Annotated in this window: 39 protein-coding genes and 1 pseudogene (2 of these 40 running past the window's edge); 26 read left to right on the top strand and 14 right to left on the bottom strand. The window is 43.1% G+C overall.

Features of this window, described 5'->3' with window-relative positions; translation table 11 throughout:
- From EAE93_RS03880 to EAE93_RS03840, 9 genes are all read left to right on the top strand, one after another.
- On the top strand, positions 1–172 hold the final stretch of the coding sequence (locus EAE93_RS03880; protein ID WP_214039117.1) for a M60 family metallopeptidase. Its footprint begins 1,346 nt before the window's first position; the window shows 172 of its 1,518 coding nt (coding positions 1,347–1,518); its start codon lies off the left edge, out of view; its stop codon occupies positions 170–172.
- A 609-nt stretch (positions 173–781) separates the two neighbouring features.
- Positions 782–2,212 (top strand): gamma-aminobutyraldehyde dehydrogenase, encoded by a 1,431-nt coding sequence (locus tag EAE93_RS03875; protein WP_040148726.1) that lies wholly within the window; start codon positions 782–784, stop codon positions 2,210–2,212.
- Between the two features lie 15 nt (positions 2,213–2,227).
- Positions 2,228–3,001: a nuclear transport factor 2 family protein gene (locus EAE93_RS03870; RefSeq protein ID WP_214039116.1), complete on the top strand. Its 774-nt coding sequence runs from the start codon at positions 2,228–2,230 to the stop codon at positions 2,999–3,001.
- Positions 2,938–3,195 (top strand): hypothetical protein, encoded by a 258-nt coding sequence (locus EAE93_RS03865; RefSeq protein ID WP_214039115.1) that lies wholly within the window; start codon positions 2,938–2,940, stop codon positions 3,193–3,195. The genes EAE93_RS03870 and EAE93_RS03865 overlap by 64 nt, the downstream gene beginning before the upstream one ends.
- A gap of 37 nt (positions 3,196–3,232) precedes the next feature.
- Positions 3,233–4,510: a 4-aminobutyrate--2-oxoglutarate transaminase gene (locus EAE93_RS03860; protein ID WP_214039114.1), complete on the top strand. Its 1,278-nt coding sequence runs from the start codon at positions 3,233–3,235 to the stop codon at positions 4,508–4,510.
- A 33-nt stretch (positions 4,511–4,543) separates the two neighbouring features.
- Positions 4,544–4,912, top strand: a complete 369-nt coding sequence (locus EAE93_RS03855) for a DUF805 domain-containing protein (protein ID WP_214039113.1) — start codon at positions 4,544–4,546, stop codon at positions 4,910–4,912.
- A gap of 57 nt (positions 4,913–4,969) precedes the next feature.
- Positions 4,970–6,511 (top strand): NAD(P)/FAD-dependent oxidoreductase, encoded by a 1,542-nt coding sequence (locus EAE93_RS03850; protein ID WP_214039112.1) that lies wholly within the window; start codon positions 4,970–4,972, stop codon positions 6,509–6,511.
- A 600-nt stretch (positions 6,512–7,111) separates the two neighbouring features.
- A complete protein-coding gene (locus tag EAE93_RS03845) occupies positions 7,112–8,614 on the top strand; it encodes a PhoPQ-activated pathogenicity-related family protein (RefSeq protein WP_214039111.1) in 1,503 nt (500 codons plus the stop codon).
- A 254-nt stretch (positions 8,615–8,868) separates the two neighbouring features.
- Positions 8,869–9,639, top strand: coding sequence for a glucose 1-dehydrogenase (locus EAE93_RS03840; protein ID WP_036805946.1), 771 nt, complete (start codon positions 8,869–8,871; stop codon positions 9,637–9,639).
- Between the two features lie 81 nt (positions 9,640–9,720).
- Here the strand turns inward: EAE93_RS03840 and EAE93_RS03835 are convergent, their stop codons facing one another.
- Complete coding sequence (locus tag EAE93_RS03835) at positions 9,721–10,404, bottom strand: hypothetical protein (RefSeq protein ID WP_105397301.1); 684 nt, start codon at positions 10,402–10,404, stop codon at positions 9,721–9,723.
- Between the two features lie 395 nt (positions 10,405–10,799).
- Between EAE93_RS03835 and EAE93_RS03830 the strand changes: the two genes are divergently transcribed.
- The 5 genes from EAE93_RS03830 (at position 10,800) to EAE93_RS03810 (ending at position 16,466) form a co-directional block, all read left to right on the top strand.
- On the top strand, positions 10,800–11,816 hold the full coding sequence (locus tag EAE93_RS03830; protein WP_040154183.1) for an NAD(P)H-quinone oxidoreductase: 1,017 nt from the start codon (positions 10,800–10,802) through the stop codon (positions 11,814–11,816).
- Between the two features lie 455 nt (positions 11,817–12,271).
- A complete protein-coding gene (locus EAE93_RS03825) occupies positions 12,272–14,191 on the top strand; it encodes a pyridoxal phosphate-dependent decarboxylase family protein (RefSeq protein ID WP_214039110.1) in 1,920 nt (639 codons plus the stop codon).
- A 45-nt stretch (positions 14,192–14,236) separates the two neighbouring features.
- Positions 14,237–15,445 carry a tyrosine transporter TyrP gene (tyrP, locus tag EAE93_RS03820; protein ID WP_036805956.1) on the top strand — a complete coding sequence of 403 codons (1,209 nt, stop codon included), beginning with the start codon at positions 14,237–14,239 and terminating at the stop codon, positions 15,443–15,445.
- Positions 15,446–15,536: 91 nt separating this feature from the next.
- Positions 15,537–15,971 (top strand): DUF29 domain-containing protein, encoded by a 435-nt coding sequence (locus tag EAE93_RS03815; RefSeq protein WP_110087183.1) that lies wholly within the window; start codon positions 15,537–15,539, stop codon positions 15,969–15,971.
- Positions 15,972–16,025: 54 nt separating this feature from the next.
- A complete protein-coding gene (locus EAE93_RS03810; RefSeq protein WP_036805959.1) occupies positions 16,026–16,466 on the top strand; it encodes an OsmC family protein in 441 nt (146 codons plus the stop codon).
- Between the two features lie 155 nt (positions 16,467–16,621).
- Here the strand turns inward: EAE93_RS03810 and EAE93_RS03805 are convergent, their stop codons facing one another.
- The 3 genes and pseudogenes from EAE93_RS03805 to EAE93_RS03795 all read right to left on the bottom strand — a co-directional run bounded on the left by EAE93_RS03805 (position 16,622) and on the right by EAE93_RS03795 (position 18,056).
- Positions 16,622–16,936, bottom strand: a complete 315-nt coding sequence (locus EAE93_RS03805) for a hypothetical protein (RefSeq protein ID WP_036805961.1) — start codon at positions 16,934–16,936, stop codon at positions 16,622–16,624.
- 415 nt (positions 16,937–17,351) lie between these two features.
- A pseudogene (locus EAE93_RS03800) lies at positions 17,352–17,642 on the bottom strand (Tn3 family transposase); the annotation flags it as partial.
- Between the two features lie 111 nt (positions 17,643–17,753).
- Positions 17,754–18,056 carry a hypothetical protein gene (locus tag EAE93_RS03795; protein WP_214039109.1) on the bottom strand — a complete coding sequence of 101 codons (303 nt, stop codon included), beginning with the start codon at positions 18,054–18,056 and terminating at the stop codon, positions 17,754–17,756.
- Positions 18,057–18,293: 237 nt separating this feature from the next.
- Between EAE93_RS03795 and EAE93_RS03790 the strand changes: the two genes are divergently transcribed.
- The 5 genes from EAE93_RS03790 to EAE93_RS03770 all read left to right on the top strand — a co-directional run bounded on the left by EAE93_RS03790 (position 18,294) and on the right by EAE93_RS03770 (position 22,701).
- Positions 18,294–19,382, top strand: coding sequence for an AAA family ATPase (locus EAE93_RS03790; RefSeq protein ID WP_214039108.1), 1,089 nt, complete (start codon positions 18,294–18,296; stop codon positions 19,380–19,382).
- Positions 19,379–19,816, top strand: a complete 438-nt coding sequence (locus EAE93_RS03785; RefSeq protein ID WP_110091701.1) for a DUF4276 family protein — start codon at positions 19,379–19,381, stop codon at positions 19,814–19,816. Before EAE93_RS03790 ends, EAE93_RS03785 begins: the two co-directional genes overlap by 4 nt.
- Positions 19,817–19,821: 5 nt before the next feature.
- Positions 19,822–20,010 carry an ATP-binding protein gene (locus EAE93_RS03780; RefSeq protein WP_415186274.1) on the top strand — a complete coding sequence of 63 codons (189 nt, stop codon included), beginning with the start codon at positions 19,822–19,824 and terminating at the stop codon, positions 20,008–20,010.
- 384 nt (positions 20,011–20,394) lie between these two features.
- Positions 20,395–20,736 (top strand): bleomycin resistance protein, encoded by a 342-nt coding sequence (locus EAE93_RS03775; RefSeq protein WP_214039107.1) that lies wholly within the window; start codon positions 20,395–20,397, stop codon positions 20,734–20,736.
- A 204-nt stretch (positions 20,737–20,940) separates the two neighbouring features.
- Entirely contained in the window at positions 20,941–22,701 is a 1,761-nt protein-coding gene (locus tag EAE93_RS03770; RefSeq protein WP_214039106.1) for an acyl-CoA dehydrogenase family protein, read from the top strand.
- 294 nt (positions 22,702–22,995) lie between these two features.
- On the opposite strand, the gene EAE93_RS03765 is transcribed toward EAE93_RS03770, so the two are convergent.
- The 4 genes from EAE93_RS03765 to EAE93_RS24315 all read right to left on the bottom strand — a co-directional run bounded on the left by EAE93_RS03765 (position 22,996) and on the right by EAE93_RS24315 (position 33,709).
- On the bottom strand, positions 22,996–23,832 hold the full coding sequence (locus tag EAE93_RS03765) for an ergot alkaloid biosynthesis protein (RefSeq protein WP_214039105.1): 837 nt from the start codon (positions 23,830–23,832) through the stop codon (positions 22,996–22,998).
- A complete protein-coding gene (locus EAE93_RS03760; protein ID WP_214039104.1) occupies positions 23,822–24,046 on the bottom strand; it encodes a hypothetical protein in 225 nt (74 codons plus the stop codon). Before EAE93_RS03760 ends, EAE93_RS03765 begins: the two co-directional genes overlap by 11 nt.
- A 292-nt stretch (positions 24,047–24,338) precedes the next feature.
- Positions 24,339–31,595 (bottom strand): Tc toxin subunit A-related protein, encoded by a 7,257-nt coding sequence (locus EAE93_RS25275; protein WP_332008260.1) that lies wholly within the window; start codon positions 31,593–31,595, stop codon positions 24,339–24,341.
- Between the two features lie 575 nt (positions 31,596–32,170).
- Positions 32,171–33,709: a hypothetical protein gene (locus EAE93_RS24315; protein ID WP_235319352.1), complete on the bottom strand. Its 1,539-nt coding sequence runs from the start codon at positions 33,707–33,709 to the stop codon at positions 32,171–32,173.
- A 755-nt stretch (positions 33,710–34,464) separates the two neighbouring features.
- On the opposite strand from EAE93_RS24315, the gene EAE93_RS03740 reads away from it, so the two are divergent.
- From EAE93_RS03740 to EAE93_RS03720, 5 genes are all read left to right on the top strand, one after another.
- On the top strand, positions 34,465–35,418 hold the full coding sequence (locus EAE93_RS03740; protein WP_214039102.1) for a hypothetical protein: 954 nt from the start codon (positions 34,465–34,467) through the stop codon (positions 35,416–35,418).
- 346 nt (positions 35,419–35,764) lie between these two features.
- Positions 35,765–36,670 carry an Rpn family recombination-promoting nuclease/putative transposase gene (locus EAE93_RS03735; RefSeq protein ID WP_214039101.1) on the top strand — a complete coding sequence of 302 codons (906 nt, stop codon included), beginning with the start codon at positions 35,765–35,767 and terminating at the stop codon, positions 36,668–36,670.
- A 364-nt stretch (positions 36,671–37,034) separates the two neighbouring features.
- A complete protein-coding gene (locus tag EAE93_RS03730) occupies positions 37,035–37,229 on the top strand; it encodes a hypothetical protein (protein WP_036805975.1) in 195 nt (64 codons plus the stop codon).
- Positions 37,230–37,235: 6 nt separating this feature from the next.
- Entirely contained in the window at positions 37,236–37,892 is a 657-nt protein-coding gene (locus EAE93_RS03725; protein WP_040152489.1) for an SGNH/GDSL hydrolase family protein, read from the top strand.
- A gap of 10 nt (positions 37,893–37,902) precedes the next feature.
- A complete protein-coding gene (locus tag EAE93_RS03720) occupies positions 37,903–38,946 on the top strand; it encodes an acyltransferase (protein WP_214039100.1) in 1,044 nt (347 codons plus the stop codon).
- 190 nt (positions 38,947–39,136) lie between these two features.
- Here the strand turns inward: EAE93_RS03720 and EAE93_RS03715 are convergent, their stop codons facing one another.
- Both EAE93_RS03715 and EAE93_RS03710 read right to left on the bottom strand, forming a co-directional pair.
- Entirely contained in the window at positions 39,137–40,141 is a 1,005-nt protein-coding gene (locus EAE93_RS03715; protein WP_214039099.1) for a Txp40, insecticidal toxin (previously name A24tox), read from the bottom strand.
- A 522-nt stretch (positions 40,142–40,663) separates the two neighbouring features.
- Entirely contained in the window at positions 40,664–41,830 is a 1,167-nt protein-coding gene (locus tag EAE93_RS03710) for a cupin domain-containing protein (protein ID WP_040152494.1), read from the bottom strand.
- A 297-nt stretch (positions 41,831–42,127) separates the two neighbouring features.
- On the opposite strand from EAE93_RS03710, the gene EAE93_RS03705 reads away from it, so the two are divergent.
- The gene (locus EAE93_RS03705) at positions 42,128–42,349 is read left to right on the top strand and encodes a hypothetical protein (RefSeq protein ID WP_228999281.1); all 222 of its coding nucleotides are present in this window, start codon (positions 42,128–42,130) and stop codon (positions 42,347–42,349) included.
- Positions 42,350–42,414: 65 nt separating this feature from the next.
- Positions 42,415–42,978, top strand: coding sequence for a hypothetical protein (locus tag EAE93_RS03700; protein WP_036805991.1), 564 nt, complete (start codon positions 42,415–42,417; stop codon positions 42,976–42,978).
- Between the two features lie 182 nt (positions 42,979–43,160).
- Here EAE93_RS03700 and EAE93_RS03695 read toward each other — a convergent pair whose 3' ends face one another.
- The 4 genes in view from EAE93_RS03695 to EAE93_RS03680 are tightly spaced (each overlapping or abutting the next) and all read right to left on the bottom strand, a layout consistent with a single transcriptional unit that may run on beyond the window.
- Complete coding sequence (locus EAE93_RS03695) at positions 43,161–46,094, bottom strand: salicylate synthase (RefSeq protein ID WP_214039098.1); 2,934 nt, start codon at positions 46,092–46,094, stop codon at positions 43,161–43,163.
- Positions 46,094–46,891, bottom strand: coding sequence for a thioesterase II family protein (locus EAE93_RS03690; protein ID WP_040152500.1), 798 nt, complete (start codon positions 46,889–46,891; stop codon positions 46,094–46,096). The genes EAE93_RS03695 and EAE93_RS03690 overlap by 1 nt, the downstream gene beginning before the upstream one ends.
- Positions 46,891–47,988: a Gfo/Idh/MocA family oxidoreductase gene (locus tag EAE93_RS03685; protein WP_214039097.1), complete on the bottom strand. Its 1,098-nt coding sequence runs from the start codon at positions 47,986–47,988 to the stop codon at positions 46,891–46,893. Before EAE93_RS03685 ends, EAE93_RS03690 begins: the two co-directional genes overlap by 1 nt.
- Positions 47,985–57,671 carry the 3' portion of a non-ribosomal peptide synthetase/type I polyketide synthase gene (locus EAE93_RS03680; RefSeq protein WP_214039096.1) on the bottom strand. Its footprint extends 2,028 nt past the window's final position, so 9,687 of the gene's 11,715 nt are visible here — the last part of the coding sequence; the start codon falls outside the window, past its right edge; its stop codon occupies positions 47,985–47,987. The genes EAE93_RS03685 and EAE93_RS03680 overlap by 4 nt, the downstream gene beginning before the upstream one ends.

Genomic DNA, 57,671 nt, shown 5'->3' with positions numbered 1-57,671 from the left:
AGATGGCAAGCCATTTGATTGCAGCACAAATTTAGATGAAAATGGTTTGAATGTAAAAGTTTCTCATCATTTTATTTTAGATGATTTAATTGAAATTGAAGTCAGGTTTGCTGGAGAGAAATACGTTATTTACAATATGAAAGTTTATGATTTTAAATTATCATATTCGTAAATTCATCCAACTATATTATTCAATTATCTACAGTTTCTCAACTAACTGCTAAACGGGATTTAACTTACATCAATGCCTGTGTCAATTAATCTACTAAAGAAGTCGTGAATAATATCAAATTCAACATCACTTTCAACTTTATAGACATCAAGAGACACAGGCTCTGAACATTATGATGAAAAATATTCTGGTTAGTTGCCAGTTGTGTACCAAGTGGAATAATTTCCGCATGAGATAATGTCAAGCCTCCAAATATAATTCCTGTGAATAAAGATATATTTTTTTATTGTCTTTTTAATTTTAATTTTTCCAATAAAACTTCGTTTTTTAATATTAATGTTGCAAATTGAGCAATCTCTGATATTGACTCGATTGTAAATAATCTTGCCGAGGAATAGCCCCCAAGTCTTTTCTTCCAGTTAAAAAAACTCCTCGATCCCGCTCACAGATCAGCATATTTTCCTGAACAGGAGAGTTGAACGTTATATCTATGTATCTAATTATTCTTTTATTTTTATTTTTTAGTTAAAAAATTAACATCCACATAACAATTGAACATATTAAGTTATAGGTTATATTTTATGTTATCCAATCCATCAGGAGGTAACTATGGCGGTACCAACGCTCAGACATTTCATTAATAGTAAATATGTTGAATCTAAAGGTTCCGAATATTTTGACCTAGTAAGCCCGGTCACTGGTGAAATCTATGCGCGTTCTCCTAACGCGACTATAGCGGATGTTGATGAAGCTTATGCATCGGCTAAAGAGGCATTCAAGATCTGGGGACGCAGTACACCGTCAGCGCGTCAGCAGGCGTTGCTGGCATTAGCCGATGCGGTGGAAAAAAACTCTGAACGTCTGATCGAAGCGCAAAGCCGCAATACAGGGCAGCTCAAACATCTGATTGCTTCTGAGGAAGTTGCGACGTCAGTGGATCATATCCGTTTCTTCGCTGGCGCCGCCCGTTTTCTGGAGGGCAAAGCGACTGCTGAATATCTTCCTGATATGACGACCAGCATTCGGCGTGAACCACTAGGCGTGGTGGGGCAAGTTACGCCGTGGAACTACCCGCTGATGATGGCAGTATGGAAGATAGCGCCTGCGCTGGCAGCAGGTAATACTGTGGTACTCAAACCGAGCGATACCACGCCGGAAAGTACTCTGTTGCTGGCTGAACTGGCCGCTCCATTCTTCCCTATAGGCGCATTCAACGTGGTGTTGGGTAATGCCAGCGCGGGTGCTCTGGTCGTTTCACACAAAACGCCAGCTATGGTTTCCATCACGGGTTCCGTGCGCGCAGGTTTGCAGGTTGCCTCTTCGGCGGCGGCTAATCTCACCAGAGCGCATTTGGAGCTAGGCGGAAAAGCGCCAGTGGTTGTTTTCGCCGATGCAGATATGGACAAAGCGGTGGAGACCATTGCGACCGCGGGATATTTCAATGCGGGTCAGGATTGTACGGCAGCCTCGCGTGTGCTGGTGCATGAATCTGTTTACGATACCTTTGTCGCCAAACTAGTGGCGGCGGCTAAAGCTACCCGTTTTGGCTATCCAGAAGATGAAGAAGCTCTGTATGGGCCGCTCAATAATGCTCGTCAGATGGAGCAGGTCAAAGGGTTCATTGCGCGTTTGCCCGCGCATGCTTGTATTGAAACAGGAGGCCGTCAGGCCGAACGCTCAGGTTATTACTTTGAACCCACGGTAATTACCGGTCTGGAACAGCACGACGAAGCAATTCAGACCGAGATTTTCGGCCCGGTTATCACGGTGCAGAAGTTCCGCGATGAACAGGATGCCATAGAGAAAGCTAACGACGTGAAATACGGACTGGCATCCAGTGTCTGGACTCGCGATCATGGCCGCGCGGTGCGCCTATCACGTGAACTCGATTTCGGTACCGTCTGGATTAACACCCATATTCCGCTTACGGCAGAAGCGCCGCACGGCGGCTTCAAGAGCTCCGGATATGGTAAAGATCTGTCGGCTTATGGCTTCGATGAATATACGCGTATCAAACATGTGATGAGTTCCAACGACTGACACAGGACATCCGTAATGATTCAGAATGTATCTCCGCGCGACTTAGTGTCGCGTGCGCACCACGAGCTGTTTACTGACCGTGATGTAGGAGCGCTTGAGCGTTATTTTGCGCCGCATTTCATCGAACATTCTCCGTTGGTCAAAGATGGTCTTGCCGGATTGCGTGATCTGGTCTGGGCACATCCTGAACTGCGCCACGAAACGTATCGTGTACTGCAAGATGGTGATCTAGTCGCCATCCACGGTCGTTTTACGGGATTAGACGACTGGCCGTTGGTCGGTTTCGATCTGTACCGGGTTGCCGACGGCTTAATCGTAGAGCACTGGGACGGCCTGGTGCCGCAGTCGGCACCCAATGTCAGTGGCCGGACTCAGTTAGACGGCCCGACTGAAACAGGCCATGACCATGACCGAGAGAAAAATCGCGAGCTGGTGATCAACTTTTTTACACATACCCTGATCGAAGGTCACTACGAAGAGTTTGGAAACTACACTAATGGTGAATTGTTTCGCCAGCACAGCCCCGATATCCCTGATGGTACGGATGCAGTCATCTCGTTTCTTAAGCAACTCCGGGATGAGGGGCAGGGCCTGCATTACACTAAAATTCACCGTACGGTAGCCGATGGGCAGTTTGTTCTGACCCATTCGGAGGGGAGTATCGCCGGAGCGCGTCATAGCTACTTCGAGCTATGGCGCATTGAGGACGGCAAAGTGGCTGAGCTTTGGGATGCTATCACCCCGGTACCGGAGGATGCGAAAGCGCTGCATCGCCACGGGATTTTTTAGCGTTGATCGATACCCGGCGCGAAGTTTGCGGTCGCGCCGCAACCGGATGCCCATACACCGGCAGATATGAGTTCATCGACGCTCCCTATGTGGATTATGTCGGCATTGCGGCGGCGGATATGCTGGTGTCGACGCTGGATCAGTTACTTCTACCAACTCTGGGAGCTATATCACATCGGGCGTCTGTCTGTTGAAGCTCGCTTATTTCAGATTGCTGAGGAGTTTTCATTTATGACTGGAGCTATATTAGCCAAAAGACACAGCGAGGCTATTGCAAAAGGCGTGAGCGTGGCCACACAAGTCTATGTGGAGCGTGCGGAAAACGCTGAAATTTGGGACGTTCAGGGGCAACGTTACATCGATTTTGCCGCCGGTATCGCCGTGGTAAATACCGGCCACCGCCATCCGCGCGTCATCACGGCCGCCAAAGAACAAATGGAACAGTTTACCCACACTTGTCATCAGGTAGTGCCCTACGAAAATTATGTGGCGCTGGCCGAACGTCTGAACCGCTTGGCGCCCGGTAATTTTGCGAAGAAAACCGTCTTTGTCACTACCGGGGCCGAGGCGGTGGAAAATGCCGTGAAGATCGCACGTGCCGCTACCGGTCGCAGTGGCGTGGTCGCTTTCAGCGGCGCTTTCCACGGCCGTACCTTCCTCGGTATGTCATTAACCGGCAAAGTTGCACCGTACAAAATGGGGTTCGGCCCGTTGGTTAGCGACGTTTACCGTATTCCGTTTCCGATCGGGCTGCATGGCATTAGTGTGGAACAAACGCTGAATGCGCTGGAAAATCTCTTTAAAACCGACATTGAGCCTGCATGCGTCGCTGCCATCATCATCGAACCGGTACAGGGCGAAGGCGGTTTCTATCCTGCTCCTCCCGAACTGCTCAAAGCTCTGCGTGAGATCGCCGATTACCACGGCATTGTACTTATCGCCGATGAGATCCAGACTGGTTTCGCGCGTACGGGCAAACTGTTTGCTATGGAGCATCATGAGGTGGTTGCCGATCTGACCACTATGGCGAAAAGTCTGGCGGGCGGTTTGCCGCTGGCAGCTGTAACGGGACGTGCCGAGTTGATGGATGCTGTAGTGCCTGGTGGTCTGGGGGGAACCTATGGTGGTAACCCGGTAGCGATTGCGGCCGCTCATGCGGTACTGGATGTGATCGAAGAAGAAAAGCTGAATGCGCGAGCGACGCAGTTGGGAGACCAGCTAAAACAGCGGCTGCATGAACTGCGACCGCGAGTTCCACAGATCGCCGACGTACGTGGGCTCGGGCTGATGATTGCGGTGGAGTTTAACCATGCGGACAGTCAGGAACCCAATGTCAGCTTTACCAACGCGGTACGTCAGAAAGCGCTGGAGCGTGGTCTGATCCTGCTGACATGCGGTGTACACGGCAACGTGATCCGTTTCCTTCCGCCACTGACCATACAAAATAACGTTTTTAATGAAGCGCTCAACATTCTGGAGTCTGTACTGCTCGATCTGGTTGAACAGTAGATAGAATCTGCTGCATCACAAGAGGGGATAACAATGCACTGGTATTTAAATGTATTAAAGAACTATGCTTGCTTCAAGGGGCGAGCCAAGCGTAAGGAGTTTTGGTACTTCGTTCTGTTCCAGATCCTGGCTGTATTTATTATCTCTTTCCTTGAACGCTACTTTGCCGTTGCCAATCCTGAGGTTTATATGGGCTGGTTCAGCGCTGTCTATCTGTTGCTCACGCTTTTGCCCACGCTAGCAGTGAATGCCCGCCGCCTGCACGACATCAACTGTAGCGCTTGGTGGTTACTGCTGCATCTCATACCGTTTATCGGCACTGTTATCCTGCTGATTCTCGCCGGTCTGAAAGGGAGCTCGGGCAGCAATAAATATAGCTCAGATAGCCGGACTCACTCATAGAGAAACTCTCCAGACCAGGCCAGCGGGTGATTTCAAAATCATGACAGGAGTGTTGAAATGACAATGAATAGAAGAGACTTTATCTCTACCGTCGCGACGCTCGCGGGGGCGGGAGTGCTTTCATCCGTACTTCCCAACTTATCCCTACTCGCCCGGACCTTAACTACGGCCGATGATCCGGCCATCAATATTGATAAGCTACGACCAACACTGTTGGAGGATGCGCAGCATAGAGTCAGCCGGTTGGGGCTGGATTCGCGTATCTGGAGCTGGCATAAAGACGCTGCTGCTGACGCCATGCCAGCCAACTATTATGAAGCTTCTTTGGCTGACTGTCCGACTTTTGGAAGCCTGCCTGGAGACCAGAACTGCGAGGTTGTGGTTATCGGCGGTGGGTTGCTGGGCGCTTCCACGGCATTACATCTTGCTGAAGCGGGAGTGGACGTGATTCTGGTTGAAAAGGATAACATTGGTTCAGGAGCCTCTGGCCGCAACGGGGGACAGATAACCCCTGGGCTCGCACGCTGGGAAGCTAAAACCATACTGGAAAAACTTTCATTCGATGAGGCTAAACGCTTATGGCGTTTTGCATCTGTTGAAGCGATGAATCTCGTGGATGAACTCCGTGAGCGTTATAGTTTCGAATGTGACCGCAAATATGGTCATATCACTGTTGCGGTGCACGCAGGCCACATGGGGCCGCTGGTGGCTAATGCCGATGCCCGGCGCCAGTTGGGAGATACGGCGATGAGGGTTATCGGACCGCACGAACTACAGGAAAAATATGTGCGTTCGGACATCTACCACGGAGCGAATATCGACAGTATCGGTGGGCAGGTCCAACCTCTGGCGCTATTGCGTGGCTTGGTTTATGGTTTCGCCAGACTGGGTGGGCGAATCTATGACAGCACGAAAGTGAAGGGCATCAGGCAGGATACTGGCGGCACAGTCGTAGAAACTGAGCGGGGGATTATCAGGGCAAGTAAAGCCGTGGTGTTGGGTGTACATGCCTCCACGGGGGAGTTTATCTCCGGCCTTTCCACCACGATGCCTTTTTTCTCCTACGTGGCGGTAACTCCTCCGTTGCCAGTGGATGTCAAAGAGCTGATCCCGTCAGATTTGCCGGTCTACGATACACAGTTACAGGTCGATTACTATCGTGCGGTACGCAACAACCGCCTGCTGTTCGGTGGACAGGGTACTGGCAATTCCTGGTCGCCGCGTGATGTGAACAATTATCTGCTTAAGCGTATCAGAACCGTGTTCCCGCAGTTGGAAAAAGCCGAACTAGAATATTCTTGGGGCGGGATCAGCGATCTGACCCTGAACGGCGCCACCGATGCCCGCAAGAGCGACGACAGAGTACCCGTGTATATGGTACATGGCTGGAATGGTCATGGAGTAGCGCAAACGGTGCGCATTGGCAAAGCTATCAGCGACGATCTTACCGGACGCAACGACGACTTTACCATGCTTACCCGCATTGACCACGCGAGTATCCCGCTGGGCTCCTATCTCTCTCCGGTAGCTATTCCGTTGGCTAAGGGTATTCTGGGTGTGATCAGCACGCTTAATCCGGCAGATATGGTTTCGTTTTGAACATTCAGGGTCTGACCCCTATTACAGAAAGAATATATACCCGTCATCTTTCAAGTTGCTTCTTTGTTGGCGGCACTCGCTCACCCCGGTCACATAGTTTTCTATGCTCCCGGGGATTCACTCCCTTGCCGTCGCGATCCATCTTGAAATCCATAGGGTATAAACCATTATGGTGCCTTTAAACTCTCAAGGAAGAGGGAAACCCAACCGTTAAAATTTAATATTCGGATACCATAATAAACGAGCATGACCTTTTTTTACCGGGATACTGGCTGGAGGTCATTAAGTAAAAGTCAACTTGAAATCACCATTGATCGTGATTAGTACACGCCGTATCAATATGTTATTAAAAAGAATAATCAATATCTTGCAGAGATAAAAGATAGCAGGCCATTTGATGGTAGTGCCAATTTAAATGAAAATGGCTTAAGTGTAAAAGTTTCCCATCACTTTATTTTAGATGGTTTGATTGAAATTGAAGTCAGATTTGCTGGAGAGAAATACATTATTTACAATATTAAGGTTTATGATCTTGAATTATCATATTGGTAAAGTTATCCAACTATATTATTCAATTACCTATATATTAAGGATGAATTAATGTCTAGTTTCTTCAAAAAAACAATTATTACCCTATTGTTATTGGCGGCTACTAATACTAATAGTTATGCCCAGTCTAATACAGAACAATCACCATGCTCTAATGAGGCTAATATCAATTTCATCAATGTACTTCCCTGCTATCGAGAGGAATTAGCAGTCCAGCCCCTTAAATATTCGCTTTTAAGTAAAGAAAAATTACCTCAAATTGAACTACGTCACTATCAATTAACATCACAATTCTGGTCTCCAGGAAACGTTATTCTACCGGCCGAATGGCAACACAATGTTGATATATTTATTCCTGATCATCCGCTTTCACCGCGTGCGCTTATCATTGTGAATAATGGAACTAACTATAATAGTGGATCTGAGGCTCCAGTTTTACCAACAGATTTTAGCTCGACAACCCTGGCGGCTATTGCCCGTGCAACAAATACGATAGTTATCTCGATCAGTAATATTCCTAATCAATATCTCGTGTACCGGGACGATAGAAAACCCCGCAAAGAAGATGATAGTATTGCTCACAGTTGGACATTATTCATGAACGAGCCAGAGAAGCTGTCGTTGATACCTTTGCATATTCCTATGGCGACTTCTGTTTCTCAAGCAATGACTTTGGCACAGCGGGAATTAACACCGTGGAATATTAATAACTTTATTGTTTCTGGCGCCTCGAAACGAGGCTGGACAACCTGGTTATCGGCAATAGCAGATACACGGGTTGATGCAATAGTGCCTTTTATTATCGACATACTTAACACACACGCAGCATTTAAACATGTATATGAATCTTACGGAAAAAACTGGCCGATTGCTTTTTATCCGTATTATCAGGAACATGTTGATGAAAAAGTCAATACGCCTGCATTTGCTAAATTAATGCAGATAGAAGATCCTCTGCAATATTTGGGATCAATTTATGAGTCTCGACTTGCCATTCCTAAATACATCGTCAATGCCAGTGGAGATGATTATTTCGCGGCTGATAATGCAAGACTCTATTATGATATTCTGCCTGGAGACAAATCTTTACGAGTAGCCCCCAATTCTGATCATCGTGGCATTCTGAACTTTACTGAACAGTCATTGATTACATTTATTAATCGGTTACAGCAATCTATTCCTTTGCCAAAGCTTAATACAATTCTGCATGCACAACAGAATTCGCAAATACTAACCGTCAATTTTTCAGAAAAGCCTGAAAAATTGATACGTTGGACTGCTGCCAATCCAATTTCACGAGATTTTCGTTATGCATGTGGTATCCGATATAAAGCATCACCACTCGATATTAATACGCTGCAACAAGTTGAAATTTCGTTAGGTTCTCCAAACATGGGATGGGAAGCGACTTATATTGAAGCAACTTTCAGTGATGGATATGTGGCAACAACGCGAGTTTACATTACCCCTGATGACAAATATCCAGTAGTCGCGCCTTTATCAAGTGGGCCAACATGCCAAACATTGCCAGGTCGCGGGCTAGGCTCAAAATAAGATAATAATGATAAAGTCTGAATAAACTATTTGCGAAACATTGGACCTCCGGTATTTTCTGACGGTAACCGGAGGTCTGAATATGTCAAACATTTAGGAAAAATGGGACATAATTCATAAAATCAACATTACCTCACCGATATACCTTATATAAGCACTTCTGGAGTAATTCTTTATAGGTATTCTGTGTTTCACTGGATCAATAAATATCTCAAATAGCGCCTGTGATAGCGCGATACAATAAGGAACATCAAATGGACCGTATGCTAGAAGGTAAGGTTGTCATTGTCACTGGCGGCGCAAGCGGCATCGGAGCCGGTATTGCTTTAGCCGCGGCGCGTCATGGCGCAGCAACCGTAATTATTGGCGACATCACGGATCAACCCCGAGAGGGAGGAGTGCCGGTGCTCCAGCGTCTTCATTCGCTTGGCGCGCAAGCCATATTCCATCGATGTAATGTCACTTCGCGGAGCGAGATGGATACATTAGTCGACGTCGCGACACCGTTCGGCGGTGTTGATTTGATGGCTTGCAATGCCGGAATCGCATTAGCTACCGATGGTCCACAGATTAGTGCAGATGATTTTCACAAGCTGCTTACGGTCAACCTTGATGGCGTTTTATTTGGCGCACAGGCTGCTGCTGAACAGATGATAAAGCTCGGTAAACGCGGAAGTATTGTGGCAACGTCAAGTATGGGGTCCATTAGGACAGGCCAACTTACAACCGCCTATTCCACTAGCAAAGCTGGCGTCAATATGATGGTGGCCGCATTGGCCGATGCTTTCGGACCGTCAGGTATTCGTGTTAATGCCGTATGCCCAGGGCTAATCAATACAGCACTTCCTCTTTCCTCGCCGGAAGTCGCGAAAATGTTTGACGGGTTACGGGAGAGGATGCCTCTTCGAAGATTGGGAGAGCCGGAAGAGGTAGGAAATGCAGTCGTATGGTTAGGATCGGATCTCGCCTCGTTTGTAACCGGCGTATCACTGTTAGTGGATGGCGGGCAAACAGTAGTATTGTGAGAACAAACATTTCTAGGTAGTTGGCATATTTCGAAGGAGAGTAGGGTAAAATGGCTGTTTTCAATTACATACTGGAATTCTTTACATAGAATCTACAGAACCGAATATTTTCGCCAGCCTTACCAATTGAGCAATTTCATCATTGGAGGCGCCATTTCTGAGGATATCCAGTACCGTCGTGGATTCAGCCAGATCGATACCAGGATTAAATGTCTTGATTTTACGGATGAAAAAATCACACTTTTTTACGCCACTGACTGGACCTAGATTAGTCAGTATCTCTGGAACACCTTTTAAATATCCTTTATTACTCGTTTTTTTATTTACCGAAAACTGGAATACAGGATATAAATTCTCTACTCCCCAATTTAATACAATGAGTTTATGATTTTCACCATATTTATTTACTGTCGGGCGGGTCACTCCTAATATATCAGCAACCTTACTGGACTTATAAACGCCACCGTATTCCCCAAGATGGGCCAGAAAAGCGTTTCTACTTTCGATTAATTCCTCGTGTTCCTTCTTTTCTGGTGTGATATTTTCCACCATTTCAACATAGTTAGCCCGCCCTTTGACTTCTGCCCAAAATTCATTATCAGGTAGGGTTAACAACAGAGAAATACTCTCTGAATCTTTGTTTTTAAGCACATTAATAAAATGATCAGCAAGATTGATGACGCGTGCTTTGACCAGTTCAAACGGATCAAATCCGCTTTTCGGTTTTACTGTCGGGTCATTGGGTTGTTTTGCTGTTGTTCCCATAACCTACCTCAATTGTTTTGTCATTTCAAAGAATCAGCATACATGAAATGGTAGTATGTGGAAGTTCTGTCACCAGTTTCTTTTTGCATGTACTAAGAATTGATTAATAACAGATAGGTATATTAGAATCAACACGGTGAAAACTCTTATGTTCACTGGAAATGAAGACCACAAGGTCGGAGATACCGTCTTGTTACTCAATTTTCATCCTACCACTTTTTGGTGTCTATGGTCTTAGTCATTTGTGAAGGAATCTCAGCCAAACGCCTTAGTACATAACAGAGATTCCTGCATTATTTCTCAGCACTCTTTCCACAAATCAGAATAAATAATATTATCATCTAAACTTAGACTAAATTCATAAAAAGGATCGTCAAAAGAAATAAGAGGTATATATGCATAGCCAAATTAATTCATTGCCCCAATATATGTTAGCGATCAGTATCATTAAGCCCGGAGGCCCGGAGAAATTGCATCTGGTTCAGGTTCCGTTACCACGGCCAGGAAAAGGCTACTTGTTAGTAAAAGTAGCTGCGGCAGGTGTTAATCGGCCTGATATATTTCAGAGAATGGGTTCCTATCCACCACCACCGGATGCATCGCCATTGCCGGGTTTGGAGATTGCTGGAGAGGTGGTTGCCAAAGGTGAAGGTTGCGAACGCTGGAATCTTGGCGATAAAGTTTGCGCTCTTGTTGCCGGCGGCGGTTATGCCGAATATTGCCTGGTACATGACTCCGTTGCCTTACCCATCTATGGTTTGGATTTTGTTCAGGCAGCCGCATTGCCAGAAAACTTTTTTACCGTCTGGGCTAATGTTTTTCAGACTGGCAAGTTGAAACAAGGAGAAAATTTGCTAATTCACGGTGGTACTTCTGGGATAGGCAGCGTCACTATTATGTTAGCAAAAGCCTTTGGCGCCAGAGTCATTGCTACCGTCGGCTCTGATGAGAAAGCTAAAGTCGCACACAGTCTAGGCGCTGACTTTGTTATTAATTACCGTAAAGAAGATTTCGTTGATCGGGTATTGAAAATCACGGGTAATCATGGCGTTGATATAGTTGTTGACTTAATCGGCGGTGATTATGTCAATAAAAACTATAAGGTTGCTGCTAAATTCGGGAGAATTATTCAGATTGGTATGATGAAAGGAAACCCTGAAAATCTTAATCTGATGCCCTTAATGCTAAAACGTCTGACTCACACGGGTTCTACATTACGTTCCCGCAGTGTAGAGGAAAAAGCAGAGATAGCTCGGGAATTGGAAAAACATGTCTGGCCATTATTGAAATCAGGAAAAGTCAGTCCATTAATTTGTAAAGTTTTTGATCTGAAAGATGCTGCTGATGCACATCGAATGATGGAAGCCGGTGATGTTATCGGCAAGGTTATGTTGGTAAATGTATCATCTTAATAGTACTTCTGCTTAAATCAGGGCTATTTTAATTTGTAGCCCTGCATTCTATCTGCTAACCACTTCACGTTAAAAAAAATCCTTATAATTAACAAGGTTAACAACAAATAAGCCCCTATTTTCCTCTGTTTTTTGATTTGTTTTTATTCGTTCTTTGTCCTCGCGCACAAAATCAGAATTTATATTTAACGTCATTGTTAATATTTTAACAAATATAGTCTATATCTATTAACAAACGATCGTTTATAGATATGTTAATGATTAATCTATTCCACCTGATAGATTTTTCTGAATGTCTAGAATAATGAGGTATGACCAGCTATTGGTAAGTTAGGTGGCATATAATTTTCTGTCTGACCATCAGAGAAAGATAGTGATTTCATTAACAAGTAAAGAATTTCAGAATCTCTCTGTTGCTGACAGCCGTTTTTGTTAGTTGAAAGGGTAATATAATTATGACCAAGCAGTTTACTTCGCACTTAAACATTGATGCGTTGTTTTTAGGCCCTAAATCAGAAAATACGGTTTTTTTTAGAGAAATGATGGAATATGCCGTAAGTGAGCACATGCACTGGCGCTCTGATTTTCACCCAGAAGATCCCGCCTTAGTCACCTCGGTTGATCGTTATGCACCTGATTATAGGGAAACGCTTTATCGGACAGAGGGTATTCTAAACCAGTTATCCGCTAAGCTGAAAAACACCTCGATTCCCTGGTTTTCTCCTCGCTATATGGGGCATATGAATGCCGACACCCTGATGGTTTCCAATCTCGCTTATGTCATGGCGATGATGTACAACCCAAACAATTGCGCCCACGAGTCATCACCGACAACAACGGAGCTAGAAATTGAAGCAGGGCTGGATCTATGCCGAATGTTTGGTTACGACCCTCGCCGAGCCTGGGGACATATTACATCAGGAGGAACCGTCGCCAATTATGAAGGGTTATGGGTTGCGCGTAACTTAAAAACCATGCCTATTGCCATTGCACAATATCCACAATCCAGCGATCTGGTCGCAAATAAATCAGAACAACAACTGTTGAATATGTCGCCATCAGATATTCTGGATTTGACGGATGAATTAAAAAAACGTGGCATTTTCGAAGAAGTTCGTGAACTTTCTTGCCGTGGCGCCGGGATAAAGCAGGGGATGTTTGGCAAAGTCCTGGTTCCACAGTCGAAACATTATTCATGGATGAAAGCAATGGATGTTCTGGGAATCGGTCAACAGCATATCGTGCCATTGCCGGTCGATGCGAATTATCGTACCGATGTTGAAAAAATGCGTGAAATTACATTCTGTCTGATAGAGCAGGGGGAACCTATTCTGGCGATGGTAACTGTAGTTGGAACGACAGAAGTGGGAGCCATTGACCGAGTTGATGAAGTTATTGCGTTGCGCAAAGAGTGTGAAGAGCGTTATGGCGTCTCATTTTATGTGCATATTGATGCTGCTTATGCAGGTTATGCCAGCGCAATGTTCCTTAACGAACAGGGAGAGTTTATGGAATATGATGAACTTATCCGTCGTTATCGTGAATTGGCGATTATTCCCGAAGATATTATTTGGCCTAAACCTGAAATTTACCAAAGCTTCCGAGCCATGTGTCAGGCTGATTCAATCACCGTAGATCCTCACAAAGTTGGATTTATTCAATATGCCGCCGGTGCGGTATGTATGAAAGATAAGCGTATTGTTGACTTAATTTCCTACCGGGCGGCTTATGTTTTCGAAGATGTTGATACTCAACCAGAGCAAGCCATTGACCGGCATGTCGTACTCGGCGCCTCTATTATGGAGGGATCTAAAGCCGGAGCTATCGCCGCCGCCATTTGGGCCGCGCACCGATTGGTTCCACTTAATATCAGTGGTTACGGAAAAGTGATTGCTGCCGGTATTGTGACGGCTAATTGGATGATTAAAAAACTTTTAACCACAGAACCATTGGTTGTTGGCAAACGCCGGTTTGCAATTCATACCATGCCAAATCCTGATTTCCATATGGTCAATTTCACTTTTAAAGAGCAAGGAAATAATGATTTAAGTCACCACAACCGTCTTAATAAACGGATGTACGAGCTTTGTTCATACACTTCTGGGCGTAGTTACACCAATGATTTTTTGACTTCTTCCACCTCCCTTGGTTATGGAGAGTATGGTGATACGCCTTGGCATTACGTTGAAAGTTGCGGTTTTGACCAAGAAGAATGGCAGAAAGTCCACAGTTTATATGTCCTACGTGCTGCTGTGATGACTCATTGTTTACGTAGTGCTGACGATTTTGACGAGTATTGGGAAAGGCTCCAGAAAATTTTTATTCACAAACTGACTCAGATTGTTGATGAAGAAGAAAAAAAGAAAGTGGCCTGATTTTCTATTATTAAATATTTGTTGTTGATTCGAAGGGAAAAAAACGTGAAGAACCGTACTTTTGGCAGTACTTTTATTATCGCCGGAACCACTATAGGTGCTGGTATGTTAGCCATGCCATTAGCCACCGCCGGTGTAGGATTTGGTGTAAGCTTGATCATGTTGGTTGGCTTGTGGGTTTTGATGAGTTACACCGCATTATTACTGGTTGAAGCTTATCAATATGAGTCTCCTGATACGGGATTAGGGACACTTGCTCAACGTTATCTTGGCAGCGGCGGCAAAATATTAACGGGTTTCAGCATGATGTTTCTGATGTATGCGTTAACATCAGCCTATATTAGTGGTGCCGGGGAATTACTGACAGTCAGCCTCAATAAATGGCTTAATTTGTCCCTTCCTGCTTCCGTGGGCGTTATTCTGTTTACGGTAATTGCCGGAGGAATCGTTTGCATTGGCACCAGTTCAGTAGATATGGTTAACCGAGTTATTTTCAGTGCGAAAATTATTTTCCTGGTATTGATGTTGGGGCTGATGATGCCGCATGTTCAGCATGTTAACCTACTGACACTACCATTAGAACAAGGGTTAATATTATCTTCAATTCCGGTGATATTCACATCGTTTGGTTTTCACGGCAGTGTTCCCAGTATTGTGAAATATATGAACGGCGACGTACGTCGGCTCCGTTGGGTGTTTATTATCGGCAGTGCAATTCCGTTAATTACTTATATTTTCTGGCAATTGGCGACATTAGGGAGTATCAATTCCAACACATTTGTCGATATCTTAGCTGAAAACGCCGGGTTGAATGGCTTATTACACAGCATTCGTGAAGTTGTTGCTTCACCGAAAACTGAACTTGCAGTACAAATGTTTGCTAATCTAGCGCTCGCAACCTCATTCCTCGGTGTCGCACTTGGCCTGTTTGATTTTCTAGGTGATCTATTTAAACGCAAAGATAATGTAACCGGGCGTATGCAAACTGGTTTGCTGACCTTCGTTCCACCATTGATTTTCGCGCTATTTTACCCAAAAGGTTTTGTGATGGCGTTGGGATATGCCGCGGTCGCACTGTCAATTTTAGCGTTATTATTACCTAGCCTCCTGGCATATAAATCCCGTCAGCAAAATGAACGTCAATATCGGGTACCTGGTGGTAAGCCCGTACTATTGCTGGTATTTGCCTGCGGTGTTGCAGTAATAGCAATCCAAATTGGCATCGTAAGTGGAATGTTGCCGGCAGTAGGCTGAATACTGAGTTATCGAAGATAAGTTCTTTTTTGACCTAAAGCGTATTCTCTGACAGACTGCTAGCATAATAGACCTATTAGCGGAGGCAATTATGAATCATACCCGTTACGAAACTGATGTGGTCGCTTGGGCAAATGAACAGGCAGCGTTATTACGTGCCGGTAAATTCTCTGAGATTGATATAACCAATATTGCTGAGGAGATCGAAGACGTGGGCAAGAGCGAACAGCGTGAGTTGGCTAGCCGCATGGCAGTATTAATTGCTCACTTATTAAAATGGAAATACCAACCAAGCCATAGAGGAGCAAGTTGGGAAAGAACAATTAAAGCGCAAAGAAAAGAGATTCTTTATGGTTTAAAAGAATCTCCTAGTTTAAAGACAAAGTTAGATGATCCAGACTGGGTTGATGTTGTCTGGTCTAAAGCCGTTGCCTCAGCAATGAACGAAACCGGATTAGATGCGTTTCCCGATGTATGCATTTGGGGTATGTCCCAGATACTGTCCTCTGAGTTTTATCCTGATTAGCAAAATTCTGTTTGCCCCGGTGAAAAACTAATATTAATTTTAAGGAGTTGGATCATGGCGAAAGAACTATTTACTGCCACAGTAAAATCTGTAGCTGGAGTGAAAGTTGAATGTACATCAAGAGATTTCTCCTTTTATTTGGATGAACCGCGTAATTTAGGTGGTACTGATCAGGGGATGAATCCAGTTGAAGCTCTACTCTGTTCTCTCGGGGCTTGTAAATGTATCGTAGCAAAGGCTTTTGCTAAACTACACAAAATTAACTTAATTGATATTCACGTTGATCTAGAAGGTGAACTTGATACTGATGGTTTCACTGGTAGAAATAAACAAGCGAAATTAGGTTTCTCTAAAATAGTGACAAAATTTCATATTAAAGCTGATAATAGTGAAGAAGAAATTCATGCTTTTGTCGACTTTATTAATAGAACCTGCCCGGTTCACGACACCATTGAGAATGCACCAAGTTTTGTCACTGAAATATATTGTGAATAAATAGATGTTACGCTGAGATAATTTCACAAAGAAAATGTTGTTTAAATTAATTTTAAAAATCCTCTACGATGCAGTAGAGGATTTTATTATAGAGTTAGGTAAATCAATGTTTATCTATCTTTTTGCCCCATTAATAATGGCATAAGAAACAATTACTATTGTTTAATAACGTAAACGGTAGTTATATTACAACTCGCATTTTCTATACCAACTTTAATATTTAAACCCTGTGCATAAGCTTGACTTAATAGCCTATTAACGTTTTCAGCGCTTGATCCTGACCAAATATAACCAGGTTTCCCACAGTTACCAGCTAAACTCCCGCTAAATGTATAAAAATAATGTGCAGGATTATCCCAATCAGCTTTAATTTCTGCGACTCTAACAATGCCACTATTGGTTTCCGCTGAGAATGCAGGGGCGCTAATCATACCAATTAAAATAAATAACATAGATATCAATTTTTTCATAATTTACTCCTGATTAATAATATAAATAAGGTCTGACGTTTTGCAGTGTAAATTATGCAAATAATCTTTGCACCAACTTCATATTAATATAATAGGTGACTCTCCTGATAAATAATGCCAAAAGTTTTTCCATTGAAATAAATAATTGATAAAAGCAACATGGTGGTTTTTATCAAAAAAAGTAAAAGTTATTATCGTTAAATTCAGTATTATGTTGCAGATTAATTTTCTTTCTCTGCTAATTGATCAGTTATTTCTTTATCAAGCTGATTACCACCATCTGGTACTATAATCATCAAACACTAAGATTCATAACCAATTCACTAACTGGTTATATAGGGGTTTGGGGAGTAACGGAACAGCAAACGCCGTTAATGGGCCAATTTAAATAGCCATTAATATATTAATCAATAAATTAAACCTCTTCATTGAACGCTCTCAGTTCTCCTTTGCTGACGGACTCCGGCACCGTAAAGGAATAGCGCCCTTGCATATTGATATGCCCACATTGTAACGGCGAGAGTTTTTCAACATCTTCATCCTGAACCGGATAACCCTCACGCCTGAGTTGTTGCAACGTCCTTCGACGTTTGTTTTCATCGTCGAGGTAAGTCAGCATATGGATGGTTTTATCAGCACGACCAATTTCGGCTATGGCCTGCGCCAAGCTGGTCGGTCTGTCGCCCGTTTGCAATATTTTCATTATGGTACCGGTTTTTCAGGTAAGGAAAAAATACTTGACTGATGAGAGTCAGTGACATAGTAGGTGCACTTCGGAAGATGTAGTGGAGCAAGAATTTCGTGTCTGCTAATCTGATTAATATGAAAGTGAGGTATTAACGTGAAACTGAAACAGCCAAAATGCCAATATTCTTCTGAATTGCCCTCTCATTGCTTCCCTCGACTCAGCATAACTAGCATTTTTCCAGTCTGGTACCTCACGTTCCAGCATAAGAAGGATTACCAGCTGCACCAGGATAGTTCCATCCTGATTAATTCCGTAGCTCCACTCACACTGAACCACAATAGGCATCGCAGTGTGGTAATACAAAATCACACCCTCTGCATCAGAATAAAGCTTATTTTTAAGATAATCCCTAGATGCTTCATGCAGAGGCATGAATTTCGCCCGGCAACTTTCGTTCCAGCCAGTAGCAATTAGAGCAGTTGTGGCGGTAACAAAGCGGCTGAAGCCTCTGGTGTATAGAAGGAGCATTTTAATGATAATGTATTCCACTAAGGAAAAGTTTTTAGAGGAAGAGCTGGACGCAAACCTGGCAATCAAGATAATACTTAACCTATTATTTGCCCTAACATAGGGCATATTTGAGTCGCATAATGCTGAAAAGGCAAAATTATGAAACCAGTAACCAACAATAATTTCTTAAGAAAAATTAATATAAAAGGCTACAAATCTATCTCAGAATGTGATTTACAAATGGGATGTCTAAATGTACTTATTGGTGCCAATGGTGCTGGGAAATCCAATTTCATCAGTTTTTTTCGCCTAATCGCCGTTGTACTTGATCATCGTTTACAATCTCTTGTTGGCAAAATGGGTGGCCCCGACACATTATTGCATTTTGGTCGTAAAAAAACTGAGTCTATGAGCACTGAGCTTTATTTTGGTCACAATGGTTATAAGTTTGAACTGGAACCCACAAATGATAACCGCATGATGTTCCAACATGAATCACTCTTTTTGGACATCAAAGGGGATTATAATATTGGTGCTGGACACTTTGAATCTCAGATCGTTCAGCATCATAACATTGAGGACTACGCATTACTTACTATGCTCCGATGGAGGGTTTACCATTTCCATGATACGAGTGATAATGCCAGAGTTAAACAAGCTCATCGTATTAATGATAATGACTATTTACGGGAAGATGGTGCTAATTTAGCGGCATTCTTATATCGTCTGCAAAAAAATCATATTCTGCATTACAAACGCATTGTCAAAACCATTCAAATGGTTGCCCCATTTTTTGGTGATTTTTACTTGCGGCCCACCTCGGATAATACTGATTACATTCAATTCGAATGGACAGAGAAAGAGCAGGATATTCCGTTTAAAGCGAGTGAATTGTCCGATGGTACTTTACGATTTATTTTATTGACTACCGTGTTACTGCAACCCGAAGACTATATGCCAAGTTCAATTATTATTGACGAACCAGAGCTTGGACTCCACCCCTATGCTATTAATGTACTGGCTGGTTTGATCAAAAACGCCAGCAGTAAGCACCAACTGATTATTTCTACCCAGTCAGTCGAACTGGTCGACCAATTTGATGCTGATGATTTGATTATCGTTGACAAACAACAAGGGGTATCGACCTTTAAGCGTCTGAATAGTGACTTTCTTTCAGAATGGCTTGAAGACTATAGCCTTGGTGAATTATGGAAGAAAAATTTACTCGGCGGGAGGCCACAGCGATGATCCGTATCAATGTTTTTGTAGAGGGGCAAACGGAAGAAACTTTTGTGCGGGATGTTGCAGCCAACGAACGAGTAGTTAAGCTAGAGCAAGCTTTCGCTAATGATATTGGGCAAACTAATTTTATTCCCAATCTGTTATTACATGAATTTGAAGCACTATTGTTTTGCCAACCTGAAAAATTTACGGATTGGCTTGATGACAACACCCCCATCTCAGCATTACAAACCATCAAAGCTCAATTTGATAGCCCTGAAGATATTAATAATAGCCCACAAACTGCACCATCTAAGCGTATTTTGGCGATAGTACCAAATTACCATAAGACTTTACACGGCCCACTCATCGCTGGTGATATTGGATTAGATACAATTCGTTCCCAATGCCCACATTTCAATCAGTGGTTAAATAAGCTAACTAACTTGAATTCTGGATAAATTAGTTGAACATTTCTGCGAGTGTAATGAACTCATTTCAACCACTTAAAAGCTGTGCCAAAATTGAATTGATGGAAAATCCGACAGTTGCAGATGCGCTGTTAGACCGATTGATCCACAACGCACATCAGCTGGAATTAACAGGAGAATCGCAACGGAAAAAAAGTCTGGCTGAAGCTGCGGAAGTAAGTTAAAAAGTGAGTAGTTACGAAGAAAAGATCAGATGGCCGGACAAACCGAAATACGCAGGGGATCCCTCAGGCGCAGAGCCAATATAAATGAAGGCTATCTTGTGCAGGTTTTACTGGCCGGTTTAAATGTGAATGAAAAATGAGCCTTCACGCTCTTGCCCTGATCAAATGTTGATGACATGATAGGCAATCCATGCTAGGTAAAAATGCTGTATTCATAGTAAATCATATTTAATAATTTATTGTTAATTCCTTATGATTTTAGGAGGTATTGTTGAATCTATTTTTATAGTCATATTACTTATTTAATGAGAGTAACGTACAGTGATTTGTCAGACAATCCGGTATGAGCGTTTAAAAATTATATATAAATAAAAGGGAAAATGTATGAGCGATTGGGAGGCTGTCCCTGTATTGGCTGCATTGGATCTAGATGAATTGGTTGACTTTTACACAAGTAAACTTGGGTTCCATTGCGACAATTTTGTTCCTAATGAATATGCGATAATTAGCAGAGGGGAAGCTGAAATCCATTTTTGGGCATGTAACGATAAGTACATTGCAGAGAACACTTCTTGCTATATTTTCGTGAAAGATATCCAAAGTGTGTTTCAAGAACTACAAGCGCAGACTGAAGTCTCTCCGCTTGCGGAAACTTCATGGGGCATGTTGGAGTTCCACCTAATTGATCCAAGTGGAAATTTACTTAAGTTTGGGCAGCTAGTTTAGCTGTTTAACGTTCTCCCCAACTCCTGTTTATTTGATAAACATGTTTTAATATGGTTTTCTCTACTGGGCTATAAGAAGGAAAATTTTCAACAGGTCACTTTTATATAATAAAATTTTTTAAATTAGAGGTATATATTTCTGGTGTATCCCATGACACTATTAGATAGCTAATATACATATTATTCTAGGAAAGGCTTCATCTATATGAATAAATCATTGTGCAATTCGGAATCAAAATTAAGGTCTTATTTAGGTATAGGAAATACGGTAATATCTGATAACCTTTTAGCCATACTTAAAAACACTTGTGATAATTACCCGTCGTCAGTAGAAAAATTCATAGAACTGCTTAAATATATTCAAAATAATAATATTCATACGACATCATTTAATGAATTAGTTTCCCTGCATGAACTTGTAGCTCCACACGATTGCGCTGTAGTTTCTATGCTATCAATTCATTTTAATTTAGCCATAGGCACTATCGCTAACTTAGGAGCACAAACTCCATATGTGGAAGATCTTTACCGAAAAATTTGCTCAGGTCATGCCATTGGAGTATATCTGGCAACTGAGCTGGCTCACGGAAATAATCTCATCGCGATCGAAACACAAGCTAATTATCTCCCGGAAAAAGGCGTATTCATATTGAATTCACCTAGCCAAAATGCATATAAATTTATGCCTAATACTACACCTTGTGAACTACCAAAAGTAGCTGTAATTTTAGCTCAGTTAAATGTATCAGGAAGGAAATATGGTATTTTCCCATTTATTCTCCCTCTGTCCGTAAATGGCAAATTAACTCCCGGAGTTAAAATTACTCCACTTGGCGATAAGCCAGGATTTTATTTAGATAACGCAATAACTTCATTTAATAATGTCGAAGTCCCTTTTGAAGGACTACTTGCGGGCAATATGATAACACTGACTAGGGAGGGTAAAGTATCATTGCATACTAAAGAATTAACAGAAAGGTTTTCGTTAATTACAAATAGAATACATTCAGGGAAGTTATGCATGGCAGTGATCTCAGTTACAGCAGCTAAATCAGCTCTTCATATAACTAGCACATATGGCAATAAACGACAAACATTCGGTTATTCAGGTACTATGCCAATAATTAATTATTCTCATTTCAAAGAGGGTATTGCCTGGGATACTTTGAGCACAATCACTCACGCGTTATACTTAAGAGAATTAACAAGAAAAGTTTCAATTATATTATCAGAATCAGTTAAAAACTTTAAATTTCCAGATAAATTACTTATTGAAATCATTACTACTAAGTCCTTGTGCACATGGCGCACGCAAGAAATATTAATTAATTGTCGTGAACGCTGCGGTGCACATGGTTTATTTACGCTTAATAAGATCCCCAATTATTTAATATCTAATTTTGGCGCGATTACTTCGGAAGGGGATAACCTTGTATTATCACTAAAAGCCGGAAGGATGATCATTCTCAATAAGATGAAAGAAATAAACAAAGCATCTTTCCAGCATAACCTATTTTCCATTTTAAATGATTATATGAACTTTTTATATAAAAAACTAAATGGATTAATGACGAGTAACAATAAAAAAATAAACTTAGATATGCTTAATAAGCATAGTGGGGATTTTCTAGAACTAAGCCAAACATATGCCGTTTTATCCGTGGTAACGACAACTATTGATACATATCACAACAATAAGGATGATGATTTTTATATGATCATCGAAGGGTATCTTCTCGACTGGACTCATCGTACCATGAGCAATCTCCTGAGAAGTGAAGTGATCAATTTACAGGAATCGCAAAGAATAGACGAGAGACGTATTGAATATATACGTAAACATGCAGACAGAATAAACGATTATATTACCAGTTTTGGCGTGGATAAAATTGGAATCGAGACGCCAATATCCAGTAATGACTATATTACCTGGTATGCAGATAATCATCATCAATTAAGAAACTAACTAGGGATTTCCATGGATGGATATAAATATCACCAACTCTCCGCGGGTAAATAAAATGGTTACGGACGCAGGATAATGGATTCGCTCAATTAAATGCTCAAGGTAAATTCATATATACCCTATGGATTTCAAGATGTATCGCGACGGCAAGGGAGTGAATCCCCGGGAGCATAGAGAACTATGTGACCGGGGTGAGCGAGTACAGCCAACAAAGAGGCAACTTTAAAGATGACGGGTATAATAAGTACAACATCGTTATTTTACTTCGGACAAGTATTATCCCGAGTCATACAATTAAACCTTCCAGCGATGACATTCCCTCTGAATAAAGATATCCAGTGAACAAGGATTCACTCCTGTTAATGCTTTGACGCCATCTGTAATGCGCTCCTCAGTACCTGATGCGATGTCATTATCCATTGCTGAAAGGATTTTTGAGTAGGTTTCATCCAGTCCATTTTGTTGTAGCCGACTGGCCAATTCACTGGTCGTTAGATTTCGGTGACTAATTTTGCGGCCTAAGGCTTTACTCAATGCAGCAGCAATATCTCCATAACTAAGTGTTTCAGGTCCTGTAAGGATAAAATCTTTATTTATGGTTCGATTTGATGTTAATGCAGAAACAGCAGCACGAGCAATATCAAGGGCGTCAATGAACCCCACTTTGCCATCGCCCGTTGCAGAATAGATAGCGTTCTCTTCATTTATTGTTACCAAATGCCGTTGCTCATAAAAGTTCTGCATAAACCAGGTAGGACGTAATACTGTCCATTCTGGCGTATTAGCTTCCAGCCAGGCGTGAATTTTTCCCATCATTGGAGCACCAGAGGCCAGCGACGATGCACTAAGCAACACAAAACGTTGAACCCCTTTTTCTAGCGCTATCTCAAGCAATGGTGGTACTACTGAACCATGATCACTAGTGTTCGTTGGCGCCACAATATATAGTGACCTGATGCCAGAAAATGCGGCTTCGGCCAGATCAGGACGCATCCAATCAAAAGCAATTTCACTGCCTGATTCAGGGGTGCGGGTACCAATCCGATGCGCGATCCCATTTTGGGTCAGTAACTCACTAATCAACCTTCCGGTTTTCCCCTTACCACCTGTGACCAAAATATTATTCTGCATGATAATCTCCTTTTAATTTGCTTGTAAGGTAGTTTTTGAGGGATTTTTTTCCATTTAATACTTGCACTCCATCAGGCAAAGCATAAGGAAATTCAAAAACAATATCCTCGGCTATCATGTCAAGAAATGATTTAGCATTAGGATACAGTGCATGACTAATCCCCTGACGTAGCAGAGATGTTAGATGAGGAAAAGGATCACTATTTTTCATCATATATATTCACTCCCGGAGGATGGAACGATATCATTTCATCCATATTATCAAGGGGAATCGGATGGAACACAATACGACAAAATGAAATATTAAATAAGTTTAATCAGATACATTCGTTTATTCCGTTGGATTTAAGAATAGTTCTCCAATCTAGTGATCTAATTAGCAAAGAATAAATCCATATCATGTTGAAATAATGGCATAAGAGAAAGATCACTTAAATAAGTTGAAAATCCCCTACCACAAAGTAGAGGATTTTATTGTCAAACCAAGATGATTAATACGTTAGATATTATGTTACAGATCCCTTTTTCTTCTCAGCTAATTTATCCGTTACTTCTTTAACAAACTGATTACCGCCATCTAGCGCGGTATAATGTAAATGAATAAGAATATCTTTTAATTTCCATTTACCATCAGAACCTTTTAATACCTTGTCGATAACTTGTCGGTCGGGGAATTTCAGGTTCCAAGTTGAAATAGCACCGGTTCCTTCAAACGGCAGATAACGACCATCGTCAAACATCAAAGTGCATAACCAATTCTCTGTTGCCACCCGGCCATCATCTTCCTGTACGGAAGAGAGGGCGATTTGCTGCTGCGCACGTAAATTGGTTTTGATATTTCTATTGTTGCCCGCTTTTCTCGTCGGATCATAGAGCCAGTTAATGCCTTCAATATCAGTATCCACTAACGTTGAACTGCCTGTTTGTATCAGAATCGCACAAATTTCTGGGATAACCACTGGGTCAGCACCGGCGCTTTCCAAAGATAACGATACAGAAACCCGTTTTATCTGCCGTAGATAATGTCCGGGATAGTTCTTATCAAAGGCTTTTGCATCCAGCGTAAAGTTCAGCGCCTGTTTTTTATCAATTTGGTTAGTTATCTCTGAGATGGAAGAGAGTGCGCTAAGAGAAAAGGTTTTCTTGATATTTAAACGACGTTCGTGACGTTGTAACCAAGCTGTTTCCATTTGCTGTAGATTTAATTGCAATGATTCCCCAGCAAGCAGTCCCTGATAGGAGTCATTCCAGGCATTGGTATCAATAAAACTTTGTCGCTGATAATCACCCACTTCATAACGCCAGCCCGCTTCCGCCATTAAGCACAATGACAGGACTGCATCATACGCAGGTGAATACAAAGCAGAAAGTCGTTTCATTAACCACTGGTATGTCGGCACAACCAAGAAACCAGTTGTCATAAATTCATACAATTCGGTTGCGGCATTTCGTTGTGCTTGAACTTCCCGTAATGCGGTTTGGGCAGTTTTAATCAGTAATTCCTGCTCTTTTAACTGTTTGTCGATGATATTGAGTTCACTTTGTGCCTGTTTCCACTCAATTTCCCAATCTTGGCGCCGTCGCTGATAGTTTGCTCCATCTTGAAGCCGATCTGCGATAGTTCCTTGTACTAGCCCGGCTATTTCAGCGACAAGCGCCGCTTTCACCAACGGTGCAGAATATTCACTGCCTCCGACAGCCAAGCCAAAAATATTAGGCAGAGTTTCCACGGCGGCACTCATAATATGAAAAGGAACCGCAGCCATTCTGGTGACTTCTGACGCGATTTTAACGGTCATCGCCGCAATTTCTAATCCAGACATATCATCGTTGTATAAATCGTAATAATGCTCATAGCGTTGTTGTGCCATATTTTTACTTTCTTCCAGAGCTGCTTTGCCCGCTTGAGCAATTTGAATCGCTTCCTGTTGCAGCTCTATCGCGAAAGCGGACAATCTGATGATTTGTGATTGTTCCAAAACTTCTTGTTCAGCGTTGACTCCACTTTCTATTGCTCTAAACAGTCGGTGCCCCAGTTGGATCAACTGTTTCACAGCCTCACTCGCACGTTTTAACATTACCGGGAAACGATAGTGTGGAATTGGCTGTATCGAACTGTTAAACGTATTCTGGACATTACCGGTACGACGTTGTGTTAAATTGTCCCCCTCAAGAGAGCCAGCATATAGCGGCAGGGATAGCGCTTTACCATCCAGTGTCAATCCATGACGAAGGTTATAGAGACGACTTTTTAGTGTCTTTTGATACTCGATAAGTCGGGTATTAAAAGGAGACATAAAGTAGCCATCAACAGCCCGGAAATCTGAGTCAACTATTATCTGAATTATGCCAAGACTTGCTTTGATTTCTTCAAGGCTAACCGGATGCCAGCGGGTAGCGGTAAGGCCCTCTGGTAAGGAACCGAGTAGTTGCAGTGCCTGCTGATAACACAGATTGGCTTCATTCAGGCTGTCTGAGGTCAGTTGCCGGTAGAGATCGTCGCCTTCCTGTATCCAGAGCTTGATAAGGAATTGGAACAAGGCTTTTTGATAGTAGACCGGCAAGCTATAGGCCACAATATCCGGGTTATCAGTATTTACGGAAGTGGGAAGATCACTACCACTTTCATTTAATGGGCGGGAATTCCAAAGCCGGCTGCCATAAGGATCGAACAAATGTTCTAAAAACCAACGCCGAGCATCGTAATAACGCCGTTCTTCGCCGAGTCGAGAAGAGACCAAGAAGGGGAGATGAAAAAATAATTCCCAGAAATATTGCCCATTAGCGCCGCGAAAATCTACCGGAGTAACCTGAGTGTCAGTACCCAAAGGTGGTTCAGATAACTGCTGGGTATCCCATGCCAGAACCCGCTCAATTGATTGAGTGGCACGAGCGACTAATTGCGTTCCAAACAGGGTATTTAAGCGAATGAAAGAGTAAGGGAATTTTAGCGCTTGGATATCCAGATATTGGGCCTGTTGGTTATTACGGCGCAGTATAACTGGTGGAGTTTTATCTATTTCTTCAATAGTTACAGTATATTTGCTTTTGGCTTCTCCAATGTAGTTAGGAGCACCAATAGGGAGAAATCGTACTTCTGTTGTAGCTGTCAGAATAAAGGAATATCGATTTACCCCTGACTCTATAGGAAAGGTTATATTTCCGGTAGTGACTTTGCCATTTAATGCAATATTTGAGGAAAAAAGCACTTTTGGGCTAGGTGGTGTATCAATACTCAGCGTTAGTTTTGATGGAGTGTATTCCCAATTATCCTCTATATCAAAATCAATACTGCTAAATGGCGCTTCTCCTTTTACCGATATAGCAAGTTTCTTTTCAGGTTCAATTTGCGATTGTTTACTCTTCTGAAATATAACCCTGTTTAACCAGGAAAAATTATGCCCTTTAATTATCTTATTATCTTTCCAATCTTTAGGTAACAACTCGAAAAGTTTTGTTCCTTTATAATATACGATGAATATTTTGGTCGGCGATTTTTGCCCTTGCCACTGAAAAGTGATAGATTTTTGCGAAAAATCTTGTGCGGCTATGTTTACTGTTATAGGGAAATCCTGATTGATGATTGTCCAGGTAAGTTGTTTGGAACGCATGAAACTAGGGAAGGGATATGTTCCATATAGAGTCCCGATCCCTTGAGGATTACGTTTACTAATTGTATTTATCCCTGTCAGGATAATTTTGGTTTTGTCTGCGCTTAATGCGGCTGTTAACTTCAAGTCAGGATGATTACGATTTTCAGCCTTTAATGTGATATAGCTTAGGCTGCCAGCATATTGATGCTGCAATGTTCCGGGGTCCCGATAAAACTTGTACCAAGTAGAGATAAGGTTTTTTTCTTCCGTCGCACTTAAGGTTTTTTTGTCTATTAATAGTAAATCACGGAGTTCCAGATAATAGTCTTTGTTTTTTATCCAAGTTCTACTGTCCTGTTTCGCCGTATCATAGAGTAATACTCCCATCCACGGATCGTTCTGGCGTTGTACATCCACCATTGCTATCAAACCCGGTTTATAACTCTCATCTTTCATGTAAATATTGAGATTATCGGGTACACGTTGGTCAGTCGTAGGGATTTTGGGGTATTCACCACTGGCATCTCTGCCATCCAAACGATATAGCCTATTGGGGGCGCTCCATTCACCGTTACTTTGTTTAAAAATGAACTGCACATTGATAGCTCGGTAGACTGATGGCTTCTGGTCTGCGCCAAGCAGCGGTGTGGGTTCACGTTCAACCCAAACAGCATATTGGCGTCCAGCGATAACAACCGGTCTCAGTGATAACAGGTCGCCTGTCAGTGACAGAGTGATTTTTTCCCATTCACTCCAAGCCAACGGGCTGATGCGATCCTGAGTATCGCGTAGTGTGATATCAAGTGTACGCCAGTAATACTCCACAGGTTCGGTATTGTTTTTACCAATAAAATGATATTGGTCACTTTTGGGATCTGTACCGTCTATATAGCCGCTGACTAACTGGAGATTACTGAGCCGTTCAAATTCAGTCAAATAACTCAAGATAGCGGTTTGTATCATGTCGTTATTTAACCGGGATTGGTTTAAGTCATTTTCCAAATTAGCAAAAGCACGGGTTTTTCTTATTCTTTGAGCGGAATCGAGACTATTTTCCGGGAAATTTCGTTGTCTTTGCCAGGCTTGCCAATGAGCATATTGGCTCAGATAACGGTTCCAGTTCTCGACCTGCGCACTTGGGATTGTCATGCTGCCGTAACCGGGTTCCAGATGGGAAAAGAGACGGAAAAGATAGTTTTGCAAGCTAGCAATACAAAAAGCAATCCGGCTGCTTTTCACCTCTGAAGTTACTTGCAGATCTGTCAGGAAATAGGTTGATAATGCATCAACATCTGAAATATCAACTAGCTTTTCATTGGCAGGTATCCACTGGCCTAACAGATAGTGGACTAAAGCATCACGCCAGGATTCATTCTGTAAACTTTCCAGTGACGCTTGTTCTTCCGGGGAGCAGGCTGCGAACAAAGCGCTGCTGACTTGCTGCCAAGTATCATAATTTGATTTCAGGGTGAGTTGAGCAACATCCAGTAAAGGTTGAGCAGAAAGCTCACTTTGTTTGGTTAATGCTTGCAGACGTAAAACAAAACTGATGCCGACAAGGCTTTGTGCCACGCCGTTGTCAAAATCATGGGTGACGCGCAGGATTTCATTACTCGACCAGCCGATTAATTCGGCCAGATTGTCCGCCGCCTGTTGTGGTGTCCATATCTTTTCATCTGGCGTCTGGGGTGGTTTTCCAACTTTATTAGCTTGGTTCAGATAATAGAGAATATCATCTCCCGTTTTAGTTTCAGGCAATAAATCTAGCCAATCACCATAACGGCTAAGACGGTGCAATACCGTTAGATCCAGAGAACGGAGCTTGCCATCAGCCAGATTCAGCCCAAACCAAGTAGGGTGATCGAGCAATGTTTGTATCCCTGTAGCATTGAGTTTAAACAATTTGCTGACAGTGGCATAACGACTAAGATCATACCAAATGGCAAAAGCATTTTCGCTGAGTTGATTGTTTTGCTGATCTCTTTCTTGGTACTGAGTGATGAGTTCGCGCAAAAATTCTGTACGACTTCTGCCTGTCCACTGGAATAACGGTAAAGCGAGGGGCTCATCTACCGTTAAGACATAACTGACAGATTTAATAATCATATCGTCTTGGGCGATAAAGGCATCCTGAATCAATGTCGTCAGTTTTTGTGACCAATCGTTTCCATATGCCGACCATGCAGTTTCATCAGCCAGTGGTTGAAGAATAGTTCTGACTTTTTTAGCCAGTATTTCTTCTAAGGTTTTGCCCTCTGGAATAACAATAGCTTTGATTATTCCTGGTGAATCAATCAACTCAGAAAGTTTCGTTAGCCAAGAAAAATTGTTGGTTTGCTCCTTGTGCTGAAAATCTGTCATAGCAGTGGCAATTTTATCTTCACTTAACAGCCCAGAATTGAGGGCAGGTAAAATCTTTTCAGTTACTTTGGAAAAGTCGATATTTTTGATTTTGTTGTCAGCATTTCCGCTGATGTTGTAAGGCGTAAGCAAGATATTTAATAATGGAGCTGATAGGCGATGGGATTTAAGCCATTGTGCCGCATTCATAAAAGCGACTATTGCGTCAAGAATGTCAAAATCATGGGATTGTGCGGTATTATCAATTTTCTTTAATACTGGAATGCCCGCTAATTGTTTTAAGTAGCCTGGGTTATCCCGTTCCAGCAATAAAAACAGAGCTAATTCATTCGGTAAAGAGAGCTTCAATAAACGGGGTAAAGAAACCAGTCGATATAAGGCAGATACGACAGTCAGTGAGCGGGTAGGTTTTTTTATTCCAAGTGACACAGTTATCCAGGTTAACAGTGTTTGGCAAGTGACATCATCAATATTCAGACCAACACATAGCTGATTGACAGTCAGCGCATCCACTCCTTCGGTAGCCGCTGGATCAAATTCGCTATTATCCAAGTTAAGTACCGATGCCGAAGCCGCTTGTTTTGACAGTCCTTGTGCATTGAATAATCGATCAAAAAAAGAGGAATTATTATCAAGCCCATAAGGCGTGATTTCCTCTATAAACGCACAGAATTGCTCAACCGTAACTTTATATTCCCGATGGAAATGTAAAAATACCCCTAATGTACGCAACGTAGATTCAGTAATAATCAAATTTTTCTGTTTTTCAGCCCGTAATGCAGCTGTCAATAACTGGTCAAGTTGTTCATAAGGGAGTTTCAATGCATGCTGGATATGCAGAAAACGCTGAATACGGTCAAAGCGGTCATTATTAATGCCTTTAATCCAGACGACTTCTTCTCCAGTTGCTTTGTCCGTAACCTTTTCCAAAGACATGGCCGGTTCAGTTCCCCCGTTGATAAATGCCGCGCCGTAATTGGCCCCGGAAGGAAACTGGGTGTTGGTGTTTGAAGGTTTCGTTACATTGCTAGAGAAAGTCACCGAACTGTGGGTTTCGTTACTTTCAGTCAGACCATTGACTGCTAGCAAGCGTTCAACATCCTGAGAAGTCAAACCAGTTTGCTGTGTAAATACAGTGAGTTGAGATAGGGTCGATGCGGCTTGGGCTGCATCACCGGATACACCATAATATTTAGCAAAGAAATCTTGTTGACCACTTTGGGATGCTTCAAGCAGCAATGTCTGTAATTCTGGCGCCAAAGCATTGCTGACTACCATAGCCTTTTGCAGTGAAGGTAAGTGCAGATTGTTATCGATAAAATTGGGAAATGCGCGATCAGATTGCTGGATAAGTTCTAGCAACGGAATCTTCTTTTTCTCCAGTACTGCGGTTGTTTGACGCAGTGGGAAATGAAAAGGTAATGAAAAAGGATAATGAATCTTTGCCAGTGATTCGGCTAAAGGTTGGGCGTTATTTAAATGAGACTGCGCTTTTTGCGCTAAAACTTCGATGATAAGCGGTAAAATGCTGCTGATTTGATTAATACTTTTACTGTCGAGTAATAATTTTTCAATATCTGGGCGTCGTTGACTAATAAGCCGGGCACTTTCTTCATTTGCAGTGTTTTCAAAGGAGAGAGCCTGTTGATACAAATCAACTAAATACGCCAGAGGCCCATCATTAGCTTCTGGTGCACCGGGAAAACAGTAAAGATCTTTATTATCGTTAAAGAGCGTTTGATAACTAGTACGTTTCTCTAATAATCTATTAGCGTTAATATCATTTGCCATAGTGTGATACCTTTGAATAAAAATAGGTTTAGGTATATCGACATTCCTGTCTTTAGGACATAACGAAAAATGATGTTATGCCAGGACACTATGGCTTTAAAATTATCTATTACCAGATTCAAAATATATTTACACTATAATCTGATTTAAAATATTGTTGATAACTTGAAACTCAATTGTTGGATAATATTAGAAAAATCTCCTTTTCTTTCCCTAATAAGGTTATTAAACATATGATTAATTTTCATCATTTTTGATTAGATAAATTTAATCAGATATATCTGGTTGTTCTATTGAATTTAATAATAATTATCCGATTTAATAATTTAATTGAAGAAGAATAAATACATGTCATGTTGAAATAATGACATAAGAAAAAGTCTACAACGATATCCTATTAATCTATGCAACATTAATAATTTAGTACCGCCATCTCAGTACAACCTTAGAAATGATGTAGATGGCAGAGTGGGAGTAAAACAACAAATCCGTTCAAAAAAGTCAAATGTCGTATTTTGCAGTTTCGCTCCCATTGGGCTAGATTGAGGTCACTGAGCCTAATTGATGCAATTGCCTCAGTCGTTCTTACCCACCTATTCCTTAAGCTCTTTGGAACGATTCTGGAAATTCTTGATAGAGACCAGATACTGGTTAGTGCCAATGTAGAGGTCATTATTCCTGTTGAAGTAAATGCCGCCGTACTCATGACAATAGTTCACACCTCTGCCGAGGGGAATTTGCCAGATCACCCGGCCATTGAAAGAATCGATGGCGCTAATGTAGTACATTCCTCCCTTTGACGCTGAAATATCATCGGACCAGCTACAGGTATGCGCGAAGATGATACCGCTGCCGCGACAGAGCATGTTCATCGCGTAAAAGTGAATGTCTGGAATAGACCATCTCTTTTCATCGGGTTGTTCGGTATTCTCAGGATTGATGCGGATCATCTCCATGCCGGGACCATTCGGAACTAGCTGCGAGAACGGCCACGTCGGATAGTGGCCGAAATTATTTTCGACCACAAAGGTATCACCAACGCCTATCAACGAGGCTTCGTCGGCGCTCCTCATCTCCAAAAAGCAAGGGGTTTCGGAGATAATACTTCCATCCGAGCGGTTACAGACCAACACGTTCAGACGTGGATCGGCATTGTCGGTGATTCCCACCAGTTCAGTCCCGTCCTCCATTTTGGTGAGCGTCGGCGTAGTTCCCGAACCGATATTCGTCTGACCCGGCTTCCGGTATCCGGCATTCTTGTAAGGCGTCTTCCAGCGAATGGTGATCTCATTCCCCTCCAGACCGAACGCCCAGAGATACCCTTTCGTACATAAGCCCTTGCTATCGATACCATTGGTGACGATATAAGCCCCGTTCTCATCAACAGCGAATGTATTGTTGTTCCACTGTTTTTCCAGCTTCTTCGCGCCAATCAGTGTTGTGCTCCCATCATTCGGATCAATTTGCACAACTGCTATCCATGCAGGAGAGCTGAGTGTACTCTCCGGGTAGTTCTGGTAGTTATAATCACCGGCAATCAGGCACCAGTAGAGATTCGGACGATCCGCATCCCAAACAGGCAGCGACGAGTAGAGGGAATTGCCCTCCGCTGAACCAGTGACCACTTCGATGATATCAGCGCTCTGCCAGTTCGGTGTGAGCGCATAAATCTCGCCTTCTCTTGGCTGCACATCTGCTGTCGGATAGCTGACAATCTGGTTGTCCTGTACAACTATCGTGTTGTCGTTGTTGTCTAGGTAAAAGTAGCCGCCGCCGAAGGTACTATTGCCGGAAAGTGTACCCGCCTTCGTGGCTGAAATAATGTTGCAGTTCTCGTCAAATACCACCACCCAGAACTGAGATGCGGAGTAGTCCAGCGAGACGCCCACCATTTGATTCTGACTATTACAAACCATATTCGGCGTGTATCCGAAAGGATTGTACTGCTCAATAAGCAGAAGATTGTCATTAACAGGACCGTTGAGCGACACGGACTCGGAACACCAGCTATCTTGGTGCGGGCTCCCGAAGTCGTTCTGCGCCATCCACGGGTGTTGAGGTATTTCAGCATCGGCAAAACGGTTCAGCGCACTCTTCGCCGCGGGGACATGGTGCAATTCTTCTTTTCTCATGGGGACTACATGATCGAATGGATTCATAGTTAAGCCTGTATATTTTTATATTAGATTATAAATTCCCCATCCCGATATTCAGGATTGGAATGTTCAAGTTTTAGATTAGACATTCATAATGGTGTGTATATAGAGACTAGAAGTCGGTTATGGAATGTCAAGAATCGTTGGATGATATTAGAAAAATATCTTTTTATTTCTCTGATAAAGTTATTAAACGCATGATTAATTATAATCATTTTTGATTAGATGAATTTAATCGGATATATTCTGATTTTTTCAAAAATAATTATCCTGTTTAATAATCCACTTGGTGAAGAATAATTACATTGCATGTTGAAATAATGACATAAGGAAAAAATCACATAAATAAACTCCTATCTTTAAATAATTACAACTCTTTTTTTGAGCAATTTTATAGAGAGAATTCTACTCAAAAAATCGACATATTAGAAACATTCATTTTACCTAAAGTACATATAGAAAAATTGATAATAATCAGACTCCAAATAAAAGAGAAAAATCATTAATTGAAGGAATTATCAATTCTTACAAGTTTGGTTACTATGGCAAAGGTAGTCAACGCTGACATTAATTTGGAGATAATTATTTCTGTGTTTATTAACTGATTATTTAGCCATTATTTCTAGTTAGGCTTCATACCCCTACAAACAAAATTGTAGGCAGCGTAAAAATTTTTGCGATATTTTTATCTTCGTCATTACATCCGGTACCAACAAGAAAGGAGAATTATAATGGATAAACCAAAGGAGAATAATATGAAAATTAATGTAGCATCTATAAGACAAGCGACATTTCGCTCTGAGTTTTCTCTTGATAGAGAAAGCGGACAGAGCATACAAGATTACTTGGCGAAAGAAATAGAACGTAGAATTGACTTGGTGAGAGAAAATATTATTTTTGCATCAGAAAATAAAGAAAAAAACACCCCGTTGTTTTTTTCTTTACCTGAATTTTTTTGGAACATAAAATGGAATACGCTCAAAAACAAAGATGAATTATATCAACTAACTGATTATATGATGCATTATTTATCAGATGCACAGGAAAGTTTGATGAATTCCTTACCCGAAAGCGAAGTGGGTAAAATCGTTCTGTTGGCAGGAACGGTGGCAGTCTTGGTAGAAACTAGTAATGACGGGGTATTTGAACCTTTAAATTACTGTTTAATAAGCAATAACTTTAAAAAGAAAAACGATGGTCGATTTGAAAGGTCAATGTGGCCAAAGCGTACAACTTCACATATTGATTTCGGTCTTAAAGATAAAGTGACTAATAATGGGTTTATATTTACCTTTGTAGATGGATTAACTGTCGAAGTTCTAAACAAGACTCAGCATGTTGGTGAGCATGATAATAACATGAACTACGGTTTCTCTATCGATAACAATATAATTGACGACTGCCCGTTTAGCATTAACTTATGCCTTGATTATGGGAGAGTTAAGCCAGGAGAACGCAATGATGAGCTTATTGAATCATCATCGAAAATTGATTTCCTGTTGGCTTGCGGTATGTCTTTGAGTCCAAATTACAAATATCCGCCCAGCGTGCGATTTGCTGTAAGGAATGACGGCATGAGAAGTGGAAAGGTTGAATGCTTCTCAATCAAAGATAGACATTTATTTCAACAAGTTCCACAAAAAGAATTAAATACCCGTCTATCGATGGTAGAGCTGACTCTTTAAATAGATAATATAACTGCTCTTCCCTTACTACGAGTGGGAGAAGAGTACATGTCAGGTATGATTAACCGTTGCTGCCCCAATCTTAGGTGGGCAGCATATTGTCATCACATCAAATTTATTTGGAATCTTTTCGGCCCAAGGCTTTACATCCGCCCACGACCTCATGGATTCCGACAGACTAGTCGCCAAGCGCTTCTGAGAGCGGTTTCCAGCCAGTTTCGATCCACTCAAGGAAAATGGATAATCACCGAAATAATATGTTGTACATTGGTTGCGGGTCTTCCAGAGATATTATAACTTTGACAATGCGTGGCGATGACTAACTGATAAGACAGAGAAACGGATTGTGGCAAAGAAAGAAAAACAACAGCCTCACCATGATGCATTATTTAAACATTTTTTAACGCGGCCCGAAACGGCCAGGGAATTTCTATCCCTTTATCTGCCCGAAGAGATCCAGTCGTTGTGTGATTTAGCCACATTGAAACTGGAACCCGGCAGTTTTGTGGACCGGCATTTACGTCAACTGCACAGTGATGTGCTGTACTCGGTTGAAACGGCCCGGGGGCAGGGCTATATCTATTGTCTGATTGAGCATCAGTCCACCCCTGACCCGTTGATGGCCTGGCGGCTGATGTATTATGCCATGTTAGCAATGGCGGCCCACCTGAAAAAAGGCCATACTGAACTCCCTTTGGTGGCGCCTTTGCTGTTTTATCATGGTGAGGTTCGTCCTTATCCTTACTCAAACCGGTGGCTGGATTGTTTTACGCTCCCCGAACAGGCTGCCCGCTTATACCATCAGGCGTTTCCGTTGGTGGACGTCAGTGCGCTCAGCGATGAAGAGATCCTGACGCATAAAGGGGTTGCCCTGATGGAGCTGGTGCAAAAACACATCCGCTGCCGGGACATGCTGGAATGGGTCCCCCAATTGGTGGAACTCCTGAATGGAGGGTATAATACAACTGAGCAGCGCAATGTGGTGTTACGCTATATTTTATTGAATGGACATACGCTGGATCTCTCCCAATTTGTCCATCAACTGATTGAACAATCTCCGGAGCATGAAACGATGTTGATGACTATTGCAGAACAGCTTGAACAAAAAGGGCTTGAGCGTGGTATTGAACTAGGCCGAGAGAAAGGTAAAGTGGAAACGGCTCGCGCCTTATTACGACATGGCGTGAGTTTGGATATTATTGTCACCAGTACCGGACTGAGCCGGGATAAAATTGAAGCGTTAAAGCATTAAATTAATCTTCTCTTTCACTGTAAAATGCCGATATTCAAGATCGGCATTTTTGTTATTAAACTCAGATGGTCAGTAATTCAATATTATGTTTCAGATCCATTTTTTTCTTTAGCTAATCTATCCACCACTTCTTTAGCAAACTAATTGTCACTATCGGCATTTTTTAGCACCTGATAGATAACTTGTTTATGATAACAAATCCGTATTTCTGTTATGAATGTGCATGATTAAAAGGTCGTAAAAGAGGTTGATATCGTATTATTTATATGAGACAACTTTATCCGAGATCCAGCCGCAATGATGAAATTCATTTTCACTATCCGGTCAGCGATCTTTATACGGACATGATTTGCATGGGATCAGGATGATGACTCATCATATAGGCCAAATTGCCGATAAAAGTAAAAGACTCTTCACCTTAACGGATGCGAAGCAATTTGCTCTGTATGCGCTTTCTGATTTTAATGAAGGCGGTTATTTCAAAGTTAAACACGCTTTTTTCCGTTTCGCTTTGTTCTCGCAATGGCCTCTCGTCGAATTTTTATTTTTAGAAGGATAAAAGTAAATGTCTTATATTCAATCGCATTTGAAGGAAGGGTGTTGGTTTACCCTCGGTGACAGTATAACTGAAAGAGGGTGGTATCAACCAATAGTGACTAAAAATTTAGGTCTAAAAGAATGGAAAAACTACGGAATAGGGGGAACATGCATAGCCCAAAAAGATAAAAATGACAATTCAGCCATTTGTTTAAGATATGAAAAAATGGGAAGCAATCCAGATATTATTACAATATGGGGAGGGGTAAATGATTTTGGATTTGACTTTGGTTCCTATGGAGGGGTGGAAATAGGTGATTATAAAGACAAAACCCCATTGACATTTATTGGAGGCATGAAGTTATTAATGACCGGAGTTACCAAAAAATACCCATTAGCGAGAATAGGATTTATTATAACAACGCCAATATCAGTACAAAGAGGTATGAATAGTAAAAACGCCAAAGGGTACTACTTGTCTGACTATTGCAGCGTTTGTCGGGAAATTTGCGAAAAACACTCCATCCCATATCTGGATTTGTTAAAACAATCTGGATTCAATGAAGGAAATATCGATATTATGACCAGCAATAGCTTGGGCACCGTGTCCGATGGTTTGCATCCATCAAAAATAGGTATGGACAGGATTGCCCCAAAAATTTCAAACTTCATTTTATCTATTTAAGAGACAAAAAATGAGAATATTGACCATAGATTTATTAAAGATCATTTCTATATTTTTCGTTGTAATTTCTCACGTTACTTTATTTTTCTTGTTGCGCGATGATAATGACGTGGTTTTGTATTTTCTTAGGCAGATCGGTCAGTTAGGGGTCTCATTGTTTTTTATGTGCAGTGGCTATTTCTTACTAAATAACAGACATGAAAAACAGGTGGATTACATCATTAATAAAGCCAAAGGGATATTAACTGTATTGTTGTTTTGGCTTATCTTTTATTATCTGTATGACACATATTTTATCAGTAAATTTACAACAGTGCCTAATACTAATTTTTTAAATTATATTAATGTTAGTAGAACCACATCAGATGCCACCCATTTATGGTTTATATTTGCAATTGTCTCTCTATATATATTAACACCACTAATGCGTAACGCATTTAACGAAACAAACGCAAAGGGGATTATGAAAATAATTGTCATAATGCTTATAATCTCTAATCTTACATTGCTGAATGCACTAACAGATTACAAATTCTCTTTTTCCCTAATCCCATTCAATATTTTACTTCCGTTCCAAGCTGAGGGTTTGATTAGTTTCTTGATAGGTGGATATTTAGGGCTAACGAAACCTAAAATAAAGACTTTTTCCTGTAAACACATAATGCTTCTGGTATTTTTTATTATATCATTGATATCTTTATCAATCATTTCATCCAGGACGGGGATGACCTTCTTTTATGGGAAGTTTTATAATATATTCCTTCAGGTTTCTTCGGTGTGCTTGTTTTTATTTTTGGTTAATTTGAACATCAACGGAATACCATTATTAATAGATGATATTAGCAAGAATACACTAGGCATATATCTTGTTCACAATATTTTTGTTATTGAAATACATAACGAATTTGTCCATAACTTATTACTGGAAAAATTTAATTACATAAATATATATATTTACATAATAGCCTATTCTTTGATGGCTTTTATCCTGTCATATATATTATGCGTTTTGTTAAAGAAATCAAAAATAACATCAAAAATTATAACCATTTAACGTTATGGACAGGGAGAGTCGGTTTCTTTCAGTAATATCTTTTTGGCAGTAAGGTGTATTGGCTAAAGGAAGGCGTTTTACAATTATCACAGACCACACAGTGGTTTGAAAAGTAAAACGCCTTATGAGACTCTCGTTGAAAAAATGAGAGCTTAAAAATGCTCTGCCAATCGAAGCCAGAGATCACACATCATATGTTTTTATAATGAGTTCCAACACTATGAATCGTGATTGTATTTTCAGTATTATTTTGAGTGAAGGTTACTCTGTCTTTTTGACTTAGCCTCACACTAAATAAATTATTTGGCAATTTTTCCAAGTTACTGCCGCTTGTTGTACCAATACTTTTTGCTGCTGTAAGTGGATCGTTACCCTTTTGCACCTCTTTTACAAATGAACTATACTTTTGTTTTGCAGCACCGTCCATATTAGCAAATCCATTCCTAGATTTGTTCTTTTTAAGTTCTTGAAAACTCACTCTCCATTTAGGTGGTTCAGTTGGGCCGGCCAAATAACCTATTCTGCCATCAGATAACTTCTGAGGTGGTCGAAAGAAAGGTTTAGAAAGCTTTTTTCTCTCAATATAATTCTCTAATGATTTAGACTCTAACCCGTTGTAAAAGTTTTGTGAAAAAATCCTCCTTCCTAGTGAAGTTACAGCAGATAAGATAAATAAGAAATCAATTAATTTAAAAAACCTTGCAGCATTTGACTGTTGGTTTTCCTCCAGTGGAATTTCCTGTGCCGCAAAAAAATATAGTGCCAATAATTTATCGTCATCTGAATAATCACTCAATGGTTTATTTTCAAGACCAGGAATATTCCAGATGTTTTGAGGATATTCACCTTCAAAATCCAGTTCATTCTTATAAAAACCATCTGCCATATCTTTAGAAATTTGATCACCATTTTCACCTAATAGTGCAGATGAAAGATTAGACATATATTCTTGATAAATTCCCTCGGCAGTCTCTTTATTCTTATAATAGTCGCCAGGAAGTTGAGACACATCATAAATACCACTTACAGCTAAAGCGTATGCTAATATTATTTTCTTAGCCCGATATTCAATTCCATGTGATGCTGTATACCCCTCATCTGTTTGCTTAAAGTTTAGTACACGTATTATCTCTCCCGCTATTTGCTTTTCAACGGGTTGATATCCACTTCTATCAGATGTTAATTTTATATCCATTATATTTCTCCATTATGTTAGTGTTTATTGAGCTATGAATCTCATGGCAGAGAGCTCCTAAATTTGTCGCTACTAATATAAATTTCAGTTTTAAATATAGGGTTTTCTCTGGCTTTCTAATCGTTAATTTCAATATAAAACTACTTTACATGCTAATTATTAGCAAGCTTTTATCTTGCCATTTTTTGTTGATTTTTTTTCAATTAAATCATTATGTTAAGATTAGTTGAACAAATAATAAAATGAGCAAAAGAAAAAAGAGAAGGCACTAAAGCCAAAAGAACTTGAGAATAGGATAACCAGATGTTAACAAAACGTTTTTAAATGGTCACGGCAGGTTATATAAATGTAAAACAGTCATTAGACATGACAGAAAATAAGGAGTTTATTCTTTTAATCCCTGACTGACCTAATTACCGATAAAAAGGTGTTATCCGATGTTAAATAAAGCCCCGAGTAAACGAGGCTATTTCTGATATACAAAGCTATATAGGTTCCTTCAATACACTACGGTGTAATATCTCAAGTCCTACGGCGTGATATAACTAGCTTATCCTTAGGACGATTCACCCAATCGGAAGGTTTATTGTTGAAATTATCCGCAAGCAGATAAGACGGAGTTTTAGCTAACCAATCAGAGAGTGAAATATCTTGATAAACACCGTTATCTAGTACAATCAGCACTTGAAGATCATCATCGCCAATATTTTCGATATAGTGACCAAATCCCAGTGGCACGTAACCAACGTCGGTTGGCCCATATTTTGCAGTTTGTGCGTGTCCGTGGGAACTAAACACAGTCATACGTCCTTTACCTGAAATGTAGTATTGCCACTCGTTGGCATTAGGGTGCCAATGTAGTTCACGTATTGCGCCAGGTTTGATGGTTTCTATAAGGCCGGTGATCGTTGTAGAAATAGGAAATTCCTTCGATGATGCCCGATAAACACTCCCTGCGTCGTTCTCGAAGAAGGGTTTGCTCTTCAAGAGTTCATAACGGTGGGTGAGTGGGGCATCGTTCAATCCGCCATCGTCAGCAGGTAGGGGAAGTTTGGGCGGAATAGCGCCCCCAACGATGTAAGCTTCACCCTGTTTAATTTTAGAAAAAACGGATGCCGGCATGTTGACACTTTTCTCAAGCACCTCTTTCGGCATATGGGTTATCCAATCAGTGATGCTGAAAGTGCCAAATTCTGAAAAATGCCCATTATCAAAAGCCAGAATAAAATGTGCGCCATCCCCAAGCGCCTGAATAGAATGACCATGACCTTTGGGAAAATACCATACATCGCCGGGGCCAAAATCAGCTACTTCACTTTTGCCCTCCGGATCGATAATGGTAATACGTGCATGACCTTCAAGCATATATGCCCATTCAGCGGCAACAGCATGCCAATGAAGTTCACGGACACCACCTGGTTCAAGTAACATATCAACACCGGCAATCCCTTCAGATATCGGGAATTGTTCTACCGTAGCTTCCCGCGCCCATCCATTTTCCAATATCCGTTTTTTGCTATCGGTGAATTTATATTTATACAAACTTTTGGCATTTATTGGCGGTCTATCCTTGCCAGCAGTGACTGTATTGTGCTGTTCATCAGCAACAGCGGCTTTAATCATACCGCCCATGCTAGCGGCGGCTGCGCCAATTGCAGATGCCTTCAAGATATCACGACGAGAGAACATATTTATTGCCTCCAAGTAAAATGGGTACCAGCAGGAATAGTTGCAAGCTGATATCTATTTGTTTGGTTTTTTTAAGTTAATGGTTGTCACGAAAGGAAAAATTAGAAGTGACTGATTAAGCATAGTAGAAAATGAGTCGTCTAGGAGTTAGCTTGGAAATCGGGCAGAGGCGAGATGTGGCGCGGCAACTTAAATCCGGTAACAAAGGTTGACATTAAAATCATTTTGGTTACTATTGTTACCGTTGGTTGCTTTGACCAACTGTATTCTTTAAAAAAGTGAGACTTAAAAGGAGTATTGTCTATCGCGTATCACAAAAACAAAGAGATTAATGTGGCTATTGCCTATGCCGTGTCTCAAGGCTGGGCCTACGTGAAACGTAAAGGCAAAGGCCATGCAGTCGGGATTTTACGCTGTGGCAGTGAAGATAAATGCCACCAAAAATCAGTTTGGGGAACACCTGATAGCCCTCAAGACCACGCGAAAGACATAATCTCATTAGTCGATAAATGCAAATAATATCAAGGCCGTCAAACGGCGGCCTTTTTATCGAAGTCTCACTTCTCAATCATAGGAAAGTAGATATGAGAAAATACAGTTTTAGCATTGTGGTAGGCGGAAAAAAAATCACTACTGACGATGATTTGTTTGATATATCAGATGCTTTGTATGAAGCAGGATGCAGCGATGCCCACCCTGCTGCATACAATGGTACATTGTACGTTAATTTTACCCGCAACAGCGAAAATTACGCAAAAGCCGTCATGTCTGCAATAGCTGGTATTGAATCGGTTTCAGGTTTAATGTGTCTATCTGTAGATATTGGTGATGTAGTTAGCTTAAGTGATGCGGCTGAACTGGCAGGAACCACCAAAGCCGCTTTATCTCGATACAGTAAGGGTAGCCGTGGAGCAGGTGATTTCCCTACGCCTCTTCTGCGCGTGGATAGCAGTCGCCCGTTATGGTCCTGGACGGATATTGCTGAATGGCTCGCAAAAAACAAGATCATCGACAATGAGTTGGTAGAACAAGCCCGTATTACCGGTTCCATTAACACAGCTCTATCCATCCGAAACACTAATTCAATGGATGTCATAGTTCAATTTATGAACGCATTAAACAATAACTTAAAGGCAATAACTGCATAGTTAATAACATGCCTTTAAAACGATGAGTCTCACTATTATTGGCCATCTTAATGATGGCTCAGACCGCTGACAAACCTCGTTGAAAATAACGAGGCTTGTTCCTTAGAAACCTGAATTCTAGAGAAAACCAGAAACAATTCTGGTTTTCCCGGGGTTGGGAAGAAAAAGTGTTATGACTTCATTTACTCTTTTTTGCCAGAGTAACGGCGAACGTATTTCATAATGCAGTCAAGTTTTTCGCAGGTTTCCTGCCATTCTCTTTCTGGTTTGGAATCTCTGACCAATCCTGCGCCAGCTTGGAGCCAACTGCGTCCTTGATGCTGATAGAGAGAACGCAATACCAGCGCCGCGTCCAGTTTACCTGAGCTATCTAATAACATGACACAACCGCTATAAAGTCGGCGTGGTTCACCTTCGTAACGTGAAATTGCTTGTAAAGAAGGTTTTTTGGGTATCCCCGAAGCGGTTACCGCCGGGAATAGGGCGATAAATGCATCCCAACGATTTTTGTCTGTTTGCAGTAATCCTTTTACCCGTGATGCCAAATGTTGTACCGAACCCCGTTTACGAATCGCCATAAACTCTGATACACAAAGTGTGTCAGCCTGACAAATCGACGCCAACTCTTCTAATGCCAATTTGGCCGAAACAGCATGCTCGGAGATCTCTTTCGGGTCAGAAAGCAAATCTGCTCTCAACCGTTGATCCTGATCTTTATCATGTGTCAAGGCTCTGGTTCCAGCCAATGGTTGTGTACTGACCCAACCTGTACCATCTGCTTCAACCACGGTTTCCGGGCTGAAACCATAAACAGAGAAATCTTCATCCCGTAAGAAGAAGGAGCGGGCAGGCGTGTTAGCCTGACGGCCTAACCAGTAACTGTGTGGCATATCAATGTCTGAACCAAGTTCAACCCGACGTGACAGGATCACTTTTTGGTAATGACCCACGGCAATATCCTTAACCGCATTGGCGACGTTATCCTGATAATGTTTCGCCGCGTCTGGCTTATTAATGATTTCCATATCTTCTGTACATGAGAAAACCGGTGTGCCTAATTGATCAGCCTGGCGAACTTTCTCACTCAATATGGCGAGTTGACCTTCTTCGAGCGTTCGTATCAGAACCTGTCCTTGAGTTATGCGTAATTCATGCTGTGGAATAGTGATTTTTATTAACGCTTCGTTTTGTTGTTCTAATGGCAGCCCATACGTCATATGGGAGAATTCAAATAAAGTTCTTCCGTAAGCCCGCCAATCCTGAATGGGGAGAGCATTAAGCGCCTGTTCAAGTTTCTGGCTCAATGTGCTGATATCGTATGGATGACGATTACCTTGTGAATCAATCAGTTGTCCTGATGCATCCGCACTGATGGTCGCTGCGCAGCCTATCCCCAACGACCATTCACCTTTCACTTCATAGAGCATATAAGGTTGTGCCTCATTGTCTGAAAGCAAATGCGTAATCAAATCTAACGGAGTACTGGTAATAACAACCGTTTGTTCATGATATTGCCGCATTGGACAGCCATGTTCCGCTTGTGCCATCTGCACCAAGCGACGTTTGTCAATTTTTCCTACTGTCGTTAACGGCCAATAGGCGACAAACAACCATTGGTCAGGAATTTTATGACGCTGAACCCCTCTCTGCTGTAGAAATGCCTCTATCTGCGCCGGTTCCGGCTGATTGCCGTTGTTAGGTAAACAGGCACAGATTCGTTCACCCAACAGCTCATCGGGCACAGAAATGACAACGGCATCATCAATGTCAGGGTGTTGCAGCAACAAGGTTTCAACTTCCTGGGTCGAAATTTTCTCACCACTGCGGTTAACCTGTTCTTTAATTCGGCCCTCAACGATCAGATTGCCATCTGAGGTCATACGAACCAGATCGCCGGTACGATAGAACCCATCGGTGGTGAAAGCCACGGTATTATGCTGCTCTGCACGGTAATATCCCGTAATGGTGTAAGGACCTCGTGTAATAAGCTCTCCTACCTCACCGGGTGCTACAGATTGCAAATTGGCATCAACAATTTTGATCTCATCTTCTTCTGATAACGGCCGCCCTTGGGTATTAATGATGACCTCATAGGAATCATCTAATCGGGTATAACAGAGTAATCCTTCCGCTGTACCAAACACCTGCTGCAAAGGCCCAAGGCGTGCTATTACCTGTTCCGCTAGTTCTGGCGTCAACCTGCCGCCTCCCACTTGCAAACAGCGTAGGGATGAAAGATCGCTTTGTTCCCAGTCGCGGGCCTGTTCCCAAAGCCGTGCCAGAGCCGGTACTAATGCCAGATGGGTCACTTTGTGTTGTTCAATTAGCGGCATAGCTTCATCACAACTGGCGGTATCGCTCAGAAGGACACTTCCGCCTTGGGAAAGGGTACCTAAAATACCGGGGCTGCCTAACGTGAAGTTATGTGCGACAGGCAGTACAGCCAAATAAACACTTTCCGTATTTACAGCACACAGACGGGCTGAGAGCACAAAATCATAGGTATAGGCGTCGTGAGTACGGGGAATTAATTTCGGTGTACCGGTCGTTCCCCCTGAAAGCAATAAAACAGCAATATCACCATAGCTTGGACCAGGAATATTTACCGGTTCATCATCAATGGATGCCAATGCGGTAAATTCTTCCGCTTCTCCGTCAACAATAATCTGTTTCAAATCGGGACAAGATGCTGCAATTTCTCGTGCCATTTCCCGGTAGTCAAAATCATGGATGCAATCGGGAATAATGTAAGCAACCGGGCGGGCAATCTGGCAAAGGGCATGAACGTCATGTGTCCGCTGTGTCGGCATTAATAACACCGGGTGAGCGCCTAACCTAAACAGGGCAAAACAGGTAACGACAAAAGAGATACGGTTAGGCAGTTGTACCATAACGTTATCCCCACGACGGACCCCACGACGAAATAGTCCGCTGGATAATCTCTCTGCGGATTGGTGCAATTCACGGTAAGTTAGTTGTTGTTCTTGATAGATCAGCGCTGTTTTATCGCCCCAAATACCAGCCCACCCGGCAAGTTGTTGGTCTAGCGTTTTGCCATTCCAAAGATAGTCTGGCGTCAAAGTAAGTGTTTTCCCTGGAATAGAAAAAGGTGCCATTATGCAAACTCCTGTACATATTGTATAAATTGTGTAATGTGACGAATAAAACTTTCAGGTTCTTGAGTAATATAAAAATGGTCGCCTACAACCTCCTTGTAGCGATATGAAAGATGTTGCTCTCCGTCTGCAAGCCATTGCCGCCACTGTTGAACTTCTATCGCAGAAGCCTCTTTGTCTTCACTGCCATAAAGCAGCAACGTTGGTGTTTGCAGTTTTACAGCGTCAGTCTGAATGGGCCGGTAATAACGTTCGGTAGCAAGAAAATCAGCCCGTAGCATCGGTAAGAACAGCTCAAGCAAGCCGGGATCTTCTCGCAAAATCGGGCTACAACCGCCGATATCAATCAATTGTTCAAGAAACTCATGATCAGGCAACCCGCTCAGTTGGCGGCGAGATCGAAGATGAGGCGCATGGCACCCCGAAAGTACCAGCGCCTTGAGTGAACAATTTTGTTGCTCAAGGCGTTGGCAAGTTTCAAAAGCAACTTGTGCTCCCATACTGTGACCGACAAGTATCAGGTTCTCTCTCTGTGCGGGGGTGAATGACGCCATCAAGTCAGAAAGTGATTGCGCCAATGGTGCAATACTGGCAGCAGCCTTTTCCGCCATGCGGCTGTCACGTCCGGGGTAAATCACCAGTGAAACCGCTATATCTAAATTTTTCAGTGTGGACCAGTGGCGGAATGCACTGGTACTGCCCCCGGCAAAGGGGCAGATTAACAGCGTGTATTTGGGTTCGCCGTGAGTCGTCAGACACGGACGAATCATCGGATGTGTAGGGAGTGCCCACGTCATCAACATTCTTCCTCAGTTAACATCAATTTTGCTGGCTCAATCCAAACAGGGGACGGTAAATCCTGAGTAATAGGCTCTCCCATAATGCGCAAAATTTGTTGCCATAAACCAGCTAACCGCAGTTGGTAATCGTAAGCAAAAGCCGGTGGGCAGGGGGCGCCGTTCAATACAGAACTCAAGGTATTGAGTAGTAATGCCACGCCTTTAGCGCCATCACATTCAAATGCCGTCATCCAGTTTTTGGTTGCCGGACAAAGAATTTGTGATGTTGTTTGGTGCAAATAGTTACCATCCGGCTGACTGGCATTCAGGTAGAGGCTTTGTTCACTATTCAGATGATCAGGGGCGTGAAGGACGGGTGTCCAAATGACCGGCCCGTAACTAGCTTCCTGTGTCAGATAACCGACAGGCCAGATTAGCGTCATTTTATGCATCACCAGATTGTGCATATCGGGATCTCTCGGGTCCAAGTAGGACTGTACGTTTAACGTTACGGTTGTCTCTGCAAAGCTAAGTTCGAAGCAATGAAATGCACTGCTTCGCTGACCAACATAGACTATCTCCATCTGTTCCGGACAGTGACATGCCTGTAACAACAGATCGAGCGCGGAAAATAGCAATTGGCGACTGGTTGTCAAATAACCACTTACCGGACGCTGCTGTGATAAATGACTAATTTGCCGCGCCGCATGTAACCAACTTCTTCCAGCATGGCATTGGCTATAAAAGCTATTTACCCAAAACACTGCATTATGTTTTTTGGCGGTTAATTGATGTCTTTTGATGGCCTCAGCATCAAGGGGATGTTCCTGAATGACAGAAATTCCACGAGCCAAAAGTGCTTGAGTGAGCTGATCGCCTTTGCCGCCAATCACCTCTGCCCGTATTACCACACAGGCAATATCAATATCATCTGGTAGCTCATCCAATGAGCGGAATAGCGGCACATTAAAATCACGAGCAAGTTGCTGTGAGCGGACACTGCCCTGAGCCAAAATGCCAGCCAGTTCCAGACCAGATTGAGGTTGTAAGAATGCATTAAGATATAATTCGCCAAATTTCGAACCGACAATCAGAACCCGCCGTGGCTTTATCATATGTTCTCCTTAACAAAATTAGTGGTTGGTGCTGAATTCAAGATATCTTTCAGACAAGTAGCTAGTGAGCCAACATGTTCGTGTTGGAACAAGGTGTAATGATCGCCCGCAAGTTGTGTCACATTGACCGGACCAAAAACCTGCCAACCCAGATCGCTTGAGGCGATGGTGGTTGGATCGAGATAATCCATAAAATCAGGTAGTGCCTGTGCTGCCCGAATAAGCCAGAAAGGCTGTGAAGTCTGCGGTGGACAGTAGTCAAGCAATGCATTCAAGTTATAGCGCCATACGTCATAAAGTGCGGTCAGCGAGCTATCAATCTGTGCAGATTGTGGCAAGGCATCGTGCAATGCATTAAGGAAAGTTTCCGTATCAGCAGCGATAACATGATCATCCAGAGTCAGACTTGGGAATTGTCCCTGCAAATCGAGCAGGAAATGACGATGACAAAATGTTTCATCCAGCGTCAGATCAGTGCGGACATTTGGCGCAAAGCTGTCAATTAGGATGCATTGAGAAACACGTTCACCCATCGCTCGCAATTGATGAGCCATTTCATAGGCCACTAATCCACCAAAAGACCATCCTGCCAAAGCATAAGGACCTTGCGGCTGGAAAGCACGAATTTGACTGATATAGTCAGCCGCCAACGCTGCCACGGAAGGGGTGTCTGTATTTAAATTATCCGGGGGAAACGCCAGCCCAATCAGGCGTTGGTCGCCGAAATTGGCCGCCATATGGCGATACCCCAACAGATGTCCACCAATAGGATGCACAATAAATAGTGCCGGTTGCTCAACACTTCCCTTGTTCAATATCACTCCTTGGCAAGAGCTTTCTGGCTGATATTCAATAAATTCGGCCAAAGAGTGTACGGTATCGTAAGTTTGTAGCAGGCTGAGTGGGTATTGACGGTTAAACGTCTGATTAATTTTCACCATTAACCGCACCGCCGCCAGAGAATCACCGCCTAGCGTAAAGAAACTCTCATGCACACTGATAGCTTGTTGCTCCAATACCGCTTGCCAAAGGTCCAACACAGCCTGTGCTGTCACACTGAGAGCAACGGATGATGTTGGGTTGACTTCCTGTATTTCTTCAACCAAGGCTGCTAATGCGCGTCTGTCAATTTTACCGTTGTCAGATACGGGTAAGGTATCGAGAATGATAAAGCGCTGTGGACACATCCAGGCAGGCAAGGTCTGCTGCAACCAATGAGGCAGAACCGGTAAAAGTTCTGTAGATAGCGGTGCTTCATCAGATAAACGCACACCCGCGACGAGTTGCAATGCGCCGGTTGACGTAGTATGTGCAAACGCTAACGCTTGTTGTATATCCGGGTGCTCACATAAGCGGTGTTCAATCTCGCCTAACTCAATCCGGTAGCCACGAACTTTAATTTGGTGATCGTTGCGCCCCAAGAATTCAATATTACCGTCTGGCCGCCAGCGCCCTAAGTCACCGGTGCGGTACAACCGTTCACCGGTTTGAGGATGAGTAATAAAGGCTTGGGCAGTTTTTTCTAAATCAGCCCAGTAGCCTAGTGCTAACCCTTGTCCACCAATATAGAGTTCCCCCGTTACCCAGACCGGGCAGGGTGAAAGCGTTGCATTGAGCACATAGAAGGTCTGATTAGCCAGTGGTTTTCCATATGGGATGCTGCGCCAGTTTGGATCAACCTGAGCAATAGGATAGGCAATAGACCAGATTGATGCTTCGGTTGCACCGCCCAAACTGAGAAGATTCAACGCAGGGTGAAGGGCAGATAATCTTTCCGGCAAATTAGTTGGTATCCAATCACCACTCATCAATACCCAACGCAAGCTATTCAGGGAATGTGGATAATCTCTGGCGTACTCCTCAAGCAGTTGCACAAATGCTGGAACAGAGTTCCAAATTGTGACGGATTCTTGCTGTAACCACGTCAATAATTTGTCGGGTTGTCGGCTGTCACCGGGAGAAGGAATAACCAGTTTGGCCCCACAACTTAAAGTACCGAACAGATCATAAACTGAAAGATCGAATGTCAATTCTGAGATTGCCAGCACGCTATCGTGTTCATTGAGGGCAATACGTTGGTTAATATCAAGGATGGTATTAACGGCTCCCTGGTGATCTATCATCACGCCTTTCGGTTTGCCAGTAGAGCCTGATGTGAAGATCACATAAGCCAAATCCTCAGGACAGGTAGACAAGCGCTGCTCGCCGGTATTTTTCGGCAAGCGGTTAAGTAATGTTTCATCCAGCGCGATAACCTGTACACCATCAGGCCAACTCATCTGTTGAGCAAACTTAGGTTGAGTTAATACAGTATCAACTTCTCCTGATGCTAATAACTGATGAATGCGCTGTTGCGGGTAGCTGGCATCAATAGGCAGATAAGCCCGTCCCGCCAATAAAATCGCTATAACCGCGACAACCTGTTCCCAACCCTTTTCCATCACCACGCCAATCAGAGACGAATGCTGATTTTCTTGCGCTAGTAAATGGTCAGCCAATGCCAGACTTTGTGACCACAAAGTACGGTAATCGATTTGACGGTAAGCATCGACTACCGCGGTACGTTGTGGGTAGCGGTTTACCGCCTGTTCAATCAACGAACACAGCGTATGTGGCGGAAAAACATTCTTTGTCGCATTACTGTTTTGGCACAAAATCCGATCATTTGCCGGGAGCCACTCTGGCAGTGGGGCGCTCCATTGGTAATCGGCTTCAAGCAGGGCGGCAACGCTAGCCTGATAATGAGCAAACATATTTTCTGCAACTTGTGGCTGGAATAGTTGCGGCAAGATTGCCCACTGAATGATAACGCCGCCATCTGAGCTGGAAATCAGCATACAGTCGAGATAAACATGCGGTGTTTGCGCGCCAAAAAGATTCAGCGTTCCCAACCCTGATGGCCCTTGGCCCGCAGTACCGGTTGTATCGTTGAACACGATCGGCATACCGGCGTTCAGATTGTGACGGTGCTGATTTTTCTCTCTGAGTACTAATTGACCATCAAATAGAGCATGTTGCAGATCAGCTAACCACTGTTTCTGTATCCGACTTACCGAGTCACTGAATCCTGTGCTGTTGCGTAAATCCACTTCCAACAATGACGTGGTAGACAAATTCCCCACCAACGTATCGCAATGTTGTGGCATAAGCAGCCGGTTGCCATGCAGAACATTGATGGTGAAATGCTCGCTGTTGCTCCATACCGCCAGAACATGGGTGAATAACGTCAACATAACCTGTGATGGGGACACTCGGTATTCTGCTGCGCGTTGTTGCAAACGCTGCCATTGTTGCGGATTGATACATCCCGTCAGACATTGTTGATTAAGCTGTTGTGACTGATGATCTTTTAACGGCAACTCCGGTGCATCAGGCAGATAAGGTAAACGATTAAGCCAATATTGTCTGCTTTGTTGCCAGGCTTCCCCTGTTTTCTCATCATCCAGTGCTTGAATATAGTCACTAATAGTCGCGGCCGGTGGTTCTGGCTGCCAATTGGGTTCCTGATACCCGCATTGCAAATCACTTAGAATTAACGTCAGACTTTTGCCATCAGCGACTAACAGATCGATAGTCAAATGCAATAGATGTGTCCGGTCATCAATATGATACAGCGTCAAATCAAACAGCGGCCAATTATCGCTAGGAACACCTTTAGTGCGCAGGGTATCGCGGGCATCAGCGAGTTTTGTTTCGTATTGAGCTGGTATCATGTCACGGCAGTCGATTACCGTCGGGGTATAGCAGGGAACTTCCGACAGAATATGATATTGCCCATCCTTCACATAGCCACGTAATTGCGCATGATGGTTGACTACACGGTTCCAGGCAGTAGTGAAACGAGGCAGATCAAGATTCTTGATAGCCAGTTCTGCATAGAAATGAGCGATACCGTTACCAAACTGGAACAGTTGGCTTTCGCCCAACCAATAAGCATACTGCAACGCAGTCAGTGGCAGCGTCTGTTCCGATACTGGCTTAGTCTCAAGTGGAACAACCTGTGTAGCGGGTGTTGTTTCAACTGTTTCAATTGTCCGCAAAGTACGGCAAAACTCACTCAACTTAGGATGTTCAAAAAGCTGTTGCAGATTTGCTTGTTCGTAACCTTGACGACGCAATTGCACCACCATCCGGGTAGCAATTAAGCTGTCACCACCACTCTGGAAAAAGTCACTGTGGCGCTGTATTGGCTGAGGAAGCAGTGAACACCAAAGCGCAATTACCTGCTGTTCAATCTCATGGAATTGGTCATCCGCTGTTTCCGGTTGTACTGTTGCCGAAGTTGATGACTGTGCCGCGCTCTCTTTAGCGGTCACAATCAACGGCAATTGTTCTTGCTGTTGAACATGCAATGAGTAAGGCAAAGCGGAAAATTGTGCCACTACTTCACTGACATTAATCCGCGCTTGCCGTTCAGCACGCGCCAGAATCAGTTGTTGATGCAGTTCTGGTCCATCTTGTCCCGGCCATTCCAATGAAACCCGATAGCCGGATTTTTCCAGGCACTTACGCCAGTCCGCAAGCGCCATCAATGCACTGTCGCCGCGATCATCACTCCAGGAATTAATACCTTCAATAAATCCAACACTAGCGAGTTGCATAGCGCTTTCATGTTTCGTTGATTCAATAATCAGCAACCATCCACCGGTTTTCAGTAATCGTGACAGACGCTGTAGGGTGTTTTGCAGATGGATTGCATCATGCAACACGTTAACCGCCATAATCAGGTCGTAACCGGATTCTGGATGCAGGCTAAAATCAATACGCTGATTAATATCGAACAGAGCAAATTTTACGGTTTCGCCATAATGATTGAGCAACTGACGTGCATCATCCAAGAATAGCGGCGAAACATCGGTAAAGTGGTAGCTTTCAATCGATTGTGCATTATGCTCAAGTACCTTCGCTGAGGTTGCACCGGTTCCTGCGCCAACTTCCAGCATGGTGAAATGTTCAGATACCCGACTCAATTGCCGGATAATTTCAGCGGCAGTTTGGTTCAGGCACCGTAACGCTGGATTCTCGCTATAGAGGCTGGCAGTGGTCTGTTTATCGGCAAACAGCAGTTCCAAAGCATTACCTCGCCCGGCAAGCAGGGCGTCATGTTGTTCGATACATGTCGCGACATAACGGCTAATAGTTTGACACCACACTGCGTCGTCCAGCTTTACCGTAGGAGAAGGAACATGATTCAGCGGTTGCAAACAGCGGTATCCACCAGCGGTTTTTTCAATAAATCCCTGGTTGTTTAATAACGTCAACCATTGGGTAAGAAGACGCTGATACTGTGGCGCAAGTTGTAAACGTTGTTCAATCTCTTCACGAGAGTGATATTGCTGAGGAGAAGTGAACAGGTTATGGCGCAGTAACGTCTGGCCCAAGCCGAGTAATGCTTGCTGTTCAATGTATTGCCAAGAGCGTTCAAACGCCTGTTGTTCGGTTAACTCAGGCAGAGGTAACAGATCGGTGTTTATCGCCTGTGGCTCTGATAACTGTAATGGCAGATTATTTTCCGCCACCAGCCATACATTATAACCTTGCGTATCGTCCTGACGTGGTTGAATTTCTGCCAGTCGGATTTCAGGTTTAGCACGCAGATATTGCTCGGCCTGACGCAATTCAGGTTGTTGCGGCCAGAAATCATAACGTGCATGGCCAGAAGGTGGTGTATGAAGATCATAATGTTCTATACAGTCAGATTGTCGGCAAATTTGCACTAATAGCGCGTTATAAGCGGCAAACAGTGCCTCAATAACCCCCGGCGCCAATACATCATCCATGCAGTACCAGTTAAATAGTAGATCACCATCCACTTCCATAACCTGATGATCCAGCCAGACTTGCGGGGTTTGACTCAGCACAAAGACCGGATCGCCTAGTAACTGGGTGATGGATTGTTTGATAGCGACGCCTTCTTGCGCCATCCCTAACATGCTGGTGAAAACCACCGGCGTCAGCGGTTGTCTGTTATGGGCTTCACCATTTTGTTGGCGGCCAAGTTCTCGCAATACTTCAACACCATTGACATAGTTATGGCTCAGTCGTTGCCATAACAAAGCTTGGGTTTTCTCCATGCTGGCACGCAGGGAAGTTGTCTTGCGTAAGTCAAAATCCATCAACATAACGGAGGTAAAATCACCAATCAGATCTTGAACCTCTGGATGGAAAGGTTGCCGGTTAAAGAATGTCAGATTGAGGGTAAACAACGGATGGCGGCTGTACCATTCCAAAGTATGAGCAAACAGCGTCAACAGACCGGCAGAAGGAGTCACTCCCCATTGTTGCCAGCACTGTTTGAGCATTTGCCAATCAGATTGTGCTAATCGACCTTCATAAGTCGTGAATTGTGGCTGACTACGCTGAGGTAGTTGTGGATTCAACGGCAATCTTGGCGCCGGAGGCAACGAAGGTAATTGTTCCTGCCAGTATGACCATGATGTCAGCCACTCTTTACTTGCCCGTTGAGCTTGTTCCGCCATCACATAGTCACGGAAAGTAAATGCTTGTGGAGCCAATGGTTGCTGGTGATAAGCGCGTTGCAAATCGTCCATCATGATTCGGAAGCTTTGTACGTCAAACTGCAACAGATCCAGATTCATATGTAAGCGACAGCGTGCATTCGGTAGCAGAGAAACAGAAACTTCAAACAACGGCCACTGTTCTGCTGGCGGCACCTGATAAGAAAGTGTATGGCGACGCTGAACCAATGCCTGTTCACAAGCTGTTTCATCCAGCATACGCAAATCATCTTGCGATAAAACATACCAAGGCGTTTCAGGCAAAATTCTTTGCTGTCCATCTTCATCCACTATCATGCGCAACATGCCATGACGCTGGATCAAAGCATTCCATGCCTTCTCAAAACGCGGAATATCAAAACGATCCAGTGTCAGATCCCACTCAAATAAGACGTGACACGCAACACCGCCAAAATCAATAGCCTGAGTACGACCAATCCAGTAAGCATGCTGAATAGGGGTCAGAGGGAATGGAGCATGACGTTGGGCGTTGTCAATAATGATCTCAGGCTGATAACAGGCTACTGGTTGTTCAGGTAACGCGTCGCCAATAAGCCGATTAAGCCCCTCTAAAGTCATATTCTGATAAGCCAACTCGGCAGTTAGTCTGAAACCAAATTGCTGGTGGATCACCGCATTTAGCTCTAGGAACAGCAGGGAATCCAAACCAAATTGCAGTAAGTCTTGTTGCGGTTCCAAACGTTCAGGCTGTTCCAACCGTAACAACGCAGCGATACGTTGACGCAACCAATAGAGCCGTTCTTCTTCATCCTGATACCGCGTGTTATCGACAACGTGCGAAGAAGTCAGCGTTGTAGTTGTAATGTCAGCCTGTAAACGACGCAGAATATCGGGATGATGCTCATCCAACCGTATCGCCAGATAACAAGGAGATGCACTGCGCAGAGATTGATTAAAATGCCAGATACCTTCATTGACGCTGAACGGCAACATGCCATCTTGTGCCAGTTTTTCTACTAATCGCCGGTCGCGGGCCATACCAACGCCACCCCAAACACCCCAGACCAGTACTTTTACCATCAACGAATCCGGTGCCGTCAGAGCCAAAGATTCCAGGTAAGCATTGGCAACGGCATAAGCGCCTTGTCCTTGAGCGCCTAACATTGATGCGGCAGAAGAATGAAGCAACAGATAGTGCGCATTATGTTGCTTAAGGGCAGTTTGCAATGCCGATGCACTCAGCGCTTTTACTGATAACATCTGAGACAGACGTTGAGGTCCAAGTTCTGCCAACCGGGTGTGATCAGCGATACCCGCCGCATGAATTGCTCCGGCGATACCATCCTCTTGTGCCAGCTTCTGTACTGCGTTTAACATGGCTGACGTATCAGTAACATCAACTTTAATCCAGCGTATCTCACATTCAGTATTCAGTGATAACTCTTGAACAAAAGCGTCCCAATCCGCATGTTGACGACGGGCAAATACCGCAATTCTACGCGCGCCTTGGGCCAACAACCAAAGGATGGAAATCTGACCAACTCCGCCCATTCCCCCGGTCACGATATGCCAACCCTGATGGGGAATCGACATCGACTGTTGGGAAAGCAGTAAGGATTGGCGCTGTAAAACCGGCACCGAGACTTGATTGCCGCGTACTCTCAGCCAACGGTTACGTTCACTCAAATAGCCAAGCGCTAATGACAAAGCATTAGCATCATTGATATCAGCAATATCAATCGCTTGAATACGACGATGGGGATATTCTTCAACTGCGACACGTAGCAATGCCCAGACAGCGTATTGAGCTGGGTTGATATTCTCTGGTGATAAGGTGGTTTCCGGTTGAGCGCAACAGGTGACAACGGTTAGTGATGTCGCTTCATCACGTTTTAATTCAGTAATAACTTGATCGCATAATTCAAGTACATCATTGCCGGTAAGCAGTAATAAGATGTTTCCGCTTTCTGGCTGTAAACGAATACCCGCCTGATGCCAATGATTAACAATCTCGTCATTCGTTGTTGAAGAACGGAGAGCATATGCCGTTGAAGATCTTGGGATATCTACGGTGTTTATTGTACGCCAATGTAGGGCATAGTGGGTATCAGGGCACGGTTGTGGCGCCGGAAGCCATGAGTTGGTCGCGGCTTGTGTTGCCACAAACTGGCGCGGCAAATCGCAACGAGCGCTCAACAGGGCAAACAGACGCTCACCGGCATAAATCAAAGCCGGGAAAGCAGTGAGTAAACTTGCCTCTAATAACCGGCGTTTGGCATATGGCAGGGGACGATCAGGACGATACATTTTACTCGTCGTTGGCCCAGAAATTTCCCGGTAATAACCTTGCTGAACGCAATAGGTTAATAATTGTTCCAACAAGGGACGCCAACAAGGTTGCAGTCGGCCAGCCCGAATCGTGTCAATGGCCCCGAAACCTTGTTCAGCATCACGCCCATGACATTGATATACCAATGCATCGGTATACAACACGCGTAGTGTTACAGCATCGGAGTTTTGCTCAATGGCAGGATCGAGAAGAGCATTCACATCAAGTCCAGCATTGATATTGATTGTGGGTTGCACAGATTTGGTAGCAGGGAAGTGGTAATGCTGTTCATCAAATGGATAGAGCGGAGCGTGGCATTTTTCCCCAGTGAGTGGGAAAAGATGCGGCCAATCAAGATGCACACCAGCACAGTAAAGTTGCATAAGCGCCGTTTGCTGAGCTGTCTCTGGAGAGCTTTGACGCTGTACGCCAGCAATCCAGGTTTCTTGTGGCAGACTGACACGCCGCCCGATGCCGGTTAATTGTGCATCAGCACCCATCTCCATAAATAATGCCACCCCTTGCTGGCGGGCAAATTCAACAGCCGGGTAATAGCGTACAGTCTGACGCATATGGTTACGCCAGTAGTCCGGTGAAGCCAATTGTTCAGCCGTTGCAATATTAGCTGTCAGGGTCGAAATCAGCGGAATTTCCCCCAATGCAGGTTGTAACTGGCTACAACGTAGAGAAAATGCCTCCAGTACGCCATCAAGCATGGCTGAATGTGCTGCACAAGCAACATTAAGACGCTGGCAACGAATCTGCTGTTGCTCCAGACGTTGCGCCAAAGTAGCAATTTCCGTCTCTGTACCGGCCCAAACCCAGTGTTGAGGGCCATTACAAGCCGCCAGATCTAATGCCAGTGAATGAACAAA

Origin of the sequence: Photorhabdus akhurstii (genome assembly GCF_018448925.1) — a bacterium.
Lineage (GTDB): Bacteria > Pseudomonadota > Gammaproteobacteria > Enterobacterales > Enterobacteriaceae > Photorhabdus > Photorhabdus akhurstii.
The sequence above is the reverse complement of the archived record's forward strand: the minus strand, read 5'-3'. Positions and strand labels throughout refer to the sequence as shown.

Coding starts and splice junctions, on each gene's coding strand:
- EAE93_RS03795 (WP_214039109.1), bottom strand. CDS start 18,056: ATGCCTCTGCATGAAGCATCTAGGGATTATCTTAAAAATAAGCTTTAT.
- EAE93_RS03770 (WP_214039106.1), top strand. CDS start 20,941: ATGAATAAATCATTGTGCAATTCGGAATCAAAATTAAGGTCTTATTTA.
- EAE93_RS03740 (WP_214039102.1), top strand. CDS start 34,465: ATGGATAAACCAAAGGAGAATAATATGAAAATTAATGTAGCATCTATA.
- EAE93_RS03830 (WP_040154183.1), top strand. CDS start 10,800: ATGCATAGCCAAATTAATTCATTGCCCCAATATATGTTAGCGATCAGT.
- EAE93_RS03695 (WP_214039098.1), bottom strand. CDS start 46,094: ATGGCACCTTTTTCTATTCCAGGGAAAACACTTACTTTGACGCCAGAC.
- EAE93_RS03760 (WP_214039104.1), bottom strand. CDS start 24,046: ATGATGAAAAATAGTGATCCTTTTCCTCATCTAACATCTCTGCTACGT.
- EAE93_RS03870 (WP_214039116.1), top strand. CDS start 2,228: ATGATTCAGAATGTATCTCCGCGCGACTTAGTGTCGCGTGCGCACCAC.
- EAE93_RS03850 (WP_214039112.1), top strand. CDS start 4,970: ATGACAATGAATAGAAGAGACTTTATCTCTACCGTCGCGACGCTCGCG.
- EAE93_RS03840 (WP_036805946.1), top strand. CDS start 8,869: ATGGACCGTATGCTAGAAGGTAAGGTTGTCATTGTCACTGGCGGCGCA.
- EAE93_RS03790 (WP_214039108.1), top strand. CDS start 18,294: ATGAAACCAGTAACCAACAATAATTTCTTAAGAAAAATTAATATAAAA.
- EAE93_RS03700 (WP_036805991.1), top strand. CDS start 42,415: ATGAGAAAATACAGTTTTAGCATTGTGGTAGGCGGAAAAAAAATCACT.
- EAE93_RS03815 (WP_110087183.1), top strand. CDS start 15,537: ATGAATCATACCCGTTACGAAACTGATGTGGTCGCTTGGGCAAATGAA.
- EAE93_RS03810 (WP_036805959.1), top strand. CDS start 16,026: ATGGCGAAAGAACTATTTACTGCCACAGTAAAATCTGTAGCTGGAGTG.
- EAE93_RS03710 (WP_040152494.1), bottom strand. CDS start 41,830: ATGTTCTCTCGTCGTGATATCTTGAAGGCATCTGCAATTGGCGCAGCC.
- EAE93_RS03825 (WP_214039110.1), top strand. CDS start 12,272: ATGACCAAGCAGTTTACTTCGCACTTAAACATTGATGCGTTGTTTTTA.
- EAE93_RS03685 (WP_214039097.1), bottom strand. CDS start 47,988: ATGATAAAGCCACGGCGGGTTCTGATTGTCGGTTCGAAATTTGGCGAA.
- EAE93_RS03785 (WP_110091701.1), top strand. CDS start 19,379: ATGATCCGTATCAATGTTTTTGTAGAGGGGCAAACGGAAGAAACTTTT.
- EAE93_RS03875 (WP_040148726.1), top strand. CDS start 782: ATGGCGGTACCAACGCTCAGACATTTCATTAATAGTAAATATGTTGAA.
- EAE93_RS03690 (WP_040152500.1), bottom strand. CDS start 46,891: ATGACGTGGGCACTCCCTACACATCCGATGATTCGTCCGTGTCTGACG.
- EAE93_RS03775 (WP_214039107.1), top strand. CDS start 20,395: ATGAGCGATTGGGAGGCTGTCCCTGTATTGGCTGCATTGGATCTAGAT.
- EAE93_RS03860 (WP_214039114.1), top strand. CDS start 3,233: ATGACTGGAGCTATATTAGCCAAAAGACACAGCGAGGCTATTGCAAAA.
- EAE93_RS03765 (WP_214039105.1), bottom strand. CDS start 23,832: ATGCAGAATAATATTTTGGTCACAGGTGGTAAGGGGAAAACCGGAAGG.
- EAE93_RS03805 (WP_036805961.1), bottom strand. CDS start 16,936: ATGAAAAAATTGATATCTATGTTATTTATTTTAATTGGTATGATTAGC.
- EAE93_RS03845 (WP_214039111.1), top strand. CDS start 7,112: ATGTCTAGTTTCTTCAAAAAAACAATTATTACCCTATTGTTATTGGCG.
- EAE93_RS03835 (WP_105397301.1), bottom strand. CDS start 10,404: ATGGGAACAACAGCAAAACAACCCAATGACCCGACAGTAAAACCGAAA.
- EAE93_RS03730 (WP_036805975.1), top strand. CDS start 37,035: ATGATGACTCATCATATAGGCCAAATTGCCGATAAAAGTAAAAGACTC.
- EAE93_RS03720 (WP_214039100.1), top strand. CDS start 37,903: ATGAGAATATTGACCATAGATTTATTAAAGATCATTTCTATATTTTTC.
- EAE93_RS03855 (WP_214039113.1), top strand. CDS start 4,544: ATGCACTGGTATTTAAATGTATTAAAGAACTATGCTTGCTTCAAGGGG.
- EAE93_RS03725 (WP_040152489.1), top strand. CDS start 37,236: ATGTCTTATATTCAATCGCATTTGAAGGAAGGGTGTTGGTTTACCCTC.
- EAE93_RS03715 (WP_214039099.1), bottom strand. CDS start 40,141: ATGGATATAAAATTAACATCTGATAGAAGTGGATATCAACCCGTTGAA.
- EAE93_RS24315 (WP_235319352.1), bottom strand. CDS start 33,709: ATGAGAAAAGAAGAATTGCACCATGTCCCCGCGGCGAAGAGTGCGCTG.